Annotated in this window: 48 protein-coding genes and 1 riboswitch; of the genes, 31 read left to right on the forward strand and 17 right to left on the reverse strand. The window is 40.3% G+C overall.

Annotation, left to right across the window (positions count from 1 at the left end; genetic code table 11):
- Positions 1-13: 13 nt before the first annotated feature.
- From ACIQYG_RS05960 to ACIQYG_RS05985, 6 genes are all read right to left on the reverse strand, one after another.
- Positions 14-1,381, reverse strand: a complete 1,368-nt coding sequence (locus ACIQYG_RS05960; RefSeq protein ID WP_402836218.1) for an amino acid permease — start codon at positions 1,379-1,381, stop codon at positions 14-16.
- A gap of 317 nt (positions 1,382-1,698) precedes the next feature.
- Positions 1,699-2,856, reverse strand: a complete 1,158-nt coding sequence (locus tag ACIQYG_RS05965; RefSeq protein ID WP_402836220.1) for an endonuclease — start codon at positions 2,854-2,856, stop codon at positions 1,699-1,701.
- A 206-nt stretch (positions 2,857-3,062) separates the two neighbouring features.
- On the reverse strand, positions 3,063-3,410 hold the full coding sequence (locus tag ACIQYG_RS05970; protein WP_402836222.1) for a phage holin family protein: 348 nt from the start codon (positions 3,408-3,410) through the stop codon (positions 3,063-3,065).
- 42 nt (positions 3,411-3,452) lie between these two features.
- The gene (locus tag ACIQYG_RS05975) at positions 3,453-3,665 is read right to left on the reverse strand and encodes a hypothetical protein (RefSeq protein ID WP_402836224.1); all 213 of its coding nucleotides are present in this window, start codon (positions 3,663-3,665) and stop codon (positions 3,453-3,455) included.
- A gap of 74 nt (positions 3,666-3,739) precedes the next feature.
- Entirely contained in the window at positions 3,740-3,877 is a 138-nt protein-coding gene (locus ACIQYG_RS05980) for a hypothetical protein (RefSeq protein WP_402836226.1), read from the reverse strand.
- Positions 3,878-4,042: 165 nt separating this feature from the next.
- Complete coding sequence (locus tag ACIQYG_RS05985; protein ID WP_402836227.1) at positions 4,043-4,933, reverse strand: TetR/AcrR family transcriptional regulator; 891 nt, start codon at positions 4,931-4,933, stop codon at positions 4,043-4,045.
- A gap of 614 nt (positions 4,934-5,547) precedes the next feature.
- Between ACIQYG_RS05985 and katA the strand changes: the two genes are divergently transcribed.
- The 11 genes from katA to rpsN all read left to right on the forward strand — a co-directional run bounded on the left by katA (position 5,548) and on the right by rpsN (position 16,044).
- Positions 5,548-7,002 carry a catalase KatA gene (gene katA / locus ACIQYG_RS05990; protein WP_402836229.1) on the forward strand — a complete coding sequence of 485 codons (1,455 nt, stop codon included), beginning with the start codon at positions 5,548-5,550 and terminating at the stop codon, positions 7,000-7,002.
- A 591-nt stretch (positions 7,003-7,593) separates the two neighbouring features.
- A complete protein-coding gene (locus ACIQYG_RS05995; protein WP_402836231.1) occupies positions 7,594-8,787 on the forward strand; it encodes a M14 family metallopeptidase in 1,194 nt (397 codons plus the stop codon).
- Between the two features lie 630 nt (positions 8,788-9,417).
- Complete coding sequence (gene purT / locus ACIQYG_RS06000) at positions 9,418-10,578, forward strand: phosphoribosylglycinamide formyltransferase 2 (RefSeq protein ID WP_402836233.1); 1,161 nt, start codon at positions 9,418-9,420, stop codon at positions 10,576-10,578.
- Between the two features lie 336 nt (positions 10,579-10,914).
- On the forward strand, positions 10,915-11,586 hold the full coding sequence (locus tag ACIQYG_RS06005) for a DUF4352 domain-containing protein (RefSeq protein ID WP_402836235.1): 672 nt from the start codon (positions 10,915-10,917) through the stop codon (positions 11,584-11,586).
- A gap of 103 nt (positions 11,587-11,689) precedes the next feature.
- Positions 11,690-11,842 carry a YpzG family protein gene (locus ACIQYG_RS06010; RefSeq protein WP_072272311.1) on the forward strand — a complete coding sequence of 51 codons (153 nt, stop codon included), beginning with the start codon at positions 11,690-11,692 and terminating at the stop codon, positions 11,840-11,842.
- A gap of 203 nt (positions 11,843-12,045) precedes the next feature.
- Positions 12,046-12,426, forward strand: coding sequence for a nucleotide excision repair endonuclease (locus ACIQYG_RS06015; RefSeq protein ID WP_402836360.1), 381 nt, complete (start codon positions 12,046-12,048; stop codon positions 12,424-12,426).
- Between the two features lie 152 nt (positions 12,427-12,578).
- Positions 12,579-12,749 (forward strand): hypothetical protein, encoded by a 171-nt coding sequence (locus ACIQYG_RS06020; RefSeq protein WP_153246133.1) that lies wholly within the window; start codon positions 12,579-12,581, stop codon positions 12,747-12,749.
- Positions 12,750-13,137: 388 nt separating this feature from the next.
- On the forward strand, positions 13,138-14,331 hold the full coding sequence (locus ACIQYG_RS06025; protein WP_402836238.1) for a GTP-binding protein: 1,194 nt from the start codon (positions 13,138-13,140) through the stop codon (positions 14,329-14,331).
- A 21-nt stretch (positions 14,332-14,352) separates the two neighbouring features.
- Positions 14,353-14,502, forward strand: a complete 150-nt coding sequence (gene rpmG, locus ACIQYG_RS06030) for a 50S ribosomal protein L33 (protein ID WP_034310390.1) — start codon at positions 14,353-14,355, stop codon at positions 14,500-14,502.
- Between the two features lie 66 nt (positions 14,503-14,568).
- Complete coding sequence (locus ACIQYG_RS06035) at positions 14,569-15,738, forward strand: NAD(P)-binding domain-containing protein (RefSeq protein WP_402836241.1); 1,170 nt, start codon at positions 14,569-14,571, stop codon at positions 15,736-15,738.
- A 36-nt stretch (positions 15,739-15,774) separates the two neighbouring features.
- A complete protein-coding gene (gene rpsN, locus ACIQYG_RS06040; protein WP_144478004.1) occupies positions 15,775-16,044 on the forward strand; it encodes a 30S ribosomal protein S14 in 270 nt (89 codons plus the stop codon).
- 670 nt (positions 16,045-16,714) lie between these two features.
- Here rpsN and ACIQYG_RS06045 read toward each other — a convergent pair.
- Entirely contained in the window at positions 16,715-18,358 is a 1,644-nt protein-coding gene (locus tag ACIQYG_RS06045; RefSeq protein ID WP_402836362.1) for an alkaline phosphatase, read from the reverse strand.
- Between the two features lie 194 nt (positions 18,359-18,552).
- Complete coding sequence (locus ACIQYG_RS06050) at positions 18,553-18,939, reverse strand: VOC family protein (RefSeq protein ID WP_402836244.1); 387 nt, start codon at positions 18,937-18,939, stop codon at positions 18,553-18,555.
- Positions 18,940-19,260: 321 nt separating this feature from the next.
- Between ACIQYG_RS06050 and ACIQYG_RS06055 the strand changes: the two genes are divergently transcribed.
- The 3 genes from ACIQYG_RS06055 (at position 19,261) to ACIQYG_RS06065 (ending at position 21,797) form a co-directional block, all read left to right on the forward strand.
- Positions 19,261-19,530, forward strand: a complete 270-nt coding sequence (locus ACIQYG_RS06055; RefSeq protein ID WP_034310405.1) for a DUF1292 domain-containing protein — start codon at positions 19,261-19,263, stop codon at positions 19,528-19,530.
- 222 nt (positions 19,531-19,752) lie between these two features.
- The gene (locus ACIQYG_RS06060; protein ID WP_034310408.1) at positions 19,753-20,181 is read left to right on the forward strand and encodes a cell wall hydrolase; all 429 of its coding nucleotides are present in this window, start codon (positions 19,753-19,755) and stop codon (positions 20,179-20,181) included.
- Between the two features lie 146 nt (positions 20,182-20,327).
- Positions 20,328-21,797 (forward strand): PAS domain-containing sensor histidine kinase, encoded by a 1,470-nt coding sequence (locus tag ACIQYG_RS06065; RefSeq protein ID WP_402836246.1) that lies wholly within the window; start codon positions 20,328-20,330, stop codon positions 21,795-21,797.
- A 37-nt stretch (positions 21,798-21,834) separates the two neighbouring features.
- Here ACIQYG_RS06065 and ACIQYG_RS06070 read toward each other — a convergent pair whose 3' ends face one another.
- On the reverse strand, positions 21,835-22,827 hold the full coding sequence (locus ACIQYG_RS06070; protein WP_402836248.1) for an acrylyl-CoA reductase family protein: 993 nt from the start codon (positions 22,825-22,827) through the stop codon (positions 21,835-21,837).
- Positions 22,828-22,989: 162 nt separating this feature from the next.
- On the opposite strand from ACIQYG_RS06070, the gene ACIQYG_RS06075 reads away from it, so the two are divergent.
- On the forward strand, positions 22,990-23,430 hold the full coding sequence (locus tag ACIQYG_RS06075; RefSeq protein WP_402836250.1) for a peptidylprolyl isomerase: 441 nt from the start codon (positions 22,990-22,992) through the stop codon (positions 23,428-23,430).
- 76 nt (positions 23,431-23,506) lie between these two features.
- On the opposite strand, the gene ACIQYG_RS06080 is transcribed toward ACIQYG_RS06075, so the two are convergent.
- Together ACIQYG_RS06080 and ACIQYG_RS06085 are read right to left on the reverse strand one after the other, a co-directional pair.
- Positions 23,507-24,445 (reverse strand): oxidoreductase, encoded by a 939-nt coding sequence (locus ACIQYG_RS06080; RefSeq protein WP_402836252.1) that lies wholly within the window; start codon positions 24,443-24,445, stop codon positions 23,507-23,509.
- 109 nt (positions 24,446-24,554) lie between these two features.
- The gene (locus tag ACIQYG_RS06085) at positions 24,555-25,325 is read right to left on the reverse strand and encodes a sulfite exporter TauE/SafE family protein (protein WP_402836254.1); all 771 of its coding nucleotides are present in this window, start codon (positions 25,323-25,325) and stop codon (positions 24,555-24,557) included.
- A 214-nt stretch (positions 25,326-25,539) separates the two neighbouring features.
- Here ACIQYG_RS06085 and ACIQYG_RS06090 point away from each other — a divergent pair, with 214 nt between their 5' ends.
- Positions 25,540-26,322, forward strand: a complete 783-nt coding sequence (locus ACIQYG_RS06090; RefSeq protein ID WP_402836256.1) for a TrmB family transcriptional regulator — start codon at positions 25,540-25,542, stop codon at positions 26,320-26,322.
- Positions 26,323-26,387: 65 nt separating this feature from the next.
- On the opposite strand, the gene ACIQYG_RS06095 is transcribed toward ACIQYG_RS06090, so the two are convergent.
- On the reverse strand, positions 26,388-26,741 hold the full coding sequence (locus ACIQYG_RS06095; protein WP_402836258.1) for a hypothetical protein: 354 nt from the start codon (positions 26,739-26,741) through the stop codon (positions 26,388-26,390).
- A 122-nt stretch (positions 26,742-26,863) separates the two neighbouring features.
- Here ACIQYG_RS06095 and nagZ point away from each other — a divergent pair, with 122 nt between their 5' ends.
- The gene (nagZ, locus tag ACIQYG_RS06100) at positions 26,864-28,159 is read left to right on the forward strand and encodes a beta-N-acetylhexosaminidase (protein WP_402836260.1); all 1,296 of its coding nucleotides are present in this window, start codon (positions 26,864-26,866) and stop codon (positions 28,157-28,159) included.
- A gap of 91 nt (positions 28,160-28,250) precedes the next feature.
- Positions 28,251-28,439 carry a hypothetical protein gene (locus ACIQYG_RS06105; RefSeq protein WP_034310424.1) on the forward strand — a complete coding sequence of 63 codons (189 nt, stop codon included), beginning with the start codon at positions 28,251-28,253 and terminating at the stop codon, positions 28,437-28,439.
- A 309-nt stretch (positions 28,440-28,748) separates the two neighbouring features.
- On the opposite strand, the gene ACIQYG_RS06110 is transcribed toward ACIQYG_RS06105, so the two are convergent.
- Together ACIQYG_RS06110 and ACIQYG_RS06115 are read right to left on the reverse strand one after the other, a co-directional pair.
- Complete coding sequence (locus tag ACIQYG_RS06110) at positions 28,749-29,150, reverse strand: SET domain-containing protein (protein WP_034310428.1); 402 nt, start codon at positions 29,148-29,150, stop codon at positions 28,749-28,751.
- Between the two features lie 289 nt (positions 29,151-29,439).
- On the reverse strand, positions 29,440-31,083 hold the full coding sequence (locus ACIQYG_RS06115) for a M4 family metallopeptidase (RefSeq protein ID WP_402836262.1): 1,644 nt from the start codon (positions 31,081-31,083) through the stop codon (positions 29,440-29,442).
- A 424-nt stretch (positions 31,084-31,507) separates the two neighbouring features.
- On the opposite strand from ACIQYG_RS06115, the gene ACIQYG_RS06120 reads away from it, so the two are divergent.
- The 3 genes from ACIQYG_RS06120 (at position 31,508) to ACIQYG_RS06130 (ending at position 35,072) form a co-directional block, all read left to right on the forward strand.
- The gene (locus ACIQYG_RS06120) at positions 31,508-32,989 is read left to right on the forward strand and encodes an amino acid permease (RefSeq protein WP_402836264.1); all 1,482 of its coding nucleotides are present in this window, start codon (positions 31,508-31,510) and stop codon (positions 32,987-32,989) included.
- Between the two features lie 243 nt (positions 32,990-33,232).
- Complete coding sequence (locus ACIQYG_RS06125; protein WP_402836265.1) at positions 33,233-34,333, forward strand: CaiB/BaiF CoA transferase family protein; 1,101 nt, start codon at positions 33,233-33,235, stop codon at positions 34,331-34,333.
- Between the two features lie 205 nt (positions 34,334-34,538).
- Complete coding sequence (locus ACIQYG_RS06130) at positions 34,539-35,072, forward strand: hypothetical protein (RefSeq protein WP_402836267.1); 534 nt, start codon at positions 34,539-34,541, stop codon at positions 35,070-35,072.
- Positions 35,073-35,202: 130 nt separating this feature from the next.
- Here the strand turns inward: ACIQYG_RS06130 and ACIQYG_RS06135 are convergent, their stop codons facing one another.
- Positions 35,203-36,306, reverse strand: a complete 1,104-nt coding sequence (locus ACIQYG_RS06135; RefSeq protein WP_402836269.1) for a 5-methyltetrahydropteroyltriglutamate--homocysteine S-methyltransferase — start codon at positions 36,304-36,306, stop codon at positions 35,203-35,205.
- Positions 36,307-36,388: 82 nt separating this feature from the next.
- A riboswitch (SAM riboswitch) is annotated at positions 36,389-36,490 on the reverse strand.
- A gap of 154 nt (positions 36,491-36,644) precedes the next feature.
- On the opposite strand from ACIQYG_RS06135, the gene ACIQYG_RS06140 reads away from it, so the two are divergent.
- The 6 genes from ACIQYG_RS06140 to ACIQYG_RS06165 all read left to right on the forward strand — a co-directional run bounded on the left by ACIQYG_RS06140 (position 36,645) and on the right by ACIQYG_RS06165 (position 43,984).
- Positions 36,645-37,064 carry a hypothetical protein gene (locus ACIQYG_RS06140; protein ID WP_402836271.1) on the forward strand — a complete coding sequence of 140 codons (420 nt, stop codon included), beginning with the start codon at positions 36,645-36,647 and terminating at the stop codon, positions 37,062-37,064.
- Between the two features lie 173 nt (positions 37,065-37,237).
- Complete coding sequence (locus ACIQYG_RS06145; RefSeq protein ID WP_061465361.1) at positions 37,238-37,780, forward strand: glycerol-3-phosphate responsive antiterminator; 543 nt, start codon at positions 37,238-37,240, stop codon at positions 37,778-37,780.
- A gap of 227 nt (positions 37,781-38,007) precedes the next feature.
- Positions 38,008-38,832: an MIP/aquaporin family protein gene (locus ACIQYG_RS06150; protein ID WP_402836274.1), complete on the forward strand. Its 825-nt coding sequence runs from the start codon at positions 38,008-38,010 to the stop codon at positions 38,830-38,832.
- Positions 38,833-38,853: 21 nt separating this feature from the next.
- On the forward strand, positions 38,854-40,344 hold the full coding sequence (glpK, locus tag ACIQYG_RS06155; RefSeq protein WP_402836276.1) for a glycerol kinase GlpK: 1,491 nt from the start codon (positions 38,854-38,856) through the stop codon (positions 40,342-40,344).
- A gap of 325 nt (positions 40,345-40,669) precedes the next feature.
- On the forward strand, positions 40,670-42,325 hold the full coding sequence (locus ACIQYG_RS06160; RefSeq protein ID WP_402836278.1) for a glycerol-3-phosphate dehydrogenase/oxidase: 1,656 nt from the start codon (positions 40,670-40,672) through the stop codon (positions 42,323-42,325).
- Positions 42,326-42,529: 204 nt separating this feature from the next.
- Entirely contained in the window at positions 42,530-43,984 is a 1,455-nt protein-coding gene (locus ACIQYG_RS06165) for an alanine/glycine:cation symporter family protein (protein WP_402836279.1), read from the forward strand.
- A 290-nt stretch (positions 43,985-44,274) separates the two neighbouring features.
- Here ACIQYG_RS06165 and ACIQYG_RS06170 read toward each other — a convergent pair whose 3' ends face one another.
- Both ACIQYG_RS06170 and ACIQYG_RS06175 read right to left on the reverse strand, forming a co-directional pair.
- The gene (locus ACIQYG_RS06170) at positions 44,275-45,021 is read right to left on the reverse strand and encodes a LytR/AlgR family response regulator transcription factor (RefSeq protein ID WP_402836281.1); all 747 of its coding nucleotides are present in this window, start codon (positions 45,019-45,021) and stop codon (positions 44,275-44,277) included.
- A 13-nt stretch (positions 45,022-45,034) separates the two neighbouring features.
- Positions 45,035-46,372 (reverse strand): sensor histidine kinase, encoded by a 1,338-nt coding sequence (locus ACIQYG_RS06175; protein ID WP_402836282.1) that lies wholly within the window; start codon positions 46,370-46,372, stop codon positions 45,035-45,037.
- Positions 46,373-46,644: 272 nt separating this feature from the next.
- On the opposite strand from ACIQYG_RS06175, the gene ACIQYG_RS06180 reads away from it, so the two are divergent.
- The 4 genes from ACIQYG_RS06180 (at position 46,645) to ACIQYG_RS06195 (ending at position 50,453) form a co-directional block, all read left to right on the forward strand.
- Positions 46,645-48,432, forward strand: coding sequence for a hypothetical protein (locus ACIQYG_RS06180; protein ID WP_402836284.1), 1,788 nt, complete (start codon positions 46,645-46,647; stop codon positions 48,430-48,432).
- A gap of 14 nt (positions 48,433-48,446) precedes the next feature.
- Positions 48,447-49,172 (forward strand): ABC transporter ATP-binding protein, encoded by a 726-nt coding sequence (locus ACIQYG_RS06185; protein WP_402836286.1) that lies wholly within the window; start codon positions 48,447-48,449, stop codon positions 49,170-49,172.
- Positions 49,173-49,511: 339 nt separating this feature from the next.
- The gene (locus ACIQYG_RS06190) at positions 49,512-50,207 is read left to right on the forward strand and encodes a YIP1 family protein (protein WP_402836288.1); all 696 of its coding nucleotides are present in this window, start codon (positions 49,512-49,514) and stop codon (positions 50,205-50,207) included.
- A gap of 45 nt (positions 50,208-50,252) precedes the next feature.
- Positions 50,253-50,453, forward strand: coding sequence for a circular bacteriocin, circularin A/uberolysin family (locus ACIQYG_RS06195; protein WP_402836290.1), 201 nt, complete (start codon positions 50,253-50,255; stop codon positions 50,451-50,453).
- Positions 50,454-50,608 lie beyond the last annotated feature (155 nt).

Here is a 50,608-nt window from a genome sequence, read left to right on the forward strand (position 1 = left end):
CACCCTCTGGCATTTATCTTTTCCGTTTATGCAAGCCGGTCATATAATACAGGGCTACCAACAGTAAGATCCAAATCGGACCAACGATTAGAGCGATTCTTGTATCTGCTGAAAAACCGAGTACCACCATTACGAATACTAAAAAGGCTAAAGTGAAATAAGAAGTGAATGGGAAAAGAGGCATCTTGTAAGATAAGCCTTGTTTTTCTCCCTGACTCATTTTCCGTCTAGACATAATCTGTGTGACAAGTATCGTTCCCCATGTCCAGAGGGCACCGAATGTAGCCACACTTGTGACGTAAGTGAAAACTTTATCGGCTTCCATGTAGTTAAGGTAAACACCGAAAAGAAGCACGACAGCCGAAACGATAATGGCAACGCCAGGAACGCCTGACTTTGTTGTACGTTCGAAACTTTTTGGTGATTCACCTTGCTGCGCTAGGTTGAATAACATTCTTCCTGTACTGAAGATCCCGCTGTTACAAGATGAAAGGGCTGCTGTCAGTACGACAAATTGAATGATTCCTGCTGCGCCTGGTATACCGATTTTATCAAACATCATAACGAATGGGCTGTTTTCTCCATTCATTTCATCCCATGGAGTGATCGATAGAATGACTGTCAGAGCTAAAACGTAAAAAAGTAAGATCCGGTAAAAAACGGTATCGATGGCTCTTTTTAAAGATTTTTCAGGATTTTTAACTTCACCTGCGGTTACACCGAGCATTTCAATTCCCAAATAGGCGAACATGACCATTTGGAACGAGAGGATGACACCAGAAATCCCATTAGGGAAAAATCCTCCATTTTCAACAAGGTTACCGAAACCGACCGCGATTCCGCCGTTCCCCAGACCAAAGATGATCATTCCGAACCCAAGGACGATCATAAGGATGATCGTAATGATTTTAATTAAGGCGAACCAAAACTCCAATTCACCGTATGCTTTTACAGCAAGAAAGTTAATCGTTGTCATGATGGCAAGTGCGGCTAACGCCCAAGCCCATTGCGGAGTATCTGGGAACCAAAATTGCATATAGATTCCGACTGCCGTAATTTCAGCCATACAGGTGGCAATCCAAACGAACCAGTAATTCCATCCGGTTATATATCCAGCAAGAGGACCGACAAATTCGCTTGCATAGCGACTGAAAGAGCCTGCGACAGGATTTTTTATCGCCATTTCCCCAAGTGCCCGCATGATTAGATAGATCATAAGCCCGCCAATTGCATAAGAAATGATGATGGCTGGACCGGCTAATTTTATCGCAGATGCCGAGCCGAGAAATAGACCGACTCCAATGGCTGCGCCAAGAGACATTAATGCGATATGTCTTTCTTCCAAACCTCTATGCAGTTGAGATTCTTTGGAGTTTTGCATAATTTTCCCCTTTTCTATGTTGGAGTTTAATTTTCTCTATCTAGCATTTTATCACTAGTAGAGGTGAATACATATTATTTATTGATTTTTCACATAATATTACAATTAAATAATATATTTTAATAGTTAGAATGTAAAGAAAAATATGAAAACGCTTACTATGAAAGTGATTCTCTCTGTTATCATCGTATAACAAACTTTCAAAAATTAATTGGAATGCTATTTAACCAAAATATAATTATGCGATTTTTCTAAAAATTTAGATATTTACAAGTGAACAAGCTGTCCCAAAAATAAGGAACAGCTTGTTCGTTTTATCATTGCCAGATGGCGGAGGCCCATTCAGGATGATCAATGAAAGGGTTGCGATTATGCTGATATTGATTATAAATGATCTCATTTCTATTACGCTCGAAGGCATCTACAGGATCCTGTTCATTCCACTCCAGTAAGACAGCCAATTTACCATGATAAGGGGCGGTACCATTGTTCACTTGATTATTTAGCTCCAAATCGACTTCCCCTGCATCACCCTCGTAACGAACCGCCATATAAAACAGCATCCGGGCGACATCACCTTTGACGCTATCGCGGGGTTCCCACGAATCAGAATCATAGTAGTTTCCTATCGCTTCGGTATGTTCTGAACCTCCATTATCAAAGTCCAGGTTGTTTCTTGTACTGTTGACGGAGGCATCAGTAGGCCGAAGATGATGCAGGTCGGTGCCGGGTCCTAAAGTGGTGGCGAAATCACCATGTGATTTTGCCCATACATGCTCACGATTCCAATCATTAACACCTGATCCGTTCATCGTTTTTCCTTGAGAACGCCCTGTATAAAGTAGAATGACATTATTGGCGTTATGGGGGTCCTCGTCCGTTATCCGTAAAGCTTCCCAGACATTTGAATACGATATTTCCGTATGGTCATCGATGATTTCATGGAGGGCATTTTTTAACGACGACCCTGATTTTCCGATGGCTGAATCATAGTATGAGCCAACCCCCGGTGTCTCCGGTTCCGGTTGATCAGTCCCTGAAATCATGGCAGATACATCTTTTAAGCCAGGATGGGTGAAATAGGCACTAAGTGTACCGGTGACGGTGACTTTTTTTCCTTTTAATGCAGGATTTGTTTTTAATCCAAATTCAGAGCGGAAGGAGGAGGGAATCTGAACATAAACCATATTGGCAATGTTCATTTCCGATGAGCTGTCTGCCAATGCTATGGCATAATCATTCGGATAGCTGCTCGTGACGACGGTATTGGCTGACGTGGGCTGTCCTACCACATATCCACTGACCGTTTTAATCGTGCTGTCTTGATTCGCAATGGCTTGGGAAACGGAGTAAGGAGATGACGAACTGCCATCGCCAGCTGCGGCTAGTGATGGGGTAATGAAAAGAGCGGGAATAAAGAAAGCGAGCACGAGTATAATGGACAGGGAAAACCTTGGTTCCTGTTTTGTGAACATGTGATTCCTCCATTAATCGAATCATACCCGTTTCCAGAGAAATTGGCATGTATATGTAAAGTTATGGATATTAGCCGATTTCTCCTTCTGGATTGTCAAAAATGAGAGAAAACAGCTAGTGATGCTTAGCGGAATTTAGGGAAATAGCCCGGGAAATATCGAAGGCTGTCAAGGAAATGAAAATGATACGAAAAACCGTCAGTATGCTACTGACGGTTTTTTTTACTCTTTTTTATAAGAAGACTTTGAATGAAACTCAATAACAATGAACCGATTAAAGCTCCCCAAAAAGAATCTATTACAAAGCCACTGACGATATAGGAAGTGATTTGGAATGTGAAGGCATTGATAATGAAAGAAAACAGCCCGAACGTCAGGATGGTGATCGGCAATGTGATGAGCTGGAGAATGGGCCTAACGAGCAAGTTCATGATCGATAATATAAAAACCGCCAGCAAGGCTGTTCCGTAAGATTTAATCGTGATGGAGTCGAGAAGCCAGTCAATGACGAGCAATGCCAGCCCGTTGATAAGAAAACGCATTATTATGTTCATGAATAACTCCTCCTGAAGGCACTTTACTAAAAGTCAATTATACTAAAATTTCATGAATTTCAGTGATATGTTTGCAGAATTGTCACAAAAAAGAGGAATACGATATGTATTCCCCCAGAATGGAAAGGACCCCGTGATTTCAGAAATCCGCTCCCTTTCCGCCGACTGTCTGCCAAGCCTCCTCACCGCAAGCGGCTGTGGGGTCTCGGCTAGCCAGTTATTCGGCAGGAGTGTCGCAAATTTCTTCCATCCCATATAGGTTTCATCCAATTTAAAAAGTAAACCTGAAAGCAGATCTTGTTTTAAAAACACGTTTGGCTGCAGTCTTTTCATTTAAAAAGTCCGTTGATTTCAGAAATCCGCTCCCTTTCCGCCGACTGTCTGCCAAGCCGCATCAAAGCAAACGCCTGTGGGGTCTCGGCTAGCCAGTTATTCGGCAGGAGTGCCGCAAATTTCTTCCATCCCATATAGGTTTCATCCAATATAAAAAGTAAACCATGAAAGCAGATCTTGTTTTAAAAACACGTTTGGCTGCAGTCTTTTCATTTAAAAACTCCGTGATTTCAGAAGTCCGCTCCATTCCAGCCGAAAGAACCCCATTTGTCTACAAAATGGGATTCATTAGGTTCTCTTTAGTTGTTGGCAATGATCTTTTCGAATTCACTTAATTCCAATGTGTTTTTCAATTTGGGATTGGTGTTTAAGGAAAGCAGGGCACTTTCAATGAGAAAGGTTCGCGGTTCAACGTTTTGTAATAATTCCTCTTGGATAAAGTGAATCAATTTTAAGTTTTTGACCCGTTCCGCTTCATCATCTTGGCAAAGCCTCAAGATCATCTTTTTTAGGTCATTTGCAGAGTGCAGGAGTGCTGTATGAAAATCCTGCTGGGTATGGAAGCACTCAGGCAGCCATTGCTTGATGACATCGGGTTCCAAAAGCTGTGCATTTGACTTGCTGACATCTTCGAAAATCGATTTAATCCTATCGACACAATAACGGATAATTTCAGTAGGGTTGAAATCAGGCTCTTTAGCCAAGGCATTAAAATGAATCGTTTGATGCATCATCCCCGAGTAAATAATGGCACAGTCCAAAATATAAGGCTTTTTATCAGCACCGAAAATGTCCAGAAACCGTTTGGATAACCAATGGATATGCCGGAATTTAGCGTGTGTTATGAAGTTCTTAAGTTCGGTATCATTTGAAATCATTACTTCTTCATATAAGAAAAAGATTTTGTTGTTTTTGTTTGAGTGCATTTGTAATTCTGATTGTTTGATGAATATTTCAATATCTGCAAGGTTTTGCCCAATCAGCAATTCATTCCGCTCTTTTTCCAATTTTTCTTGCGAAGTTAGGAAGACTGCCTTAAGCAATTCGCTCTTAGAAGAAAAATAGTTATAAAATGTTCCTTTTGAAATGCCGCTATAATCTAAAATATCCTGAATGGAAGTTGCTTGATAACCCTTTTCAATAAATAATTGGTGCGCATATTTAACTACCAGTTGTTTGCGCTCATTCATATATATCACCCTTACCCTTATTGGACGGTCATTTTAACGTAATAGTATCTTATTTTCTATACGAACACAAACCAGTATGTTTACAATTTCTCTAGCAAAATAAGGGTGAAGGCCTTTTGTTTCAGCCAATTCAGGATGGAGTTCTGTTAAAGATGGGGGTCACAAAAGCAATGAAAAGTAAGTTCCCATGCATCCTGCTATTCGTCATGTGAATAAAGGCTGACGAAGTGAACAAAGTCACAGGAAAACACTTCGGATTGTTATAAGATGAATAGAAGGAAAGAATTGAAGTAGCGCAAAGTATCTATGAATATTCGTGATCATTCTCGATTGCTATTCCATTGGTAGGAGAAATGATAAAATCACTCGTCATGAAGGAAAATCGCCTATAAGGGTCGTATACCATTATTAGGAATTCAATTATGTAAATATGTTGTCCCGTCAGCGTTTATTTCTTTCGTATTATCCATATTTTGGGTGTTTGTGAAGTTATATCATAAACGGATCAATAATGAATTGATTATTATATTAAAATTATTATAAATAAGTATTGATTTTTTTCTGAGAAGCTTTATCATTATATATATAAATAATAATGAAAAGGTGGTTCAATTATGTCGAATAAGAAAAACCTTACAACAAGCTGGGGAGCACCAGTTGGAGATAATCAAAACTCGATCACTGCCGGCGAACGCGGCCCTGTGCTCATTCAAGATGTACACTTATTGGAAAAGCTAGCCCACTTCAACCGTGAACGTGTGCCTGAACGTGTGGTTCATGCGAAGGGTGCCGGTGCATACGGTACTTTCGAAGTAACGAACGACCTTTCTCAGTACACGAAAGCTAAACTTTTCAATGGCGTGGGCAAGAAGACAGATCTGTTTATCCGTTTCTCCACTGTTGCAGGTGAATTGGGTTCTGCAGATACAGTCCGTGACCCGCGTGGATTTGCTGTTAAATTCTACACGGAAGAAGGAAACTATGATATCGTCGGTAATAATACGCCTGTATTCTTTATTCGCGATGCGATTAAATTCCCCGACTTCATCCATACACAAAAAAGAGATCCTAAAACGCATTTGAAAAACCCTACGGCTGTTTGGGATTTCTGGTCACATTCACCGGAATCTCTGCACCAAGTGACGATCCTGATGTCCGACCGGGGCATTCCTGCTACACTTCGTCATACACATGGTTTCGGAAGCCACACATTTAAATGGGTGAATGCTGAAGGAAAAGGCGTTTGGGTGAAATACCACTTCAAAACAGAACAGGGCATCAAAAACCTTGATGTGGATCTAGCTGCAAAACTAGCAGGTGAAAATCCTGATTACCATACGGAAGATCTTTTCAATGCCATTGAAAAAGGGGACTTCCCTGCATGGAAATTATATGTTCAGATCATGCCTCTGGAAGATGCGGATACATACCGTTTCGATCCATTCGATGTGACGAAGGTATGGTCTCAAAAAGATTATCCGCTGATTGAGCTTGGCCGTATGGTATTGAACAGAAATCCTGAAAACTACTTTGCTGAAGTAGAGCAAGCCACATTCTCACCTGGAACATTCGTACCGGGAATTGAGGCTTCCCCGGACAAGATGCTACAAGGACGTCTATTCGCATACGGAGATGCACACCGTTACCGTGTGGGCTCGAATCATAACCAGCTTCCGGTTAACCGTCCGAAAGTGGAAGCGAACAACTATCAGCGTGATGGATTCATGCGTGCAGATGACAATGGCAAGGGATCTGTTTATTATGAGCCAAATAGTTTTGGCGGCCCTGCCGAATCAACGGAAAATAAAGTCACTCCTTTCGAGGTGACTGGGCAAGCTGCACAAGTTGGTCATAATAGTGATGACCACTACACTCAAGCAGGTGACTTATACCGTCTATTGAGTGCCGAAGAGAAAACTCGCCTTGTTGACACGATCGTGGGCGCAATGAAACCTGTGGAATTAGAGGAAATCAAGCTTCGTCAAATCGGTCATTTCTACAAAGCCGATCCGGAATACGGAACGCGCATAGCCGAAGGTTTAGGCTTATCTGTACCGCAAGAAGTGTAAAATATGGTATCCCGATCTAGTAAATGCAAACAGGCATCCATTCATGAATGGATGCCTGTTTTGTTTATGCAGGGCGCCGTTTTTAAATGACACCCGACAAGTTCGGTAAGAATATATAGTTATAAATGTTTTCAGGGAAAGTTTTGCAGTCAGATTAAATGGGGACCAGTTAAGATTAACGCTGGTATTAATGAATAGTAAAAAGGTTCGGGTGTTAGTGGGCAGTCCAATTTACCAAAAACCACATATTTTACAAAAGTTCCTGCTTTCACTCAAACGGTTGGATGCGGAGGGTAAGGAACTTGCCTATCTCTTCCGCAGAATTGCGGTAGATTTGCAGAAAATGTCTTTGAATTGCCACACAAGTTATCCGATATACGCTTGAAGCATCTGGGCTGGGTCAAAAAGGAAGATCGGATGGGGGAATTCAAAAGATATCGGGAATTAGACCCTGATGGTACGTATGGAAGTACTGAGCAATATCTAAGCATTCTGGATGATGCCCCCAATTTGGTTCGTTTTGAGGAGTGACCTTTGCGTTGGAAATAATTAAATCGAGTCAGCATACATTTGGTTAAGAGGAGGTGCAGTATGGACGTTTTTGTGCGGCAAAATGATTCCTTGTGGTATTATAGCCAATTATTCAAGGTGAATTACCAACTTATCATTGATTCCAATAGTGGGATTGATCCACTTGCACTTATGATTGGCCAACAAATCAAAATTCCTGGCTTTACGACGACCGGCTATAGTATTAAGCAAGGTGATTCGTTATGGGCAATTGCCAGGTCACGCAATCTTTCATTGGATGCACTATTTTTAGTTAATCCCAATCTCAACCCGAATGCCCTGCAAGTTGGTCAGATAATTTCTGTGCCATTAAGGATTACGTGGAGGCTAATTCAAGGAAATCGGGAATATGATTATGAGACGATGATGACCGATGTTAGACGTTTGAAAACAATCTATCCATTTATAAAAACCTCCCCCATCGGGGACTCGGTGCTTGAAAGGGATATCCCCGAGGTTCTGATTGGAAATGGCAACAAACGAGTTCACTATAATGGTTCCTTTCATGCGAATGAGTGGATAACGACGCCTGTGATCATGACCTTTTTAAATGATTATTTACTCGCAATCACGAATCAGGCTGACATCCGCGGTCTGGCTATGTTTCCTTTTTATCAACAGACGATGCTGTCGATCGTCCCAATGGTGAATCCGGACGGAGTGGAGTTGGTTCTGAAAGGCCCGCCTGCAGATGAGTCATTGAGAGGACGGCTCATCGAATGGAATAATGGCAGCGAAGACTTCTCTGGCTGGAAAGCCAATATTAATGGGGTGGATCTAAATGATCAATTTCCCGCCAAATGGGAACTGGAACAAGCCCGCAATAATGTAACGGAGCCAGGTCCGGCAAATTATCCAGGGGAAGGGCCGCTTACACAGCCAGAGGCTATTGCAATGTCAGAGTTGACAAAAAGGGGTGATTTTGGTAAAGTCCTTGCGTTCCACACCCAAGGGGAGGTCATTTATTGGGGGTTTGAAGGTTTGGAACCACCCGAGTCGGAAACGATAGTCAATGAGTTTGCGAGGGTCAGTGGATATGAGCCTGTCAAATCCGCCGGTAGTTACGCAGGTTATAAGGATTGGTACATTCAGGATTGGCGCAGGCCGGGGTTTACAGTGGAGCTGGGCAAAGGGACGAATCCCCTCCCGATATCACAGTTCGATGAGATATATGAGAAGTCACTTGGAATTTTCTTGGCAGGGTTATATATGTGAAATTTGACCAAATGAAAAAGCTCAACTCCGTTTCCATGGGGTAGAGCTTTTTAGGCTTTTAAACTATTAGACTTGAAACGATGAGGGCTGCTGCAAAAAATAAGTAAAGTTATGCTTTACTTATCGATTGCATGATAAACTCGCTTTTTAGCCTGAAATTAACGGACATTTTCCATGTCCCAGTGATATTGCAGCCCCTACCAAAAGGAATTCTAATAGTTTTACGGTAAAGAAGTTTAACTTCTTTAGCGCTAGTATCGGCCCCGCCTACGCCAGATACTGTGACGGCCACGCATGCCATCCAACCTAATTCCATTATAATAGAAAGCGCTTACATTTTCAAAAATAATCGTAATGCAAATTTCGACATTCGCTTCATGCTCTCCTTTTCAGCAGAAGGTAATGGGGATTATCGATTCTTTCCAAGATGTATTTCCTCCGTCATAAATGCTGAATGGGGAGGCTCCAGTGAACTGGTCTCTTTACGAGATGGCTTGTGAAAAAACTTAAATGGATAGGTTTATTTATATATATCGATATAATTATAAGTGCAAATACGAATAAGTATTTATGTTTATTCGTTTATAGTTCGTATATAATGATTTTGAAGTATTAAGGAGGAGAGACTGAATGTATAAATCGAAAAAGATTTTATTATTGGGCTCGGGTGAATTGGGGAAAGAGGTCATACTTGAAGCTCAGCGACTTGGTGTGGAGACCGTTGCTGTAGACCGCTATGAACATGCCCCTGCCATGCAAGTCGCTCATCGCAGTTATGTGATCGATATGCTGGATGCGGAACAACTAAGGGGAGTTGTAGAGAAAGAACGACCCGATTTGATTGTACCGGAAATCGAAGCCATCGCCACATCCGAATTAGTCAAGTTGGAAGAGGAAGGCTTTCATGTCATTCCTACGGCAAGAGCGGCTAAATTGACTATGGATCGTGAAGGAATCAGGAGGTTGGCTTCTGAAACTCTGGAGATTCCGACAGCAGCCTACAAATTCGCAAATACTTATGAAGAATTTGTCCAAGCTGCCAAGGAAGTTGGTTTTCCCAATGTAGTCAAACCGCTGATGAGTTCTTCCGGTAAAGGGCAAAGTGTGTGCCGCACGGAAGATGACCTGGAGGATTGCTGGAAAATCGCGATGGAAGGAGGCCGGGTTCAAAATGGACGGGTGATCATTGAAGAATTTATCCGTTTTGATTCGGAAATCACGCTGCTTACTGTCCGGACTGTAAATGGTACCATGTTTTGTGCCCCCATCGGTCACATTCAGCAGGGCGGGGATTATATTGAATCCTGGCAGCCGCATAAAATGACAGAAGCGCAAATAATGGAAGCGAAAAGAATTGCACATGCCATTACGGATGAACTTGGCGGGTATGGATTATTCGGGGTAGAGCTTTTCCTCTCAGGGGATAAAGTCTATTTCAGTGAAGTTTCCCCACGTCCGCATGATACGGGGTTAGTGACATTGGTGACACAGAATTTGTCCGAGTTTGCCCTTCATATCAGGGCGATTCTAGGATTCCCCATCCCGGAAATCAAGCTGATCAGCCCGGGTGCCAGCCGTCCATTAAAAGCGCAAGATGAGTTATCGGAATATTCAATAGTCGGTGTTGAACAGGCCTTGGCTTTACCTAATACACAAGTGCGCCTTTTCGGAAAACCTGTTACAAAGGCAGGTAGAAGGGTTGCGGTCGCCCTGTCGTCTGCCGATTCAATCGAGGTGGCGAGAGTGAATGCGGCCCGTGCCTTGGAATGCTTAGTTGTAGAGAAAGAATAGTGAAAAAAGCGTTCTTTGAATGGAGCGCTTCAGTTTGTCGGCGAAAAGGGGGGAAAGTGAGCGGGTTTCTTAAATCAACTGGAACATGATCTCCACTCCAGGTACTCGCTTTCCGCGGACGGTCCGCCCGCGGCGCCATTGCGCCTGTGGGATCTCCCTTGGACACGTTTTTTCCCGCAGGAGTCTCGTACCTTCCGTTCCAATCAACTGGGGTTTTTAAAGTGAAACTGTAGGCTGGTCTCATCCCGAACGGTTTAAGAATAGTTTATACTTCATGATTTTTCCTGCAGAATAACTGGCTAGCAGAGACTCCGCTAGATGCTTGTGGCAGGAGGCTTGACAGTCAGTCGCGAAAAAAAGCGGATTTCCGAAAAAAATGTAACGTTTTTCAAAGAAAACTGTAGGTATCGAATTTGTCTGCAGTCTGCCCTGAAGCATCCTGATTGGATGCTTTATTTTATTTATTTAAAACACTTTCAAACTCCTAACAAATCACCCGATTTGAATCCACAGCTTCCTGATGATATAAACTTGAACCAGATTGGACAGAACGTTTCCGATGCCAAAGGCGAATTAACTTTGAAGGCCTATAAAAAGGTGAATGAAACGTTGAATGTTGGTCCGATCGAGGTTAAGGTCAAAGAAATGAAAGTGATGCATGCCACTCCGGATTACAGCATGATCGATTTCTTCCACGGCTATACGCATGATGAAGATTTCGATATCGTAAAAGTGAACGTGGAAATTAAAAACAATACGGATAAAAAAGTTAAGTTTTCGCCAGTTGCTTTCCTTGAAACGGACAGAGGGGAACATCTGACATGGGAAGATGAGATCTACTTGGAAGAACTTACTGGTGAAATAGAAGGAAACGGTTCAAAAAGCGGAAACATTGGTTTCATTCTAAATGATGGAAACATAAAAGGCATATCCGTCATGACAAGTGATGCGGTGGATGAATCAGGGGAAGTGCTTGCAAAAGGCAAGCCAGCCGAATTCGCTTTTTAAAGGATATGTATAAATGTCTTGGAAAAATAAAATACTAGAACAAGTGATGGGGATTACTATCACTGAACGGAATATCCAAATCCTAATGATGAGGTGACACAGAATGAGCTATAAAGATCAATTAGATCCACATTCTCAAAAGTTTCACCATAATTGGACAAGACCTAAGCGTTCAAAATCTCAAGTTAATGGGCATACGCAAGAATCGCAAACAAACATTATACTAAGAAGCAATGCAAAGGCTCACAGGTGGTAACGGATATTTCCGATAAAGAAGGAGGCTCCCAGCGAGTCTTCTTCTTTATATTTAGAATCAATCTTAAACCGATCAAGGCATACATGGCTTTTCACTCATAATTATGATACCATTTACCTTTAAGATTATAGTGATTGGCTTGGCGTGAAACCGGTATTTTGATTCCGATTGAAAGTTTCACCTTATACAAATAGAGGACGTGAATTGTAATGATCAAAATTGAAATCCCTGAAGCGGATATAAGCATCAAACAAAGAAAGCAAGTTATAGAAGGAGACGAACCTGTCATTCCTGAAATTTACGGGTTTATCGATTTTCATTTGATTCCCCGTGATAAAGCCGGCATCATCTTGTTTTACAATGAAAACGATGAGCTGATTTTTGTCGGTAAAGCCCGTAAATTAAGACCAAGGGTCAAGAAGCATTTCGAGGATAATGTATCTCCGATTAAAGAGCATCGTAATGAAGTCAAGAAAATTGACATTCTTTTAGTTGAAGATGCTATGGAACGTGAAATCTATGAAACGTACATGATCAATAAACTTCATGCTAAATACAACGTCGACAAAGTGTTTTATAAATAAGAAACACCTTAAAAGCTGACTGCATATGCACTCAGCTTTTTTGTGTTTACATATGTATAAAAATAATTTCGTACATTTACAGAAGCTACATGTTAGGTTAACAATGTTGGTTTATATTTAGAGTATTCCAATACATTCTCAGGAGGAAGCTATTGAAGAAAATACTTTGTAAAAAGGTGTTGGTTATCTCGATCGGGACAGTGATTGCCTTTGGGAATTTAACGTGGTCCGTATCACAAGCTTCTAAACTGGCGAAACAGAGAGAGATTGAAACTTTTGAACAAAAGACAGTAACATCTTCAGGGTGGGAAATGGCGGAATAAGCCAATAATTTTTTTCTCTATTTGCAACAAAGAAAAAGAAAAATGTATTGGATGATGATCAGCTGCTTGTAAATATAGAAGTACATTAAATGATAAACCTGCAATGGAGGTTCCATACACATGATGTGATGTGTGATTGGGCTTCCATTTAATTTTTGTTGATTTAAGTTTTATGTCAGCACCTTTCATTTATCAGTGTGTCGGATCAAGCGTGATTACGTTGGTTCAGGAGAAGTATTCGCAGGCAATTTTGAAAAAAACTTGCAAATAGTAATGATTACGTTTTATTATTAAAGAGTGTTTTTACATGGGAGATGACTTCGACATTTAAATCGTAATGATTTTGATTTACGCGCAGCAAAGAAATCAGGTAAAGGAGTGGTAATGGATGGAGATGAAGAAAATTCCGGTTACGGTATTGAGTGGATACCTTGGTGCGGGAAAGACGACGCTTTTGAATCATATTCTTGAAAATAGGGATGATCTGAAGGTTGCCGTCATCGTTAATGATATGAGTGAAATCAATATTGATGCTTCGCTGGTCAAACAGGGAGGGTTTACCCGGACGGATGAAAAACTGGTGGAAATGCAGAATGGCTGCATTTGCTGTACGCTTCGTGAGGATTTGATGATTGAAGTGGAAAAATTGGCGAAACAACGGGACATTGATTACATCGTGATTGAATCGACTGGGATAAGCGAACCGGTACCTGTAGCCCAAACCTTCTCCTATGTTGATGAAAGCATGGGAATTGATTTATCGGAATATTGCAGGCTTGATACGATGGTTACCGTTGTTGATGGGTATAATTTTTGGCGAGACTTCACTTCCGGAGAAACACTCATTGACAGGATGCAGGCAACTGATGCTGGGGATGGCAGGGAAGTGGTCGATCTATTAATAGATCAGATAGAGTTCGCCAATGTCATCCTGTTAAATAAAATCGATCTTATGGATGCTGACGCCGTTGAGGAATTGAAAGCGGTTCTTCATAAAATGAATGCGGATGCGAGGATCATTGAAACAAACCATTCCAAGGTGCCGCTAAAGGAAGTATTGAATACACATTTATTTGACTTTGAAGAGGCAAGCCAAGGAGCGGGCTGGATAAAGGAATTGAATGAAGAGCATATCCCGGAGACCTTGGAGTATGGGATTTCTTCTTTCGTTTACAGGAGGAAAATACCGTTTCATCCCGAACGGCTGATGGAGTGGTTAGAAAACTGGCCCGTACAAGTGGTGAGGGCGAAGGGCTTCCTTTGGCTGGCATCGAGAAATGATACGGCAGGCCTGCTATCGCAAGCGGGACCGTCATTAACTTTACAAGCAGCCGGTAAATGGATCGCAGCTTACCCTGAGGAAGAACAGCGCCAAATTTTAAAGGAGGCACCTGAATTATTGGAACGGTGGAATGAGGTATACGGTGACAGGATGACGGAGCTGGTGATGATCGGCATTCAAATGAATCAACAGGAAATCGAAAATGAATTAGATCAATGCTTATTGACGGAAATTGAGATGCAGCAGGATTGGTCTCTGTATGAAGATCGATTGCCTGCATTTACTGAAATCGTTCATTAAAAAACTTTAGGAGGAAATAAAATGAGAGTAAACATTACGTTAGCATGCACAGAATCAGGGGACAGAAATTATATCACGACGAAAAACAAGCGGAATAATCCGGACAGGATCGAATTGAAAAAGTACTGCCCGCGATTGAAGAAACACACGCTTCACCGTGAAACGAAGTAATTTTAAGATTTAAATCGTAAAGATTATGATTTATAAGGGAGAATGAATGTAAAAGGAGGGAAGTTCATGTTGGAATGGATCATTATTGGCGGAGGCATTCAAGGTATGACGATGGCTGCATTTTTACTTAAGTCAGGAAAAACGACGGTGGACCAGCTGGCGATTGTGGATAGAAATGAAGAACCATTAGCAAGATGGAAGCATTGTACGGAAGTCATTTCAATGCCATATTTACGTTCTCCATCCGTACACCATCTGGATGTGAATCCCTTCAGCCTGCAGAAGTATGTGGAGAAGGCAGACTGGAAAAATAACTTTTACGGCCAATATAAGCGGCCATCCCTAAAATCGTTCAATGAACATTGTGTTCACTTGGCTGATGATTTATCCATTAAGCAGGCATGGGTGCAAGGGGAAGTCATCTCTGCCTGCAAAACGGGACAGGGCTGGGAAATCCAATTGCAAAACAAGCGACGGCTTGAGGGACAAAAACTTGTGATTTCAATTGGTATTGGCGAACAGCCTTATTGGCCTGAATGGGCACGGCAATTCAAACAAGAGCATGGGGGTCCGATTTACCACATATTTGATGAAAATATTCCGGACCTGACACAATTACAAGGACCCATCACGATCATTGGGGGCGGCATATCTTCTGTCCATCTCGCTTTAAAGCTGAGTGAAATCTATCCCCATGATGTAACGGTTCTGAAGCGGCATCATTTTAGAATTCATGATTTCGACAGTGATCCTGGTTGGTTGGGGCCGAAAAAACAGCGCCCTTTCCGTGCTATATCCAGCTTTCAAAAAAGACGCGAGACCATTATCCAGGCCCGTAATAAGGGATCCATCCCACCTGACTTACATAAGGCGCTGATGAATCAGGTTAAACAGGGATTATTGCGTGTCATGGATGATGAGGTGATAAACGCTGTGTGGAGGGATGGGCATATCAGCCTTATGGATAAAAACGAAAAGGTCATTCAACAAACGGGGACGATCCTTTTAGCGACCGGCTTTAAGTCATCAATGCCAGGGAAGGATTGGCTGATGCCAGTCATCCGGTCGCATGATTTACGCTGCGCGGAATGTGGTTATCCAATCGTATCGCAGTCGTTGCAGTGGGGACCTGGTTTATATGTCACGGGAGCATTGGCTGAACTTGAAATGGGACCGATATCCAGGAATATATCGGGAGCAAGACAGGCAGCGGAACGAATTGTGAATAGTTTATAGATATAAAATCAAGATCTTTAAAAAAGGAGAATTAAAATGGCGAAAAAATCCAAGGTGATAAAAGCGGAAAAACAGTTGGCAATGGTCGAAAAGTATGCAGAACTTAGAAAGGAATTGAAAGAGAAAGGGGATTATGCCGCATTGGCCAAACTCCCTCGTGATTCCTCGCCGACAAGGGTCCATAATCGTTGTGGAGTAACGGGGAGGCCACGTGGATATATGCGCAAATTCAACATGTCGCGTATCGTTTTTAGGGAACTTGCTCATAAAGGGCAGCTGCCGGGTGTCAAAAAGTCAAGCTGGTGAACCGGGGAGTTCTAAATCATTGATAAGAAAAGGAGCCCTTGTTAAACAAGGGCTCCTGAGTTTGTAGACAAAAGGGATTCCATCGGAATTTTTAAACAAAGTTGATTGGAGCGGATGTGCGAGGCTCCTGCTTAGAATAGCGAGTCCCAGGGAGACCCCGCAGGCGCAAAGGCGCCGAGGAGACTCCCGGACCGCCCGCGGAAAGCGAGTGCCTGGAGAGGAAATCAACGTTCATTGTACAAACCATAAAAAAAACTGTGGGCAAACCCGCTTTTCTTCGAGTTTGTCTACAGTCTGAAGGTTCCTATCTAATTTTAGATAAGAACCTTTTTATATGCTTAATTATCTTTAATTTCTTCTTCAATTTCTAAATTCCATTTATCACATGTACTATACAAGATTTCATGTACAAAACTCGAAAAGGAATTTTTATTTTGGTTTATTTCCTGTTCTAATTTTTTGAGATCTTCTTTTAATTTTTAAACTACTTCTTTTTTCTCATCAATAGATATTCATAAATTCTTCTCATAAAAAAATCCTTTCTTCATGTAGAAAGCTAACTTATGGTGTCTGTCAACGTTACCGGACCGTAGGGAGGATAAGGAGTTGATAAACGGTCGGAGCCCTTGTTAAAAACAAGGGCTCCTTCATCATTATAAAGATGTGATGCTTACTTGACTGCCTTTAATGCTTGTTCAGATATATAGAAGTCTTTTCCGTTGTAAACGGTTATGGCATTTATTTCCTTTTGTTTGGTGGATTTAGGAGTCTTGCTGATAACGATATTCTTATTTGCAGGCAACTCTACTTTTTGCTGCCCCTTTTTCGCTACGAAAACTGGGTTATTCGGGTCTGTCACATCAATACGGGTAGAATATCCTTTTTTCTCAAAGGAATTTTTAGCATTCATGTATAGTTTATTCGATAATTTTTGTAAATCAAAGCCCATGAATTCGGCCATTTTTTTAGGGAGATCTGTATTCTCCACTAATCCAGTCGGTTTTGAAGGGCCATAAGAGTATAGGAAAACGTCTTCCCCTGTATGACCGCCGGTTGTAAAGCCAATGTTGGCACGGTTAGCAAGCATCTTTGTCATTTCAGCACCTACGTTTTTGGAAGAGGTAAGTTTTGCTGATTCTTCAGAAGTCAGATCATCAAGTCCATACAGTGCTGCAACTTCTTTTAGATTGGAATGATCTGGTTTCAACTTACTTAAAGCTCCTTCGACTGTCATCTTCGCTTTCTTTAATGGATCGATATAGGCTGAAACGGGTGTTTCTGGGTAGGAGGAGTTCGTGTTTACGTTACCCATTGTAATTCCGCTGTTCCCATGGTCCGTCACTGCAATGACCATCGTGTTTCCGTCATTTTTTGCAAACTTAAGGGCTTCGTTCACGGCATCATCAAAAGATAAAGTATCACTAATCATTCCGATCGTGTCGTTTCCGTGAGCAGCCCAGTCAATCTTGCTTCCTTCGACAAATAAGAAGAAACCATCTTTATCTTTTTTCAAGGTTTTAAGGGCTTTATTGGTCATTTCAGCTAAAGTGGGTTCACTTGGCTTTGTTGTTTTACGATCTAAATCATATGCCAGGGCACTTGGTGCAAAGCTTCCCCAAATTTTATTCGATTTAGAGTTTAACAGCTCGTCACGGGTTTCAACAAAATCATATTTGTCTTTCTCGAGCACTTTCAAAAGGTTTTCACCATCAATTCTTGCATTTGTTGTTTTACCTGGTAAAAGGGATTCTTTGCCCCCTCCCAAAACGACGTCAATCCCCTGATAAACCTGCTGTTCCGCAATATCACCATAATTGCTTCGGTGTGTCACGTGAGCGGAGAAGCCTGCGGGTGTAGCATGCTGGATTTCAGATGTAGAAATGATGCCAGTAGCCTTTCCGGCTTGTTTCGCACCCTCCAAAACGTTAGCGACTGGTTTTTGTGCATTTTTCGGATTAACCGGATCGAGCCCTGGAGAATTAACGATGGATGGCAGGACACCGACAAATTTATCATTTGATTTATTTCCTGTCGCAAGGGCTGTTGCTGCAGGAGCTGAGTCCGTAATGGCCGATTCAGCTGAGTATGTACGCATGCCGCCAGTCAGCATTTCGTCCATGGCTAGATTATCGCCTTTATACCACCTTGAAAGGGTTGTGGCTCCTGTGCTTGTTCCATCCATCACCATCATGATGACGTTTGTTGGTTCTTTTTTCTTGTCTTTTGCCTGAACATCTTCCTTCATTGTTGAAATACCCAGTGATGATATGGCTACTGCGCCCGCTAACGTAATTCCTGCTACCTTTTTGCTCATTTTCCCCAAAATGCATACCTCCAAAAAAATATAATTATTACATCTTAGGATAAATGTAGTATATTAAGAAATTCCTTCATTTAAGTAAAGAAAAGATTTTTATCTGTAAATTTTGTTAAGCTTGAATAAGCGGCTTGCAAAGTGAACGTTAAAAAAGCAGAAGTCTCTAAGACTCTGCCTTTTTAGTATGCTTTTTACCTTTGGAAAAATTCAATCCACTCTTTTTCCGGTCCATATACGTAGAAATAGCGATAACCATTTGGAAGGGTGACGATCTCTTCATCAATCAGCTCGGTGTTATCCAAGCTTTTGATCCGGGCATATTCTTCTTCGATATCATCTACGGTAATGGCGAAATGGTGGATCGTTGCTTCGGATGGCAGTGTGTCGCTATATCCCTGAATCAATTCTATTTCTGTTTCGTCCGACTCTTCGTAACCGAGGAATGCCAGTTCGATCACCCCGTTAGTATGAGTCATGCGTGCTTTTAATTTTAAATCCAGTACATCTTGATAAAAGGCGATGGATGTTTCAAGATCTTTTACAACAACGCCAATGTGGTCGACCCTTTTCACAGCCAATAAATCTTCCTCCTTCATTATATCCAGGTGCAATTCGCTAATATTAGTATATATAAGATTATTCGGAATTAAATTACTTTTTTATAGCCGTTTTAGATAATTTTTTAAATGATGTTAATAAAGGGGAAGTATTGGTGAATAATGAAAAATAACAAATAGCTTATGGGATAATACTTTTCTTCCATAATATTTCTTGATAGATTCTTTTCTTGGAAAGAAAGGTATTCATCATTTTTCAGGGCAAAAATTTGTTTCTAAATGGAATAGTCGATATACTATGGAAACAACTCCATTATTAATGGATATGAGAGGAGAGGTAGTATGGGAAAAATTCGTGAAGGTGAAGTTTTCACCCTTACTGATGACAGTGATGAAGGCCATGAGGTTGAGGTTTTAGGATCATTGGATGTAGAAGGAACGGAATATGTTGCAGTAGGTTTGCTTGAAGATATTGAAGAGGATACAGATGAAGATATCGATATTTTCTTTTTCAGGGTCGAAGGCGAAGGTGAACTGCTCGATATCGAATCGGATGAAGAATTCGAGAAGGTATCATTGGCGTTTGAAGCGGCATTTGAAGCGAAAGAATGACAAGATAAAAGACGGCACAATGTGTGCCGCCTTTTTTATATGTATAAGGAAAGTATTGGCCCCGCCTTCGCCAAATACCATGATAGCCACGCGTGCTATCCAGCCTTACTTAAGTATAGGACTGTATTATTGATAGGACGTGTACTCCATATGAAGATTTTGTTAATAAACGGAGTATTTTTCCATATCCGAGACATAGGATAAAAAAGTGGAGGTGATGGGATGGCCGTTGTAAAGCACACTGATGCCGATATTGCCTTATTGGCAAGATTGCTTAGGGCGGAAGGCGAGGGTGAAGGTGATCAAGGCATGCTGATGATCGGTAATGTAGGGGTCAATCGGATTAGGTCGAATTGTTCCGATTTCAAAGGGTTGAGGACGATTCCAGACATGATTTATCAGGAGCATGCCTTTGAAGCTGTACAGAAGGGGTATTTTTATCAGCGGGCAAGGGACAGGGAAAAGAGGCTTGCGCGCCGTAGCGTCAGCGGCGAAAGGCTATGGCCTTCGAAATTTAGCCTATGGTACTTCAGGCCACCGGGAGATTGTCCGGCAACCTGGTATAATCAGCCCCTGGTTGGGCGTTTCAAGCTCCATTGCTTTTATGAACCAACAGGTACAGAATGCCCGAATATTTATAATACATTTTAAGGAACAGGCTGAACCTTATGGAGGTTTGGCCTCTTTGTGCATCAATCCTTAACTTGGAAAAAACATATGATAAAACTGGCAAATGATTTACTGATACTGTAATATTGAGACTGTAAATTTCCGGATAAGAAAGGAATAAAAAATTGATGAGTAAGAGGCTTATTAATTATGGACAAGGGCAAATGGGAGAACAGCAGCCGGAGGATAGTACCGAGAAATTCAAGTCTTTCATGGAGAACAACCCGGACGCCATTTCCATTGTTGATCTGGAAGGAAAGACTCTTCAGGTGAATGCAGCTTTTGAAGAGTTATTCGGATGGACGAATGATGAGCTCATTGGCATGCCGTTTCCAATTATTCCTGATTTCTTGAAGGAGTCAGTCAATGAATTGCATGACCAAATTAAGGCAGGGGTACAAAAGAAAGGCTTTGAAACGGTCAGGTTAAGGAAGGATGGCCAGTTAATCGATGTAAGCATCTCCCTGTTTAATATCCGCGATAATGAAAATGAGCCGTGTGCATTGGTTTTCGTTTATCGTGATATTACGAAACAAAAACTTGCTGAAGCCGCCTTGAAGGAAAGCGAGCAAAGGTATCGCAGTTTAGTGGAGGTGTCACCTGAAGCGATTTTTGTACATCGCAATGGGATCATCGAGTATATGAATCCCATGGGGGCAAAAATGCTTGGGATGGATAGTGTGGAAGATATTATCGGTAAATCGGTTTTCCAGTTCGTTCACCTGGAGTCCCGGGAAAGTGTACAAAAAAGAATCGAAATCATGAGGGACGATCACCAGGCGGTTGGTTTACTGGAACAAAAGTTCATTCGACTTGACGGACAAGCATTCTATGGAGAAACACTCGGTCTTCCGATTATTTATAAAGGTCAACCAGCCATACAGGTATTCTGTAGGGATATTACGGAGCGTAAAAAGACCGAAGAGCTGCTCTGTAAATCCAATATGTTATCGGCGGTAGGACAGATGGCTGCAGGCATCGCACATGAAATAAGAAATCCATTAACTACTGTCAAAGGCTTTTTGCAATTATTAAAGGAAGACCCTGAGCAAAAGGACTATCTTGAAATGATAGTCAGTGAAATTGAAAAAATCGAAATCCTGGCCAATGAGTTTTTAAGTTTAGCAGAGCCTGAAGCGAAGGTTTGTGAATTCATTCAGCTTAACGATTTATTGGATAGTGTGATTACGTTAGCCGAGTTTCAAGCGATATTGAATGATGTCGAAATCATCAAGGAATATAATACGGATTCGGCATCTGTCTTTGGCGAACCGAATCAGTTAAAACAAGTATTCACGAATGTCGTCAATAATGCGATAGAAGCCATGCCGAATGGCGGCAAACTTCATATACAGCTAAACCATGAAGGTGACTCTGTGATGATTCGGTTCATTGATCAAGGCTGCGGAATCTCAAATGAACGCATGAAGCATCTAGGGCAGCCTTTTTATAGCACATCTGAAAAAGGAACAGGGTTTGGGCTCATGGTCAGCGCTAAAATCATCCATGAGCATAATGGGGAAATTCATTTCAGCAGCGAAGTGGGAGAAGGGACGATTGTGGATATCAGTCTTCCTATCAATGAAAGTTCACAATGAAAAGTGACGAGAAGCCTTGCTCTCGTCACTTTTTGGGTTATAGCTTAACGATCGTCCTGCCTCTAGCTTCCCCTTTTAATAGGGTAGGAAGGACGTCAGGCAATTCTTCAATTGTAATTTCCTGTTGAACGAGCTGTTCCAAGTGCTCTAGTTTAAAGTCGGTGGCAAGGCGGTGCCAAACTTTCAATCTTGTATCCATCGGGCAATTGACCGAATCGATCCCAAGTAAATTAACACCTCTTAAGATGAATGGAAAGACGGTGGCAGGAAGGCTTGTCCCAGCTGTCAATCCACTGACCGCCACAGCTCCGCCATACTTGATTTGGCTAAGGACCGAAGCTAACGGTTCACCGCCGACTGGATTTACCGCCCCGCTCCACTTCTGTTTGCCCAGAGCCCGCAGCTTGCCATCATATACATCTTCACGCGATACAATGGTAGCCGCGCCGATTTCCTTCAAGTATCCATGTTCCGATTCTTTTCCTGTACTCGCCTCAACGGAATAGCCAAGTTTGGAAAGGATCGAGACGGCAAAACTGCCGACCCCGCCAGTTGCACCAGTGACGAGAACGCTCCCTTGCCCAGGTGTGAGGTTATTTTCTTCCAGTCGCAGTACCGATAGTGCTGCAGTGAAACCGGCCGTTCCGATGATCATCGCCTCTTTCATTGTAAGGCCATCAGGAAGCGGGACGATCCAATCTGCAGGAACACGGGCAAATTGACTATAGCCCCCTGATTGGGAAACGCCAATCCCGTAGGAGGTCGCAATGACTTCGTCCCCTTCTTTAAAGCGGGAATCCTCAGATGAAACGACAACACCAGCCATATCAATTCCCGGAACGATCGGATAGCTGCTGACAATGTTTCCATTTGGAGTTGCTGCAAGGCTATCTTTATAGTTCACACCGGAATAATGAACACGGATGAGCACTTCGCCTTGAGGTAGATCATCAAGTGATAGTTTCTGAATGTTAACGGTGAATTGATCATCTTGCTTGTTCACGACTAACGCATCGAATTGCTGTATCATGGTTCGTTCCCCCTTATAATAATGAATCTACCCCATTATAAAAGAAAAAATATTGGAATGTATAATGATACAATTCGAAATAAGTAGCGCTTGCTTTTCTTTCTGCGTATAAAAATGGTACTATTAGATTTGATTAAGTTCATATTGAAGGAGATGTTTAACATGGCTAAAAAAGGATACATACTTATGGAAAATGGAGAAAAAATCGAATTCGACCTTTTCCCGAACGAAGCACCGAACACAGTGGCTAACTTCGAAAACTTGGCAAACACAGGATTTTATAATGGCGTAGTCTTTCACCGTGTAATCCCTGGTTTCGTAAGCCAAGGCGGAGATCCAACAGGTACAGGCGCAGGCGGAAGCGGCAAGCAAATCAAATGTGAAACAGAAGGAAACCCTCATAAACATGAGGCAGGAAGCCTATCTATGGCACATGCTGGAAAAGACACAGGCTCAAGCCAATTCTTCATCGTGCATGAACCACAACCGCATCTTAACGGTGTTCACACAGTATTCGGTAAAGTGACATCTGGACTTGAAACAGCCAAAGCCATGAAAAATGGCGACAAAATGGAAAATGTCGAAGTTTTTGACGCTGAATGATGGAAGCGAAAAGAGGGGGCATTATGCTCCCTCTTTCTTTTTGCACTTCATGAGCGAAGACAGGGGAAATATAAAGTCATTTTGGCGTAATGCTTTCAGTGAAACGATATTTGACCTCTGTCAAGGTTTCTGAAAGATCCCATAATCTTTTCGAAGTTTCTTCATTATATAAGGTATCGATGATCTCGTCTTTTCTGGGAAAGCCTCTTCTGCTCTTCTTTCCATCGGGTCCGATATACTCCCCGCCTGTCAATGCAGGTTCCGTTGCGGCATAAAGGGTGGGCAATGCCCCCATACTTGCCGGCTGGGTGATGGTTTTGGAAAGAAAGTGCACGAATCTATTTATGGGTTTGCCAGAACCGCGTGACATGAGATTAGTATGGGAAAGGCCCGGATGACAGGCAACACTGATCGGGGTTGCGCCATGCTGGTTGAATTTATTCTGTAATTCGCGGGCGAAGAGTAGATTGGCCAGCTTGCTTTGCCCATAGTATTTCATTGGTTTATAACCGTTTTCACCATTTAGATTGTCGAAGTCTATATATCCATTGATGGCGGCCAAGCTGCTCAATGTGACCACACGCGATTTTGGCGTAGAAAGGATACGCGGAAGAAGGAGGCCTGTCAAAGCAAAATGACCGAGGTGATTGCTGCCGAATTGCAGCTCGAAGCCATCCTTCGTCTTACTGTAGGGCGGAATCATCACACCTGCGTTATTGATGAGGACGGAGAGAGATTCATAGTTTTCCTGAAAAGAATCGGCAAATTGCCGAATGCTGCTTAAATCACTTAAATCCAGCTGCATCACACGTACATTTGCCTTAGGGTGGACCGATAAGATTCTATCGACCGCCTTTTCACCCTTTGAAGCATTCCGGACCGCAAGGATGATTTCTGCCCCCTTACCGGCCAGTGCAAAAGCCGTTTCGAAGCCAAGCCCACTATTGGCACCAGTAATCACAATGGTTTGCCCCGATACATCTGCCATTTCTTCGCCATTCCACTTTTCAATCATCCAATCACACCTTTCCACACAGTCTATATCTATCATATACCCAAATAATCCCCATATGTCACATTCTGTGTGGAGAACACAATGTGCTGTAGTCTATTTTTTTAAAAGATTAGCCGTCCATTAAGTAATCCATTATATTTTTCATGATCAGAATGACGGTTACGATGATAAATAATACTCTTACATATGCCACTCCTTTCTTAATGGCAAATTTAGAACCGGCCAACGCTCCTGCTATCATGGAGATTCCCATTGGAATTCCATAGGAAAAATTAACGGTATCAAGGAATATGAACATCATGAGTGCTGCCAAATTACTTCCGAAGTTCAAAAATTTTGCATTTCCTGCAGAGTGCAAAAAATCAAAGCCGATCATTAAAAAGGCAAACAAAATGAAAGATCCCGTTCCAGCGCCCAAAAACCCATCATAAAAACCTATGGCAAATATAGCGAACGCAAATAGTGCAGCCTTTTTCCATGTGAGTTTATGGTAATTCGATTTCTGGCCCCAGTCCTTTTTAAAAAAGGTATAAATGGCAATAGCTATTAATAGGACCAAGATCATTGGCTTTAATAATTCAGGAGAGACGAAATTGACAACCCAAGCTCCTAGCAGGGAACCTATGAAAATCAATGGGAAAAGTTTGGAAACCAATTTGAAATCAACCTTACCTGAGCGAATGAAGGCAATGGTACTTGTTAAAGACCCCATGGAACTTGCTAACTTATTCGTCGCGATCGCTGCTGACGGGGAAAGTCCTGAAAATAATAAAGCGGGTATCGAGATCAGGCCACCGCCGCCGACCACGGAATCGATGAATGCTGCCAAAAACCCGAAAATCATCAGCAGCAAAAGTGTTGAAATATGTATATCTTCCATCCAAGAAGCCTCCTTATCAATGGCATTATGGCTGAAATGCTTGTTTTGCTGAAGCCATAACCCAAGTTTTTAATTAGTCACTATTTAGATAGTAACTAATATGAACTGTCCTGTAAATAAGAATATTCGAGTCATACCGTTTGAAATCGAATAGATTTCGATAAGAGATTTGGTATGATAGGCATATAACTTACTAAAAGCACTAGGAGGTACTATGCAAGATATCATTCAAAAACTACAGTCTCTCGGGTTTAGTCAATATGAAGCAAAGGCTTATGTTTCTTTGGTTCGCCAAGGCCCAACCAGTGCCTATCAAGTAAGCAAGGAATCAGGAATTCCAAGGGCCCGAATCTATGAAATATTAAATGGACTGCAAGAAGAAGGAATCGTCTTAAAAGAGGAAATCAATGACTCGATAAAATATTCGCCGCTTCCAGTCGATGTTTTTTTGGAATCGGTTCAATCAAAATGGAACAATACCTATCAATCCATCAGCCATACACTAAAACAATTCGAGAAAATCGAACCGATGTCCGACAATCGTGTAATGACACTTAAAGGTGAAGGGCATATCCTATCCTTCTGCCGTACTTTGATTCACAAAGCCGAGAAAAGGGTGGTGGTTTCCTTATGGGGCGAGATGTATGGAAAACTTGAACAAGAGCTAAAAGGGGTCGCCGCGCATTGCACGCTCAAGGGGATTGCATTTCAGGTTGAAAACCCATTATCAGGTATAGATCTACATCGCAAAACAAGCTATGTGGAAAATATCGGAGAAAACAAATGGTTCATCTTATCCATTGATGGCAAGGAGACGATTTACGGCCCTTCCCCCGAAACGAGAGAAACGGCGTTCTACACAGATGATCCCATTCATATCAATTTTCTCGAAAACTACATTTGGCATGATATCCTCGTTAACCGCTTGGTTAAAAAGGATGAGGAAGGTGCCGAGAAATGGATTTCAAGTGAAAGAGACCGTTTTTTCTCCCTATAAGATTTGAAAAAAAGCTGATAACCCCATATGCAGGGGATATCGGCTTTTTGGTTTTTGTACCAGAGTCATTCGGATAAAAGGGTTTTAGGAAATCTAATGGCCGTGGGCAAGCTGGATTTATCTCGATAAGACCTGTAAGACACAATCGTATGATTATGCGCTTGAACATCCAACTGGAGAATCTGTGAGCTTTTCATTTCCAAATAGTACGTGACGTCTTCTTTTTGTAAATGATAAAAAGAAAAAGGGATCCCTAAAAGGTTTTTCCTGATTAGTTTTGTTTCGGGCTGATTGATGATGTGTTCACTCAATTCCGCTATCGTAACTGAAGTTGTTCCCGTTATGGCTGTTATTTTTTCTTTTGCATAATCGACTGCATGGCTGAAGGTGACGGCAATATTCTTCAAGATTCCGTTCATGGGGGCATCTCCTTTGAATTAGGCTATGTATGTAGTATGGTACTCGGCTAATGCTTTATGCAAAAAAATCCGCAATGATGATATAGAATTGTCACTTTATGAACATGATTAAGAAGTGTGCAATGAAATCAATAAAAGGGCAATCAAGAAAGGACAGAGAAAATGTCAATGAAGGTCAAAGCATGAAGAATAAAAAAATATATATGGGCCTGCTTTTCATCGCAATCCTCGCTTTTTCAGCAGTGTTCATTCAGGTGAATATGGATGTGAATTCCAGGGCGGAAAAAACGAAGGACGCCGATGCGGATAGTCATGAGAAAATAGAGAAATTGCTGAAAAAAATGACGCTTGAAGAAAAAATCGGACAGCTTATGATGGTCAGTTTCAAGGGAACTGAAAAGAGCGATGAAATTACGGAGCTCATCGAACAAAAACATATAGGAGGCGTCATTTATTTTGACCGTAATATGAAATCACCTAAACAAGTGGCCAGGTTATCCAATTCGCTTCAGCAAACGGCCGATCAAAGTACACATTCGCTTCCATTGATGGTGGCCATCGATCAGGAAGGCGGGGACATCATGAGGATGAAGGAAAGAGTATCGCCCCTCCCTGCTCAACAGGATCTTGGGAAAAATGCCTCCATTGAAGACATGTACAAGGTGGCCAAGTTGAATGGGACAGAACTGGGCTCCATGGGGATTAACATTAATTTTGCCCCTGTACTTGATCTATCGAAAACGGATAAGCGTTCATTGGGGCAAGATCCGGAAATGGTCTATCAATACGGAAGGAAAGCCATTCAAGGCTTGAATGATGTTTCGATAACTGGTGCATTGAAGCACTTTCCTGGAAACGGACGCAGCGAAATCGATCCGCATGTCGAAACATCTTCCGTGGAGGCAAACCAACTAGATCTGGAAAATTCGGATATCTATCCTTTCAAGCAAATCATAAGTGAAATGGATAACCAAAAGTTTTTCGTAATGGTGACCCACATTAAATATCCAGCCTATGATAAAGAAAAACCTGCAAGCCTTTCTAAAATCATCATAGAAGACCTTCTTCGGGGGAAACTCAAATATGAAGGACTTGTCGTTACCGACGATTTGGAAATGGGAGCTGTGAACAAGTATTTCTCCTATGAAGAGATGGGGAAGCAGGCAATCCTTGCAGGAGCTGACTTATTACTTGTCTGTCATGAATATTCCCATGAGCTTGAGGTATATGACGGATTACTGCAAGCAGTAAAAGCAGGGGAAGTTCCAATGGATAGAATTAACGAGTCAGTGAAAAGAGTGCTGACATATAAACTTAACAACATGAAGCAAACGAAAGCTGATCCGGATCAAGCGGAAAAAGTGGTGAAAAATCCTGAAAGCATAAAGTTTATCGAAAGCCTGAGCGAGGATGAATAAAAGCGGGACCGCTCTTTCAAAAGGATGCTTTTGTTTAAATCAGCTGATAGAGGGAATACTATATATGACTAACTTGAAGGAGGAAACTAACATGCCATCAAACAAAATGCTTGGAACCGTCCTGATAGGAGCAGCTGCATTTTTAATGCGCAATAAGAAAACCCGTGAAAAAACCATGAGTCAAATAAGATCCCTAGCCACCCCAGAAACCATTGATAAGGTTAAGAGCCAATTCCAATCAATAACCAAAACAAAATCAAGTAACCCATCCGTACGTTAAGGTGAAATAGAAGAACCATTAATTTCCGTCGGCTGTTTGCCAAGCCTCCTGGCTCAAATGGAGCCTTGGTTGGCAGGGGTGATGCGAATAGAGAGTGTAATAAATCATGGTTCGGGATGCTAATTCCGAATTAAAAGGCCCCATTAAGTTTTTCTTAATGGGGCTTTTTTTATTGCTTAACTTTCTCTTAGTAACCATTAACGATTAAAATCCCAGTGAATTCATGCCGTAAAAGGAAAAGCACTCGTTTCTTTCGAAGACCATGGAAAGGTATTCAAAAGTACAAGTGCTTTCATGAAGGATCAATGATCATTCAGCTTCATCTTCGCCGTCATTTTCTTTATTGAACCAAAGCGGATCCTCATTATCGACTTCACCATTATAATTGATCAGGATTTCTTCTCCTGCCTTTATGTCGGTGTAAGCAAAGAAATCAAACGTATGATTCTTGAAGTTTATGTCATACGTAGCGTTGGGTGTATAAGAATGATTAAACAGCATGCCATAGCCTAAAAGCATGGCAGTATGGTTAATTCCATATTCAAACGCATAATCAGCCAGCAATGTTTTCTCTATGAAAACATGCTCCTCGTTCGGATATGCAATGACAGGTGCCTCATGCAAAAGCTCACCTTTTTTAATATCTCGTGTTGCGAATACGCCTCTATTGAACTCACCATCACTGAGTGTGGAAGTTTTAACTTCAATCATGTTCGTCACCTACTTGTTCTATTCAATATAGTCCATATCATCTAAGCTTGACAGTTAATAAGAAGAAAAGCAACTATTTTACGGAATTAATCATTTTTAGCAAACGGCCCAGATTGTTTTTATTGAGGCTCTATCTGTGCCGTAGGACGGAATTCTTCACATGAAGGACGAAAAATGGTAACGAACGGCCGAAATGATCCTCGGAAGGTTGAAGTCATTACAATATATAAGAAAAAACACCTCCGCTAGAAGTGAAGCTAGGGAGGTGTTTGATATATAGGTAAATCTCTTAATTCACACCGACAGCTGTAAAGGCATTTTTGACAGCAGTGACTTCTGCACTGCTTGAACCGTATAAATCAGAGGCCGATTGTATGACCGCCGCTCTGGCTTGTGAAAAAGTCGACGAGGTAGTTAAATATGTTGTGTTTGCCCGGTAAAAGATCGTTCCTAGTTTATCGATGCCGATTCCGGATACAGTCACGCCATGGTGGGTTCCGCCTGCAGAGATTAAATAAGCTGCCTTATTAATGATTCCGCTGTTCGTGTGGACTCCGCCATTATCACCCGTTCCTGTATAACGGTTCGAATAATGGTCAGGGTCACCATTCAATGTAGGATTAGCCATCGAGCGGAGTGCATCACCGGGAATGTTAGGTGTGTAAATATCTTCCCCGACCAAATAATCGGCTTTGGCACTTTGATTCTTAAATTCTACAACGGTGCCAAAAATATCAGATATCGCTTCATTCAAAGCACCGGATTCATATTGATAGGTAAGATTCGATTCCGAGGAAGTAACGGCATGCGTCAGTTCATGTGCGACGACATCGAGCCCGCCGGACAATGGGATGAACGTCGTGCCATCTCCATCACCGTAAACCATTTGGGTGCCATCCCAGAAAGCATTATTGTATCTTGAGCCATAATGGACGGTTGATTTCAGGATGGTTCCATTACCATCATAGGAGTTCCTTCCAAATGTCGATTTGTAATAATCATAGGTTTTACCCGCATAATAATGGGCATCCACCGCAGCTTTATCGGCAGAAGCAGTAAAAGCATTTGTTGTGTTGGAAAAGAGTGTACCAGGCAATCTTGAACGGTTATTGGCATTATACGTGTAAATGCCTTTACCGCGTGTATTGTCTTGTAAGTAGTATTGACCGTTGGATAAGGTAGTGTTCAGCGACACGGTATTGTTTAAGACGCCCGTGCCCGTTCCGACGGAGTTGGTCCCCGTCACCTCATCTAGTGTATTATATTTATTCAGGATTTTACCCGTTTTGACTGAAATGAAATAATTATGATTTCCTGGTTCCGGACTTAAGAATTTCAAATTGACTTTATATACATAATCGGCCTCGCCTTCATTTGCGTAGACATATAGGTCAGATTCAGGTGATTGTTCGTAGGCAGGTGTGAACCCAAGATCGGCTTCAGCTATTTTGATAGCTTCGGATTCACTGATGCCCTTTTTAGCCTTTTTCCCTAATTTCGTGTTTAGATTGGCTTCAACCGTACCGGACACGACAGTCAATACACCTTTTGCGTCAATCAATACTGCTTGTGTGGAATTCCATACTGGTACGCCTTTATAGGTTTGCTGTAATTTAAGGACGGTATTGCCTAGTTCATCCTTGCTTTCTTTCTCGATCGTGAAGGAGTCCTTCGCCTTTTGCTTTTCTAGCTTGTAAGACTTTTTGTTTTCATCAAAAAAGGTAAGAATGATATCTTCTGCCGTTTGCTTTGATGGGTCCGTAAGTTTCCCAGACTTGTATTCTAGCGAATCCTTATGCTTATTATACTTCTCAACACTTAATACATTTTTTGCCGCTAAAGCTTCTTGATGGGGAATAGCAGAAAATAATAGACCGACGGATAGTGCAGTCCCTAAAAATACCTTACCTTTCAAAACACTCAACTCCTTCATGAGAATACCTCATTTTTACATCGTTTCATATTAGTATCAAATGGAGAAAACTTGCAAAAAATATGACATTTAAAGGAATAAAATGGAGAAAAATGGATTTTGATAGAAATATTCATTGAATATATTCTTTTAGTAATATTTGGAATGTATTTAAATTAATCCAAATGAATAAAAGTGCAAAAAAACATGGCATAATGTGCAAAAAAACGTGGCGTAAAGTGCAAAAAAATTTGTCTATTGAAGGTGTTTTTTTAAAAAATTTGTGGAATATTGCGTTTTGTAAATCTGGCATGAAAATTGCATATATTCAGAAAAGGAATTCGAATTGTAAATTAGATCTATTTGAAAGTTTATGAAATAGGAAAATTTATTAAATGGATTTCCCCATATATGAAAGCGCTTATATAGAAAGGGATGAAAAATTATGATACCAAAACAAGAAAATGACATCTTGCAACCTCCACAGCAAGAAGAACAAGAATTAAAGCGCGGTTTAAAATCCCGCCATTTAACGATGATTTCCATTGGCGGCGCTATTGGCACCGGGCTGTTCCTCAGCAGCGGGGCAGCCATTCATACAGCTGGGCCAGGCGGCGCGCTACTTGCTTATGCCTTAGTTGGGGCAATGGTGTACTTTGTGATGACGAGCTTAGGGGAACTGGCAGCCTTTATGCCGACAAGCGGATCCTTCAGTACCTATGGATCTAAATTCGTCGATCCAGCATTTGGTTTTGCCTTGGGATGGACATATTGGTTCAATTGGTCGATGACGATAGCCGCAGAGTTGGCAGCCTCGACAATGATCATGAAATTCTGGTTTCCGAATAGTCCATCATTGTTATGGAGTTCATCATTCTTGGTGCTCATTTTCCTATTGAACTATTTATCCGTTAAAGGATATGGTGAAGGGGAATACTGGTTTTCCTTCATAAAAGTAACAGCGATCGTTATTTTTATAATCGTCGGACTGCTAATGATCGTCGGCATTATGGGTGGCGAAGCAGTTGGATTTAAAAACTTCACCGTCGATGACGCTCCTTTCCCGGGTGGGTTCATGGGTGTCTTCATCGTTTTCATAGCGGCTGGCTTTTCTTTTCAAGGTACCGAAATTGTCGGTGTGGCTGCCGGGGAAAGTGAAGATCCTGCACGGAATATACCGAAGGCGATTAAAAGTGTCTTCTGGAGGATCTTGCTCTTTTACGTATTGGCAATCTTCGTAATAGGACTGCTTATCCCTTATACGAACCCAAGTTTACAAGGTGATAACGTCATGGTAAGCCCATTCACGCTCATCTTTGAAAAAGCTGGAGTGGCCTTTGCTGCTTCGCTTATGAATGCCGTCATTTTAACAGCGGTCTTATCTGCAGGTAACTCTAGTCTATATGCATCTACGCGTATGTTATATTCAATGGCAAAGGATGGGCAAGCACCTCGTTTGTTTGCAAAACTTAATAAACGCGGAGTACCGGTTGCAGGCATGATTTTGACATGTTCCATCGGCATGCTGGCCTTTTTAGCTTCCATATTCGGTGATGGTAAAGTGTATATTTGGTTAATGAATGCCATTGGAATTACAGGATTCATCTTTTGGCTGGGCATTTCCATCAGCCATTACCGTTTCCGGAAAGCATTCATCGCTCAAGGCCATTCATTGGAGAAGCTGCCATATAAGGCATTATGGTTCCCGATTGGACCGATCTTTGCCATTTTAATTGGCATGATCGTCATCCTTTCCCAAAATATCCAGGCCTTTTTCTCAGACCATATCGATTGGGGCAGTGTAATAGCTGCATACCTGGGAATCCCGCTTTTCCTTGGTCTATGGTTTGGTTATAAACTGGTAAGAAAGACCAAATTCGTTAAACTTGATGAAGTCGAATTTGACTTTGACAAAAAATATGAATGAACAAGCTTAAAGTAAAGCAGCCGGACAATTCAGTTTTAAATTGTCCGGCTTTTATTTGTTTTGTATAAGCTCATTATCAAAGGCTAGGAATCTGATTCCTAGCCTTTGATTTTTTGTCGAATGGAAATTTATACAAATCTTGAGTGAGGTGTTATATGATAATCGTAAACTCTGCTAAATTGCATGTACAGAACGGCGGGAAAGCTTTTAATATTTCCAAGGGAAAGGGAAGGTGCACGGCTGATGACCTTATTGACTCATTTAAAAGTATTGGACTTTTCAACGTTACTGCCAGGCCCATTTGCCACTTTGATGCTAGCGGATTTAGGAGCGGATGTTTTGAAGGTGGAGAGGCCGGGAGCAAAGGATTCATGGGGTGTGAACCAATATCTTAACAGATCGAAGCAGTCGATCACACTGGATTTAAAACAATCCGAGTCAATCGAATCCGTAAAAAACCTAGTGACGGAATACGATATCGTCATTGAACAATTCCGTCCAGGTGTCATGGAACGCCTCGGACTGGGGTATGGGGCATTAAAATCGATCAATCCAAAGCTGATTTACTGTTCCATCACGGGCTTCGGCCAGACTGGTCCCTATAAAGACCGACCGGGACATGATATCAATTATATTTCGATTGCAGGCCTATCAGGCTATTCCGGTACGAAAAAGGCCGGCCCGGCAAAAAACGGAACTCAAATAGCAGATCTTGCCGGAGGCTCGCTGCATGCTGTTATCGGTATATTATCTGCAGTCATTCACAGGGAAAGAACAGGATTCGGCCAAGCCATCGACATCAGCATGACCGACTGCAGTTTTGCCTTGAATGCCATATCCGCACCTTTGAGTCTGCAAGGGGGCCTTGAGCTTGAACCAGAAAAACTGATGTTGAACGGAGGGTCCTTTTATGACTTTTACGAAACGAAAGACGGACGCTATTTTTCGGTAGGAAGCATTGAGCCCCCTTTTCGAAAAGCATTATGTGAAGCCATCGGTGCACCCGAATTATATGAATTGAGCATGAAAAGCGATGAAGAAAGCGGAATCAGGTTTAAAACGGCCGTCCGACTGGCTTTCCTCGAAAGGGATTTTCATGAATGGCAGAAGATATTCGCTGATTTCGAGGCCTGTGCAGAACCAGTGCTGACCTTCACCGAAGCGGCCGAGCACCCCCAATTGAAGGCGAGGGGAATGATTGTCGAGGTACCTGACGGAAAAGGAAATGTCCAAAAGCAAATTGCCTGCCCGATCAAAACATCGGTTTTCACCCCTGAATATAAACATGCAGGCTTGAGGCCAGGACAAAACAACGCAGAAATTCTTCGCACCCCCAATCGCTAAATAAAGATGTAAAGGCTATCACTTTTCCGGGTTCGATATGTTGGAAACAGTCCAAATTAAGCAGAAGGAGTACGATTATCCTCTTATCACTTGTGAAAGCAACATATTACCACTGTGAAAATTTACTAGTTATAACTAGTGTGGGCAGGGTATCAGAGTAGCATCCTGGTAAAGAAATGGCTCTGGTGAGGTGGGGTAGTTAAATATGTTTGGTCTCTCTGATATCATTAAATTTCTATTTTCCTTTTTTTTGATCATGCCGATCGTTACACTGATACATTTGAGCGGGCATATTTTCTTTGTTACGATCTTTGGGGGATCAGAAAAGAAAATCTTGATCGGTTGTGGTAATAAGCTTTTCGCCTTTCGGAACATAGAAGTGAGGAAATATTATTTTTGGAATGGGACTTGCGAGTTCAAGGGATTGAAACATGATAATCGATTGACGAATACGCTGATCTATTTAGGGGGGGCTATCTTTAATTTGATCAGCATGCTGATCATATATAGCTTAGTGTATCAGAATATCCTGGACAGCTCGGTAATCTGGTATCAATTTATCTATTTTTCATTCTATATTATGTTTTTCTCCTTGTTTCCTATGTATTTCTCGGACGGATCGCCTAGTGATGGGAAGGCTGCGGAATTGGCCTTGAGGAACAAGCTGGAAGATAGGGTGACGGATGATATATTTGTGAAGAAAATGGATGATGATGATGATGATGATAGCTGCAAGTAAAAAGGGACGTGCAGGTGGCCGTTCTTTTTTTGTTTGCTTTCGGATTTTAAGTGTAAACCTAATCGGCACGCTTAAAGCCGATTAGGTTGTATGAATCCTGTAAATAAGTTTTAAAGCCTACGGAAAATAATCATTCCCATACTTCTTTTGCTGCTTCAACGACGAATTTCAGCTTTTCCCATTGCTGATCTTCGGTTAGCTTGTTGCCGTGATGGGTGGAGGCGAAGCCGCATTGAGGGCTTAAGCATAATTGTTCGAGCGGAACGAATTCCGAGGCTTCTTTGATGCGTGCCTTAACAGCTTCCTTGTCTTCGATTTCTCCATTTTTTGAAGTGACGACTCCCAGGACGACACGTGCTCCGCCATTTGGAATGTATTCCAATGGTTTGAAATCCCCTGAGCGTTGATCATCATATTCCAAGAAGAATCCATCCACTTTTTCTTTTGCCAATAAAGTTGGGGCGATACGGGCATAGCTTCCTTCAAACGCCCATGTCGACTGGTAGTTTCCGCGACATAGGTGGGTAGTGACGACAAGGTCTTCTGGTTTGCCTTCCAATGCTCCATTAATGACACGAAGTGCAAGATCAATTAACTGTTCCCTCGTATATTTTCCATCTTTGAACTGGAAATCTGGAGCTGAAAGTCTGGCAATATATACATCATCCAATTGAAGATAACGCACACCTGCTTCATAAAAGGCATTCAAAGCATGCTGATAGGCTTTGATGATATCATTTGCATATTCTTCAATATCAGGGTAGATGTCTGCATTATGAATGCCTGCAGCAAATAATTGATTCGGACTGGGAATGGTTTGCTTGGCAACTGCACGTCCGTTCACGATTTGGTCCAATTCAATGAAATCACGAATGAAGGGATGTTCAGGGTTGAATGAAACCTTCCCGGTATTGCGGACATTATATCTCTCAGTTTCCACACCATCGAATGTGAGGCCTTTTTCAGTAACATATCCCTCGATGCCATTTAAATGTTCGAGGAAGTCAAAGTGCCACCATGTTCGCCTGAACTCACCGTCCGTAACGGCCTCTAATCCAACTTCAATTTGTTTATCGACAATCCGTTTGATTTCTTCGGTTTCAACTTCACGAAGCCGCTCTGCCGAAAGGGTACCATCCCTAAATTGTTTCCTGGCAATATGTAAACGTTCTGGTCTTAATAAACTTCCGACGTGGTCCGCCCTGAATGGTGCTTTCGTTAATGTGATGGACATGTTGCATTCCTTCTTTCCTTTTAAAAATAAAAAACCTCTTCTTAAAAATAAGAAGAGGTGTTGGCAACAAAGCTATATACTCTTCTTATCTTCAAGATTTTACACTTCTGGAATTAGCACAGTACAAGATCAGTCTGTTGCTGAGGCATCAAAGGGCCAGTCCCTCCACCTCTCTGGATAAGAGTTGTCTATTAAATTAACTATGACTATACAGGTAGTTTTTATGAAGGTCAAGGGCTGGAGCTGGAATATTTAGAATATACCGTTTATTGATTCGGGCTGAAGTATTAACCGCATCAGGGAATCCGGCATATGCTTTGAGTGGGGGGAATGCAAGGATGAGTCCATTCAAAAGTGGCATACCGATAACGGTAACTGAAGCCATGATAGAGAGAATCATAAAAATGAAATCATCTGGCCAGGAAATTAAAGTCGAGATTACACCAAAGCATATTGTGCTTTCCGGAACGATGGAAGTGAAGAAAATGATGTTTAAGAAAGACGTAGCTTTCCGGATTACATTAAAACCGGTTCATGTGGAAGGAAGAACGATTACGTTTGAATTAGTGGGAATGGAACCAATTGACAGTAATTTCATCAACCAAAGGATATTTAACAGACCGCCATTTTTTGAATATGAAAAAAGAGCGATCAAAATGAATGCTAATGCGTGGAGCATCGTGAGAAAAATTCCCATTGGCACAATTAAATCGTATGAACTCGTCGAAGGTGCTTTGAAAATGAAACTTTCTTTATGATTTAAGGGGATATTTTACATACATCCTTAGCTGCAATCTATAAAGAGTGTGCCAGTTATGTTAGTGTTAAGATGACATTGTTCATGAAAAAAATGTGTTTGATAAATCAAGCTCTTTAAAATATACTAAATGACTTGAAGTTTTGAGTTTTTCTGGGAATGAGGAGGATAATAATGGATCAAAAGATTTTGCCTGCTTCGGCAAGCATGAAGGATTTTGAAAGATTTCTAGAAAGTTCCTATGAAATAGGTGTGTTTCTTGATTTGCATATATCACAATTGAAAAATGTAAGCATGATGGCAAAGCAGCATAATAAGAAAATGATCTATCATGTCGATTTGATCCATGGCATAAGAAGCGATGAGTACGCGACAGAATTCATTTGTCAGGAATATAATCCCTATGGGCTGATTTCTACCAAATCAAACGTTATATTGAAGGCGAAGCAAAAGGGGGTCATTGCCATCCAGCGAATCTTTTTAATAGACTCACATGCGCTTGAGAAAAGTTATAAGCTGGTGCAGAAAACCAAGCCGGATTATATCGAAGTACTGCCGGGCGCTATGCCATGGATGATAAAAGAAGTGAAGGAACGGTTGCAGACACCGATTTTTGCAGGTGGCCTCATACGTACTTCGGATGAAGTCCTGAATGCCCTTGATGCCGGGGCGTCGTCAATCACCACTTCAAAAACTGAATTATGGGATATCGTCTAATAGGGGGAAATTGAAAAAAATTACAGAAAAATAGATTAATTTTTTTCACAAAATATTGACAGCGTTTTCATAACCTAGTATATTTTACAGTACAAGTTAATAAATGTGACGGAGACTAGGAGATTCACAACAGATCTATTCATAATTTTTTTATGAAGATAGTTCTGCTGCGAATCTCCTTTTATTTGTTGGTAAGGTTTAAAAATTTATCAGGGGAGGCGTTAATCATGACTCCATTTTGGGGAGAAGTGTTAGGTACGATGATATTGGTTTTATTCGGGGCAGGTATTGGTGCTGGTTCATCCTTAAAGGGCTCCTATGCAAAAGATGCCGGCTGGATCGTTATCACGATTGCGTGGGGATTGGCTGTTACCATGGGTGTTTTTGCAGTGGGGTCCATAAGCGGGGCGCATTTAAACCCGGCGGTCACATTAGGGTTTGCCGTTATTGGAGAATTTCCTTGGAGTGATGTGCCCGGTTATATCGTTGCCCAAATGATTGGCGCGATCCTTGGCGCAACTCTAGTATTCCTGCACTATTTGCCACACTGGAAAGCTACGGATGATCCAGGAGCGAAGCTTGGTGTGTTCGCGACTTCGCCTGCGATCCCGCACACATTTTCAAATCTATTAAGTGAGATGATTGGAACTTTCATCCTTATTCTTGGTTTATTATTTATAGGTGCCAATGATTTTACAGAGGGCCTAAACCCATTCGCAGTCGGGTTATTGATTGTCGTGATCGGGATGTCACTTGGGGGTACGACAGGATACGCCATTAACCCGGCCCGCGACCTGGGGCCGCGCATCGCTCACTTTTTGCTGCCGATACCTGGTAAAGGCAATTCCAATTGGGGGTATTCATGGATTCCGGTCGTTGGACCGATTGTTGGGGGTTCACTTGGTGCCGTTTGTTATAAAGCATTCTTTATGGGGGAAATAACGGCAGGATTTTGGTCTGTTTTGGGTGCAAGCCTGGTACTATTGATATTAGCCTATGCTTTTGGTAAAAAACAGTCACATGAATTGGATAGCAGAAATATCGCTAGTTAATTAAAAGGAGGGGCATACACAATGGAAAAATACATTTTATCATTAGATCAAGGAACAACAAGTTCGCGGGCGATTTTATTTAATGAAAAGGGGGAAATCGTCCATTCCTCCCAAAAGGAATTCACACAGCATTTCCCTAAACCAGGCTGGGTCGAGCATAACGCCAATGAGATTTGGGGATCGATCCTGGCGGTGATTGCCGGTGTACTATCTGAATCCGGTATAAAGCCAGAGCAAATTGCCGGTATCGGGATCACCAATCAGCGTGAAACGGCAGTCGTTTGGGATAAAGAAACAGGTGCCCCTGTCTATAATGCGATTGTATGGCAGTCCAGGCAAACAAGTGAAATCTGTGATGATTTGAAGGAAAAGGGACTAAATGATTTATTCCGGGATAAAACGGGATTGTTGATAGATGCCTATTTTTCCGGAACGAAAGTGAAATGGATCCTCGATAATGTGGAAGGGGCACGACAAAAGGCGGATGAAGGCAAGCTGTTATTCGGTACCATCGATACTTGGCTGATCTGGAAGCTATCAGGAGGCAAGGCCCATGTAACGGACTATTCCAATGCATCCCGGACATTGATGTATAATATCCATGAACTGAAATGGGATGAAGAACTGCTTGAGATATTGACTGTACCAAAGTCGATGCTGCCGGAAGTAAGGCCTTCCTCTGAGGAATATGCACGTACGATCGAATATCATTTCTTCGGCCAATCGATTCCGATCGCCGGGGCAGCCGGTGATCAGCAGGCAGCATTATTCGGCCAAGCCTGCTTTAATGAAGGAATGGCTAAAAATACGTATGGAACAGGCTGTTTCATGCTCATGAATACAGGAGCCAAGGCTGTCAGTTCCGAACACGGGCTATTGACGACCCTTGCCTGGGGACTGAATGGGAAGGTCGAATATGCACTGGAAGGCAGTATATTCGTAGCTGGCTCCGCCATCCAATGGCTGCGCGATGGCCTAAGGATGCTTCATGATGCCAAGGACAGCGAAACCTATGCAAAACGGGTGGAAAGTACGGATGGAGTATATGTGGTACCGGCTTTTGTAGGACTTGGAACTCCATATTGGGACAGCGAAGTGCGGGGAGCCGTTTTTGGTTTGACGCGCGGCACATCGAAAGAACATTTCATTCGTGCCACACTTGAATCACTTGCGTATCAAACGAAGGATGTCCTTGATGCAATGGAGGCGGATTCAGGAATCGAGCTGCAAACATTAAGAGTGGATGGCGGGGCAGTCAAGAATGACTTCCTGATGCAATTCCAAAGCGACTTATTACGGGTGCCTGTCGAGAGGCCGACCATAAACGAAACTACAGCATTAGGTGCTGCATACTTAGCCGGCCTTGCTGTCGGGTATTGGAAGGATCAAGAAGAAATCTCCCGGCAATGGGCGGTAGACAAAACCTTTAAACCATCCATGGAAGAGCAAGATAGTGAAAAATTATATGAAGGCTGGAAGAAAGCCGTAAATGCCGCTATGGCGTTTAAATAAAAAACAACATGTATTCTTTCTCAAATGAGCTGGAGTATGCTATAATGAAATCAAGTTAATAACTCGGCCGGAGAACAGGAGAGACCATGAATGCGTTATCGTTAATTCGATAATGTGCATTTATGGTCTCTTTTTTTGTTTTTAATGGCAGATTAGGGATATTAATATCTATATAAACTATGCGAACAAATGAACCAATTGAATATAATGACCGAATTCACGAGTAAACAGTACGAATTCACGAGTAAAAGTGCAGAATTCACGAGTAAACGCAGAATTCATACAAAAGAACAATAGAATGCAATACTTAAAGGAGGAGTCAGGCATGAGGTTTTCAAATATATATCGGGCAGAAACGGTCGAAACTCTGAAAAAAGAGAAATATGATGTGGTTGTCATTGGTGGGGGAATTACAGGTGCAGGGATCGCCCTGGATGCAACGACCCGTGGGATGAAAGTGGCTTTGGTTGAAATGCAGGATTTTGCTGCAGGTACTTCAAGCCGCTCGACAAAACTTGTTCATGGCGGCTTGCGGTATTTGAAGCAATTTGAAATAAAAATGGTTGCCGAGGTTGGTAAAGAGCGAGAAATCGTTTATGAGAATGGACCGCATGTGACCACGCCGGAATGGATGCTGTTACCGATGCATAAAGGAGGCACCTTCGGGAAATTCAGTACCTCCATTGGACTTCGGGTATATGATTTCCTTGCGGGGGTTAAAAAATCCGAACGCAGGAAAATGCTTTCTGCGGATGAAACACTTAAACGGGAGCCTCTCGTCAAGAAAGAGGGACTGAAGGGCGGAGGCTACTATGTTGAATATCGGACAGATGATGCACGTCTTACGATTGAAGTCATGAAGGCGGCTGTCGATAAAGGTGCAACACCGATAAATTATACAAAAGTAGATAAATTGTTATATGAAAAAAACGGTAAGGTGAACGGAGTCCAGGTTGCCGATTTGCTTTCAGGTGATGCTTATGAAATATACGCAGACAAAGTTATCAATGCAGCAGGTCCGTGGGTGGATTCCATTCGTGAGAAGGACCAATCGAAACAAGGGAAGACGCTGAAGCTATCCAAAGGTGTTCATGTGGTCATCGACCAATCGAAATTCCCGTTGAAGCAGGCACTTTATTTTGACACGCCTGATGGCCGGATGATTTTTGCCATCCCGAGAGCCGGTAAAGCTTATGTAGGGACTACGGATACTTTTTATGATGGTGACCCTGCAGTGCCGACCGTTACTTCCGAAGACCGTGCCTATCTATTAAAGTCCATACACTATATGTTTCCAGAAGTGAACATTACGGATGATGATATCGAATCCAGCTGGGCTGGGGTAAGGCCGTTGATTCTTGAAGAAGGGAAAGATCCTTCTGAGATTTCAAGGAAAGATGAAATATGGGAGTCCGATTCTGGCCTTATCACGATTGCAGGTGGGAAATTGACCGGTTATCGAAAAATGGCCAAAACGACGGTCGACCTTTTGGCAGGGAAGCTTGCCCAGCAATCCAATAAAACTTACCCAGCCAGCAGCACTAAAGGAATGCCGATTTCCGGAGGGGATGTCGGGGGATCAAGCAACTTCTCCGATTATATCAAGCAACATGTTCAAATGGGAGTTGACTCAGGACTCGCTGCAAAGGACTCCAAAGAGATATTGGCGATGTACGGGTCCAACGCACCTGTGTTATTCGATATCGCCAAAAACGAAGGAGACGGAGGAGCGAGCAGCGGCCTACCAAAGAAATTGTTCGTACAGCTGAAATACGCAGTGGATCATGAAATGGCCGCAACTCCAGTGGATTTCTTCTTCCGCAGGACGGGGACACTATTATTCGATATCGATTTAGTCCAAACGCATAAACATGCAGTGATTGATTATATGGCTGGATATTTTGGATGGACGGAATCAACAAAAATGGAGAGAACCAATCAATTGGAACGGGAAATATTGGGTGCGATTAGAGTATCTTGACCTACATTCAAAAAACATGACGCCGGCGGAATCGCTGGCGTTTTTTTTGAATACGGGATGTGATTATCGGGGTATTTGCAAGTGGAAAAATAAAAATGTTTATGTAAGGTTTCCTTACGTAAAAACTATTGTTTAATCCATCAAGATGAAATATAATCGTTAAAAGATAAGTTAGAATTTTCAAAATATAAAGGGGGAGCTTGATTGTCTGAATTTATTACGGCTTTAAATGGAGTTTTATGGAGTTCACCAGTCATTTATATTTTATTGGGAGTGGGTTTATTATTCTCGATTTTAACCCGTTTTCTGCAAGTGAGGCATATTAAGGAAATGGTCCTCTTGATGTTCCAAGGCAAAAGTTCGGAAGCGGGGGTTTCCTCTTTCCAGGCTTTATCCATAGCCCTTTCAGGTCGGGTCGGTACAGGTAACATTGCAGGAGTGGCGACGGCTATCGCCTTTGGGGGTCCCGGTGCCGTTTTCTGGATGTGGGCCATCGCATTCATAGGAGCGGCCAGTGCATTTGTGGAATCCACTTTAGCTCAAATTTATAAAGTCAAACAAGATGGACAATATCGGGGAGGCCCTGCTTATTATATTGAAAAAGGGATAGGGTGGAAGTGGTTTGCTGTTCTTTTTGCATTTGCAGCCCTTATAGCCATGGCCATCCTTATGCCAGGTGTTCAATCCAATTCGATTGCTGCCGGGGTGGAAAATGCATTTGGCATCAAACCGGTGTTCACTGGTTTGGCAATCGTCCTTTTACTTGGCTTCATTATATTCGGCGGTGTAAAACGGATAGCTAATGCTGCAACCTTAATCGTGCCTTTCATGGCCCTTGGTTATATATTGCTATCGGTTGTCATCGTCCTATTGAATATCACTGAATTACCGGGAGTCATCTCTTTGATATTCAGAAGCGCCTTCGGATTGGATTCTGCATTTGGGGGGATCATTGGCATGGCGATTGCTTGGGGAGTGAAACGCGGCGTTTATTCGAATGAGGCCGGCCAAGGGACAGGAGCTCATCCGGCGGCTGCGGCTGAAGTATCACATCCCGCAAAGCAGGGTCTTGTTCAAGCATTCTCGGTTTATATCGACACATTGTTCGTTTGTTCCGCTACGGCCTTCATGATTTTATTTACAGGCATGTATAATACACAAGCGGAAAATGGTTCATATATCGTCAATAATTTGGGAGATGTAACTCCTGGCCCAGGGTATACACAAGCGGCAATCGATAGCGTAATCCCAGGTTTTGGTGCTGGCTTTGTTGCAATCGCCCTTTTCTTCTTCGCCTTTACGACGATCATGGCCTACTATTATATTGCTGAAACCAATATCGCCTATTTAATGCGCAACCGGAATGGTAAATCGGCCATGTTCGCCTTGAAGCTCATCATCCTGGCGGCCAGTTTTTACGGATCCGTGCGTACGGCAGAGCTGGCTTGGGCATTAGGGGATGCGGGTTTAGGCATTATGGTTTGGCTCAATGTCATTGCCATTTTAATTCTTGCTAAACCGGCGCTCATTACGTTAAAGGACTACGAAAAGCAAAAGAAAGCAGGGCTCGATCCGGTTTTCAATCCAAAAGCTTTAGGCATAAAAAATGCCGATTTTTGGGAGCGTGAATACACCGGCGACAAAGAAAATGTTTCTTGAGGGAAAATGCCCTTGAATTAATTTAATAGAAGAAGGTACATGAAAAACCAGCTCCAGTTATTTGCGAGCTGGTTTTTTATAGTTTTTCCATAAACTAGGGGGATAATATGTTAGCTAAACTAGCTCAAGAAATTGTGAATATAACCAATGGCCATAGCCTTTTTTAAGATTACAACTTCTTGCTTTAACCGAAGGTTTTCCTTCTGTTTTAAGAAAAATATTTAAAAGTAAATTGGCTGCAACTATTATGCATTCTACAATGAATTTTGAAATAGACCAAGCTTTTAAATCTAAAGGTTTTCAGCAACTGCATTTCTTAATTCACTATATTTGTTTTTGCTCACTCTAATTTCCGCTTTTACGTTTTCAAGTTCTATTAAGTAGGATCTCATATACTCGTCCGGCTTAATCTCTACAATTTTGGATAATGGAATTAAAAATGATTGATGTGGGCGAAAGAAATTATGTTTTACAAGCATTTTTTCTAACTCATTTAACGTATTACTACATTCTATTTCTTTTTTTTCTTTAATATTTATTATGCATTTCCTTCCTCTTTTTTCCACGAAATTAATTTCTTGTATATTAATAAAATGAATAGAACTTTTATCTCTCACAGTAATTTTCTTGGGTACTTTGACACTATTTTCCATCGGTAATATTCCTTTTTTATGATGGTTATGAAATTGAATTAGAGATTTTTCAAGACGTAAAGGGCTTATTGGCTTTAGCAAAAAGTCTACAGGATATAATTCATACCCATGTACAGCATAATCTGTATGACCTGTTACAAAAATCAAGAGTATATGAGGGAATTGGTTCTTAATGGTTTCAGCCAATTTAAAGCCATTTATATAAGGCATGTCTATATCCATAAAAATCAAGTCAATTTTTGTTGTGTGCAAAAAGTCTATTACTTCTCTAGGATCTGAATAACTATAAATATTTTCGATAAATGGATATTGAGTCAATAAACTCCTTAACATATTAATACATTGAACATTATCATCTACGGTTAATACATTATAATTACTCACTCTTATTTCTCCTTTATATAGCTTTATTTTTTTCTAACGCTGGAATTCTCGCAATAAAAGAAGTAGTACTGTTTGTAGTCTCTAGATAAATTAGTCCTTCATACTTTTCCATAATTCTTTTAGTAGTTACTAAACCAATACCTTCGTGGTCATTTGATTTAGTAGTAAATTGTTTTTCGAATAGTTTGGAGGCTACTTGCTCATCAATCTCTCCATTATTAGTTACAGTAAATATGTATTCATTAGATAAATTTTCAAATTCTATGAGTACTTCAATCCACTTTTTTTGATCTTTTACACGAGATAATTCATCTATTGCGTTTGATATTAAATTTCCAAGTACACGATTAATATCAGTTACTTTACATGGAATATTTACAAGTGAATTTTTTACAATAATCGACATATTAATATTCTTTCCTTGAGCTTGCTGCTGTAGTGTTAAAAGTATTGCGGAAATTGCATGGTGATGGATAGGGATTATTTCGTTAATCCCTCTAACATCATCGATAAGCTCTTCTATATATTCCTCAGTATCCTGAAATTTTTTCTGTGCAATTAATCCATATAATGTACTCAAATGGTGAACAAAATCATGACGTTGAGACTTTATAACTTGGAAATATGTTTTAATCTCTGCTTCATGTTGTTTCTCTAATAGCTTTTCTAATTTCTGAGATTCATTTTTTAATACAAGTTGCGAGAAAAAAAGTAAATAAAATGTAGATACGATCGTTACAAATAAAAGAGACGAATTTGTCTGTTTTAAATAAAATAAATTGTAAGATATAGTGAAAGCAACAATAATAATTAATATCATTGTAATACACGTTAAGATCATGTACTTTGGTCCATATTTCCTATAAAATGAATCATTTTTATCTTTATAAACCATATCCCAGGGTATAAAAGATAAATTATATCTAATAAACAAGAAGCCTATTAAGTTTATTAAAATGATATGTGGTAATGCTATTAAAATTTTCTCAAAAGAATCAGCTTCCAATAATTTAATAACATCGAGCATATTTTCTAAAAAGAGTAAAGATAATAGTTCTCCTAATAATAGTATGCAGAGCCCCAGAACAACTGAAATAAAAGAAGCAATAAAGCTAATCTTAAATATTAAATTAGCTAATATAAACAAAATTAGGAAACTACACAAAAATGTAATCCCTGGAGCAAAGGTTGTAGTTAACTTCAACAACAAGATCAATGTTGTTCCTATTAAACTAAGTGCAATAATTTGTTTTTTAACTTTACTAATTTTCATTCCTAGAAAAGCAATTAAGAAATACGTTAAAGAAATTATTTCCAAAAAGGTGCCAAATGTTTCGATTAAAATGTCCATCTCAATTCCTTTTACCCCCTATACAATATTTAACATAGCATATAATGGGATTTTTTTATATCAAAATATCATTATTCGAATAATCCTTACGTAAAATAATAGTATTTGGATTTTTTTGCTCAACTAAATAGGCAACAATTTGGTCTTAATAAGCCTAAAAAAACCCTAGTTAGGAAGAAAGTATAGACAAGAATATCTGTTTATCTTAAATTGTTGTAAGAAGTTTTATAATTTACTACATGGTAATGCAATATAGTAAGGGAGTGATGAACATGCTTATTAAGTGGTTGAAGTGGAAACTAATTATTCGATGGAAGAATCAGTGGAATTATATTAAGGTTTTTAGGAATTTATCCGTTGGTAAAAATTTATGGGTTTTAGTCTGTGTCCAAAATATATTTAATTTTTTTCTAATCTTTTTTGGAACTTACTTTCTTTTAAAATATACAGTTTTTAATGAGTACTTCACTAATAATCAAGTTAAACAAGGTTTAGTTATTAGTGTTATCTTCAAGCTTTTATCTACTATACAAGATCATTATGAGGTTTTGTGGTCTATAGTGTTCTTTTTAATTATAATATTTGCATTAATTTCAGGAATGAATTCCTCTAAATGGCAACTTCAATCTAAAGATCAAGATTGGCTGATTATTACTCTTAAAATTAGAAAATCTAAAGCCAAAATCTTTCTATATTTAGAGTCTATAGTATGGGACACTAAAGACTTTCTTTTTTATTACATTCCCATTTTAATAGCACTGGGAATAGTTACTCAAGTAAATTGGTTATATCTTATAGGGATAATCATCCTCACTTTACTCAATTATTTACTTTTAACCCTCTTAATTTCTATTTTGCATAACAAATATATTCAATTGCAACAGTATAAATGGAATTTTCTGTTTAGAACAGCAACTAATATTGTTCTTAGACTAATTACAGTCTACTTAGCATTTTTAATTGGAAAAATTATTTCTCCTTGGGTCAATAAATTTCCTCTGACAAGTAATCATGTTGATTATGAAAACTATAATCAATGGATAAATGAAGGAGTAGATGTCGTTTTTAATATTTTCAAACCCATATCAACGATTTTTTTACATCCATACATGCCTTATAACCTGTTTACAAATATTCTATTTAACGGCATCCACTATAACTCTTTATTAAAATTAGCTATGTTTTTTGGAGTCCTTGTTGTGTTCATCTTTATATTATCAAAGGTAAGTGGTAATAAGACGAATACATATTACCCTTTTATAAAAATAGAATATATAAACAGTTTTTTATCAAAATTAATTCCTGGAACATCTTATACAGAAATTTTAGCTAAACACCATTATCGAACTGAATACCTACGCTACAGGTTCCCAGCTTTACTAGGCTCCTTTTTATTTTGGATAATCTGGGGAACCATCACAGGGCTATTACAGACCCTCAACTATGGTGAAGATATATATTTTTTAATCATCTCATTTTATTTGTTTTTTATAACTTACTTTTATGTATATTCAATTTTTACAGAGTTAAACGGAATGTTTTCTTTAGACGGAGAAGGAAAACAAGTTATCACCTATTTATTAAATGGAAAGTCATTATGGGATGTATTTAAATATAGATTTCATTTCTTTACTCTTACAAGCCTACCATTGTTAATTACCGCCGATATTGTTTTTTTCTTTATAAATCATATGAATCTAATGCTAAGTACTTTAACTCTTTTGTTGCATGTGTTCAGTTTTTTCTTCTTTTCTTTGTTAATGTTTCTACCAGGAGTCATTAGACCTCATTTTAATTACAGCAATATTGAACAATTAGACGATTATGCTGACAAAAAAATTATAGCTGATATAATTCGTTTTTCTACTGTAGGTTTTATTATTCCTATGTTGATGGTTCCTACAGCTCTATTGTTAGTGGATACTATAGGTTTATTTAGTTACTTTGGTATACAGTGGGGTGCGGTGTTAATAATACTTTTCATATCATTTGGCATCTTGTTGTTAATTATCTCTAATCAACTATCTAAAAAGTCCACCTTAGAGCAAATAAATTTATAGAGAGAAGGTAAGTTATGTGTGATTCTTTAATCTTTCAAAATGTTAGTAAATTCTTTGAATCAAAAATAATATTAAATAATATTTCATTCAATATAGAAAAAGGGAAAATCACAGCATTTCTTGGTCAGAATGGAGCAGGAAAAACGACGACTTTAAAGATTGCCATGGGCCTTCTCATTCCAGATGAAGGTGAAGTATTCATAAATAATAAAAGTATAGAAAATATGAAAAAAGAGGTTACTTTTATACCTGATTACCCATATTTATATGAAGAATTAACTGGACGTGAATACCTTAAATTCATTATAGAGCTGACTAATTTAGATATATCTGATGACGAAGTAAACGGGCGCATCACTTATTACGAATTGGATAAAGAGGTTGATAAAATAATTAAGAATTTGTCATTGGGTAATAAGAAAAAACTAGCTTTACTTGGCAGCTTATTAAATAAACCAAGTGTATTACTCTTAGATGAATTTATATCTGGAATAGATCCAGTAAATATGAAAAAAATTAAATCTATTTTAAAAGACTATACTTTAGAGGGAAACTCAGTTTTACTATCTACTCATCAATTAGAAGTTGCCCAAACATTTTGTGATGCACTTGTCTTAATCAACGAAGGAAAAATTATTAAACAGGAAAGAGATATATCGAGCATTTTTAAGGAAAGTGAAAATTTAGAAGAATACTTTATTTCAATTTTAAATATGACAGGAGAAACTCAAAATGACTAAAAAATTTTTCATGCTAGCTACACTAATTTTTTTATTATTTGCGTCACCTCCTTTGATAATAGCTATCTATCAGGGCCAGTTAAAAGATATTATGGTAATTTCTTTGATAATTATTATAGTCTTCTCCATAACTACTTATGAATTTATTAGAAGAAAAAATTAAAAAAAGACTAAATCCTTATAAAGTAAAGGATTTAGTCTTTTTATTTTGGTCACTAATATTAATGAATTTACCCCTGAAAATACAAAAAACGACCATAATATCTAAAAAATGTTTATTTTTTCAATTTTTATTGTACTATTTATTCAGGAAACAACAAATGAATAGGAGGATATTTAATGCTTAATGATTCTGAGGTAATGGAAAAGAAAGAAGCTATTCTACTCTCCACTACCCACCCGCTTAGTTTAATTAAAGTCTTACTCAATCCTGTTACTTTTTTTAATAAGTTAAAAACTGAAAGGAAACTAGGAATTAATATATTTATCATTCTAGTTCTATATGGAATTGTAACTTTCTTTCTTTCGCAACATTTATTAATGAATAACGACATCAGTTCTACTCTTCCAAAAGAGTTACAAAATGAAAAAAGTCAGCTGATCATGGTTATCGGAACTACATTAGTAGGCATATTTCAATTTGTATCTACAGTTTTAATTTCCACTTTAATTTATAAAGTAATATTATTTTTAACACAAATTCGAGTTACATTTAAAGGACTATTTCATATAGTAATGGTTGCCCAGATACCTCTAATTATTGGGAAAATGATTAACTTAATCTTTATCAATAAAGATACAATTGAAATGCCTATTACTAGTTTAGGATTTACAATAAAGCCTTTTACAGAATCTCCATTTTTACTGAATTTCTTTTCTAATATTGAAATATTTAGTATATGGAGTTACTTCATTATTGCATTAGGAACTAGCGTATGTATTGGAGTAACCAGAAAGAAAAGTATGTTGATTATTTTCTCTACTTGGTTAATATTCTTAACTCTATCTTCTTTCTTAATAGGTTTCTTTAATTAATAGAAGATAGTATTTATTTTTTTTGCACTGAAGGGAGGTGAGAACATGGAGATGATCTTTAATCTAGTAGGAGCACTTGGTATTTCTAACTATTGGGCTACATTAATTGTAAATGCTATTTTGGCTGGCGATACTGTAACTCAATTATTGGCTGTATTTGGAAGTTTTGGTTTAACTTCAACACTTATTAGTACACTCAGAGATTTAATTAAAAAAATTGGTAAGCAACAAACGATTGCTTACTAATAAATAAAAAGAGAGTAATAAATTAAAGGAGGGGAATTTCATGGAAGTGGTAGCATTTATTGCGGGAGCTCTTGGTATTTCTGAATACTGGGCAAACGTTATCGTTTCGGCAATTGAAGCAGGCAGTACAGTATTAGCTTTGATTTCAATGTTCG

This window comes from Peribacillus sp. NPDC096622, from assembly GCF_044762665.1.
Taxonomy (GTDB): Bacteria; Bacillota; Bacilli; order Bacillales; family DSM-1321; genus Peribacillus; species Peribacillus frigoritolerans_B.

What these genes read in the sequence shown, in the direction of transcription:
- ACIQYG_RS05960 (WP_402836218.1), bottom strand. Translation starts at nt 1,381, where the DNA reads ATGCAAAACTCCAAAGAATCTCAACTGCATAGAGGTTTGGAAGAAAGA.
- ACIQYG_RS05965 (WP_402836220.1), bottom strand. Translation starts at nt 2,856, where the DNA reads ATGTTCACAAAACAGGAACCAAGGTTTTCCCTGTCCATTATACTCGTG.
- ACIQYG_RS05970 (WP_402836222.1), bottom strand. Translation starts at nt 3,410, where the DNA reads ATGAACATAATAATGCGTTTTCTTATCAACGGGCTGGCATTGCTCGTC.
- ACIQYG_RS05975 (WP_402836224.1), bottom strand. Translation starts at nt 3,665, where the DNA reads ATGGGATGGAAGAAATTTGCGACACTCCTGCCGAATAACTGGCTAGCC.
- ACIQYG_RS05980 (WP_402836226.1), bottom strand. Translation starts at nt 3,877, where the DNA reads ATGGGATGGAAGAAATTTGCGGCACTCCTGCCGAATAACTGGCTAGCC.
- ACIQYG_RS05985 (WP_402836227.1), bottom strand. Translation starts at nt 4,933, where the DNA reads ATGAATGAGCGCAAACAACTGGTAGTTAAATATGCGCACCAATTATTT.
- katA (WP_402836229.1), top strand. Translation starts at nt 5,548, where the DNA reads ATGTCGAATAAGAAAAACCTTACAACAAGCTGGGGAGCACCAGTTGGA.
- ACIQYG_RS05995 (WP_402836231.1), top strand. Translation starts at nt 7,594, where the DNA reads ATGGACGTTTTTGTGCGGCAAAATGATTCCTTGTGGTATTATAGCCAA.
- purT (WP_402836233.1), top strand. Translation starts at nt 9,418, where the DNA reads ATGTATAAATCGAAAAAGATTTTATTATTGGGCTCGGGTGAATTGGGG.
- ACIQYG_RS06010 (WP_072272311.1), top strand. Translation starts at nt 11,690, where the DNA reads ATGAGCTATAAAGATCAATTAGATCCACATTCTCAAAAGTTTCACCAT.
- ACIQYG_RS06025 (WP_402836238.1), top strand. Translation starts at nt 13,138, where the DNA reads ATGGAGATGAAGAAAATTCCGGTTACGGTATTGAGTGGATACCTTGGT.
- rpmG (WP_034310390.1), top strand. Translation starts at nt 14,353, where the DNA reads ATGAGAGTAAACATTACGTTAGCATGCACAGAATCAGGGGACAGAAAT.
- ACIQYG_RS06035 (WP_402836241.1), top strand. Translation starts at nt 14,569, where the DNA reads ATGTTGGAATGGATCATTATTGGCGGAGGCATTCAAGGTATGACGATG.
- rpsN (WP_144478004.1), top strand. Translation starts at nt 15,775, where the DNA reads ATGGCGAAAAAATCCAAGGTGATAAAAGCGGAAAAACAGTTGGCAATG.
- ACIQYG_RS06045 (WP_402836362.1), bottom strand. Translation starts at nt 18,358, where the DNA reads ATGAGCAAAAAGGTAGCAGGAATTACGTTAGCGGGCGCAGTAGCCATA.
- ACIQYG_RS06055 (WP_034310405.1), top strand. Translation starts at nt 19,261, where the DNA reads ATGGGAAAAATTCGTGAAGGTGAAGTTTTCACCCTTACTGATGACAGT.
- ACIQYG_RS06060 (WP_034310408.1), top strand. Translation starts at nt 19,753, where the DNA reads ATGGCCGTTGTAAAGCACACTGATGCCGATATTGCCTTATTGGCAAGA.
- ACIQYG_RS06065 (WP_402836246.1), top strand. Translation starts at nt 20,328, where the DNA reads ATGAGTAAGAGGCTTATTAATTATGGACAAGGGCAAATGGGAGAACAG.
- ACIQYG_RS06070 (WP_402836248.1), bottom strand. Translation starts at nt 22,827, where the DNA reads ATGATACAGCAATTCGATGCGTTAGTCGTGAACAAGCAAGATGATCAA.
- ACIQYG_RS06075 (WP_402836250.1), top strand. Translation starts at nt 22,990, where the DNA reads ATGGCTAAAAAAGGATACATACTTATGGAAAATGGAGAAAAAATCGAA.
- ACIQYG_RS06080 (WP_402836252.1), bottom strand. Translation starts at nt 24,445, where the DNA reads ATGATTGAAAAGTGGAATGGCGAAGAAATGGCAGATGTATCGGGGCAA.
- ACIQYG_RS06085 (WP_402836254.1), bottom strand. Translation starts at nt 25,325, where the DNA reads ATGGAAGATATACATATTTCAACACTTTTGCTGCTGATGATTTTCGGG.
- ACIQYG_RS06090 (WP_402836256.1), top strand. Translation starts at nt 25,540, where the DNA reads ATGCAAGATATCATTCAAAAACTACAGTCTCTCGGGTTTAGTCAATAT.
- ACIQYG_RS06095 (WP_402836258.1), bottom strand. Translation starts at nt 26,741, where the DNA reads ATGAACGGAATCTTGAAGAATATTGCCGTCACCTTCAGCCATGCAGTC.
- nagZ (WP_402836260.1), top strand. Translation starts at nt 26,864, where the DNA reads ATGAAATCAATAAAAGGGCAATCAAGAAAGGACAGAGAAAATGTCAAT.
- ACIQYG_RS06105 (WP_034310424.1), top strand. Translation starts at nt 28,251, where the DNA reads ATGCCATCAAACAAAATGCTTGGAACCGTCCTGATAGGAGCAGCTGCA.
- ACIQYG_RS06110 (WP_034310428.1), bottom strand. Translation starts at nt 29,150, where the DNA reads ATGATTGAAGTTAAAACTTCCACACTCAGTGATGGTGAGTTCAATAGA.
- ACIQYG_RS06115 (WP_402836262.1), bottom strand. Translation starts at nt 31,083, where the DNA reads ATGAAGGAGTTGAGTGTTTTGAAAGGTAAGGTATTTTTAGGGACTGCA.
- ACIQYG_RS06120 (WP_402836264.1), top strand. Translation starts at nt 31,508, where the DNA reads ATGATACCAAAACAAGAAAATGACATCTTGCAACCTCCACAGCAAGAA.
- ACIQYG_RS06125 (WP_402836265.1), top strand. Translation starts at nt 33,233, where the DNA reads ATGACCTTATTGACTCATTTAAAAGTATTGGACTTTTCAACGTTACTG.
- ACIQYG_RS06130 (WP_402836267.1), top strand. Translation starts at nt 34,539, where the DNA reads ATGTTTGGTCTCTCTGATATCATTAAATTTCTATTTTCCTTTTTTTTG.
- ACIQYG_RS06135 (WP_402836269.1), bottom strand. Translation starts at nt 36,306, where the DNA reads ATGTCCATCACATTAACGAAAGCACCATTCAGGGCGGACCACGTCGGA.
- ACIQYG_RS06140 (WP_402836271.1), top strand. Translation starts at nt 36,645, where the DNA reads ATGAGTCCATTCAAAAGTGGCATACCGATAACGGTAACTGAAGCCATG.
- ACIQYG_RS06145 (WP_061465361.1), top strand. Translation starts at nt 37,238, where the DNA reads ATGGATCAAAAGATTTTGCCTGCTTCGGCAAGCATGAAGGATTTTGAA.
- ACIQYG_RS06150 (WP_402836274.1), top strand. Translation starts at nt 38,008, where the DNA reads ATGACTCCATTTTGGGGAGAAGTGTTAGGTACGATGATATTGGTTTTA.
- glpK (WP_402836276.1), top strand. Translation starts at nt 38,854, where the DNA reads ATGGAAAAATACATTTTATCATTAGATCAAGGAACAACAAGTTCGCGG.
- ACIQYG_RS06160 (WP_402836278.1), top strand. Translation starts at nt 40,670, where the DNA reads ATGAGGTTTTCAAATATATATCGGGCAGAAACGGTCGAAACTCTGAAA.
- ACIQYG_RS06175 (WP_402836282.1), bottom strand. Translation starts at nt 46,372, where the DNA reads ATGGACATTTTAATCGAAACATTTGGCACCTTTTTGGAAATAATTTCT.
- ACIQYG_RS06180 (WP_402836284.1), top strand. Translation starts at nt 46,645, where the DNA reads ATGCTTATTAAGTGGTTGAAGTGGAAACTAATTATTCGATGGAAGAAT.
- ACIQYG_RS06185 (WP_402836286.1), top strand. Translation starts at nt 48,447, where the DNA reads ATGTGTGATTCTTTAATCTTTCAAAATGTTAGTAAATTCTTTGAATCA.
- ACIQYG_RS06190 (WP_402836288.1), top strand. Translation starts at nt 49,512, where the DNA reads ATGCTTAATGATTCTGAGGTAATGGAAAAGAAAGAAGCTATTCTACTC.
- ACIQYG_RS06195 (WP_402836290.1), top strand. Translation starts at nt 50,253, where the DNA reads ATGGAGATGATCTTTAATCTAGTAGGAGCACTTGGTATTTCTAACTAT.